This window comes from Coleofasciculus sp. G2-EDA-02 (assembly GCF_040226375.1).
In the GTDB taxonomy this organism is placed as follows: Bacteria; Cyanobacteriota; Cyanobacteriia; order Cyanobacteriales; family Coleofasciculaceae; genus Coleofasciculus.
On the sequence record NZ_JAVKEW010000082.1, the window covers coordinates 1 to 42,161 of the forward strand.

General features: G+C 44.6%; 47 protein-coding genes, 3 tRNA genes and 1 pseudogene. 35 read left to right on the plus strand and 16 right to left on the minus strand.

Translation table 11 applies throughout. The annotated features are described in order from the left end of the window. On the plus strand, positions 1 to 288 hold a 288-nt coding region (locus tag RLO19_RS08315; RefSeq protein ID WP_446355469.1), incomplete at its 5' end, for a hypothetical protein. Positions 289 to 367: 79 nt separating this feature from the next. On the opposite strand, the gene RLO19_RS08320 is transcribed toward RLO19_RS08315, so the two are convergent. Both RLO19_RS08320 and RLO19_RS08325 read right to left on the minus strand, forming a co-directional pair. Beyond that, positions 368 to 532, minus strand: a complete 165-nt coding sequence (locus RLO19_RS08320; RefSeq protein WP_446355471.1) for a hypothetical protein — start codon at positions 530 to 532, stop codon at positions 368 to 370. Between the two features lie 453 nt (positions 533 to 985). Further along, positions 986 to 1,456 (minus strand): hypothetical protein, encoded by a 471-nt coding sequence (locus RLO19_RS08325; RefSeq protein WP_446355473.1) that lies wholly within the window; start codon positions 1,454 to 1,456, stop codon positions 986 to 988. An 88-nt stretch (positions 1,457 to 1,544) separates the two neighbouring features. On the opposite strand from RLO19_RS08325, the gene petN reads away from it, so the two are divergent. From petN to RLO19_RS08345, 4 genes are all read left to right on the plus strand, one after another. Further along, positions 1,545 to 1,634 carry a cytochrome b6-f complex subunit PetN gene (gene petN / locus RLO19_RS08330; protein ID WP_446335024.1) on the plus strand — a complete coding sequence of 30 codons (90 nt, stop codon included), beginning with the start codon at positions 1,545 to 1,547 and terminating at the stop codon, positions 1,632 to 1,634. A gap of 7 nt (positions 1,635 to 1,641) precedes the next feature. Then, a complete protein-coding gene (locus RLO19_RS08335) occupies positions 1,642 to 1,776 on the plus strand; it encodes a hypothetical protein (RefSeq protein ID WP_446335025.1) in 135 nt (44 codons plus the stop codon). Between the two features lie 212 nt (positions 1,777 to 1,988). Further along, the gene (locus tag RLO19_RS08340; RefSeq protein WP_446355475.1) at positions 1,989 to 2,480 is read left to right on the plus strand and encodes a YajQ family cyclic di-GMP-binding protein; all 492 of its coding nucleotides are present in this window, start codon (positions 1,989 to 1,991) and stop codon (positions 2,478 to 2,480) included. A gap of 282 nt (positions 2,481 to 2,762) precedes the next feature. Beyond that, on the plus strand, positions 2,763 to 2,909 hold the full coding sequence (locus RLO19_RS08345) for a hypothetical protein (RefSeq protein WP_446355476.1): 147 nt from the start codon (positions 2,763 to 2,765) through the stop codon (positions 2,907 to 2,909). A gap of 21 nt (positions 2,910 to 2,930) precedes the next feature. Here RLO19_RS08345 and RLO19_RS08350 read toward each other — a convergent pair whose 3' ends face one another. Further along, the gene (locus RLO19_RS08350; RefSeq protein ID WP_446355478.1) at positions 2,931 to 4,382 is read right to left on the minus strand and encodes a glycoside hydrolase 100 family protein; all 1,452 of its coding nucleotides are present in this window, start codon (positions 4,380 to 4,382) and stop codon (positions 2,931 to 2,933) included. A 398-nt stretch (positions 4,383 to 4,780) separates the two neighbouring features. Here RLO19_RS08350 and RLO19_RS08355 point away from each other — a divergent pair, with 398 nt between their 5' ends. Next, positions 4,781 to 5,353: a PEP-CTERM sorting domain-containing protein gene (locus tag RLO19_RS08355; RefSeq protein WP_446355480.1), complete on the plus strand. Its 573-nt coding sequence runs from the start codon at positions 4,781 to 4,783 to the stop codon at positions 5,351 to 5,353. Positions 5,354 to 5,529: 176 nt separating this feature from the next. Here the strand turns inward: RLO19_RS08355 and RLO19_RS08360 are convergent, their stop codons facing one another. Together RLO19_RS08360 and hemL are read right to left on the minus strand one after the other, a co-directional pair. Then, complete coding sequence (locus RLO19_RS08360; RefSeq protein WP_446355482.1) at positions 5,530 to 6,762, minus strand: RNA-guided endonuclease InsQ/TnpB family protein; 1,233 nt, start codon at positions 6,760 to 6,762, stop codon at positions 5,530 to 5,532. A 175-nt stretch (positions 6,763 to 6,937) separates the two neighbouring features. Next, positions 6,938 to 8,176, minus strand: coding sequence for a glutamate-1-semialdehyde 2,1-aminomutase (hemL, locus tag RLO19_RS08365; protein WP_446355551.1), 1,239 nt, complete (start codon positions 8,174 to 8,176; stop codon positions 6,938 to 6,940). Positions 8,177 to 8,493: 317 nt separating this feature from the next. On the opposite strand from hemL, the gene RLO19_RS08370 reads away from it, so the two are divergent. From RLO19_RS08370 to RLO19_RS08390, 5 genes are all read left to right on the plus strand, one after another. Next, on the plus strand, positions 8,494 to 9,009 hold the full coding sequence (locus tag RLO19_RS08370) for a hypothetical protein (protein WP_446355484.1): 516 nt from the start codon (positions 8,494 to 8,496) through the stop codon (positions 9,007 to 9,009). Between the two features lie 95 nt (positions 9,010 to 9,104). Then, positions 9,105 to 9,764: a nitroreductase family protein gene (locus RLO19_RS08375; protein WP_446355486.1), complete on the plus strand. Its 660-nt coding sequence runs from the start codon at positions 9,105 to 9,107 to the stop codon at positions 9,762 to 9,764. Positions 9,765 to 9,934: 170 nt separating this feature from the next. Further along, positions 9,935 to 10,408, plus strand: a complete 474-nt coding sequence (locus tag RLO19_RS08380; RefSeq protein WP_446355487.1) for a hypothetical protein — start codon at positions 9,935 to 9,937, stop codon at positions 10,406 to 10,408. A gap of 91 nt (positions 10,409 to 10,499) precedes the next feature. Then, positions 10,500 to 11,045 carry an EF-hand domain-containing protein gene (locus RLO19_RS08385; RefSeq protein WP_446355489.1) on the plus strand — a complete coding sequence of 182 codons (546 nt, stop codon included), beginning with the start codon at positions 10,500 to 10,502 and terminating at the stop codon, positions 11,043 to 11,045. A 104-nt stretch (positions 11,046 to 11,149) separates the two neighbouring features. Continuing rightward, positions 11,150 to 12,130 (plus strand): aldo/keto reductase, encoded by a 981-nt coding sequence (locus RLO19_RS08390; protein WP_446355490.1) that lies wholly within the window; start codon positions 11,150 to 11,152, stop codon positions 12,128 to 12,130. 144 nt (positions 12,131 to 12,274) lie between these two features. Here the strand turns inward: RLO19_RS08390 and RLO19_RS08395 are convergent, their stop codons facing one another. From RLO19_RS08395 to RLO19_RS08415, 5 genes are all read right to left on the minus strand, one after another. Next, positions 12,275 to 12,619, minus strand: coding sequence for a slr1659 superfamily regulator (locus RLO19_RS08395; RefSeq protein ID WP_446355492.1), 345 nt, complete (start codon positions 12,617 to 12,619; stop codon positions 12,275 to 12,277). A 251-nt stretch (positions 12,620 to 12,870) separates the two neighbouring features. Beyond that, positions 12,871 to 13,452 (minus strand): slr1658 superfamily regulator, encoded by a 582-nt coding sequence (locus RLO19_RS08400; protein ID WP_446355494.1) that lies wholly within the window; start codon positions 13,450 to 13,452, stop codon positions 12,871 to 12,873. Positions 13,453 to 13,546: 94 nt separating this feature from the next. Next, the gene (locus tag RLO19_RS08405) at positions 13,547 to 15,412 is read right to left on the minus strand and encodes a SpoIIE family protein phosphatase (RefSeq protein WP_446355496.1); all 1,866 of its coding nucleotides are present in this window, start codon (positions 15,410 to 15,412) and stop codon (positions 13,547 to 13,549) included. Positions 15,413 to 15,608: 196 nt separating this feature from the next. Further along, the gene (gene amt / locus RLO19_RS08410; protein WP_446355498.1) at positions 15,609 to 18,116 is read right to left on the minus strand and encodes an ammonium transporter; all 2,508 of its coding nucleotides are present in this window, start codon (positions 18,114 to 18,116) and stop codon (positions 15,609 to 15,611) included. Positions 18,117 to 18,234: 118 nt separating this feature from the next. Then, the gene (locus tag RLO19_RS08415) at positions 18,235 to 20,967 is read right to left on the minus strand and encodes a tetratricopeptide repeat protein (protein WP_446355500.1); all 2,733 of its coding nucleotides are present in this window, start codon (positions 20,965 to 20,967) and stop codon (positions 18,235 to 18,237) included. Positions 20,968 to 21,133: 166 nt separating this feature from the next. Here RLO19_RS08415 and RLO19_RS08420 point away from each other — a divergent pair, with 166 nt between their 5' ends. The 7 genes from RLO19_RS08420 (at position 21,134) to RLO19_RS08450 (ending at position 25,139) form a co-directional block, all read left to right on the plus strand. Beyond that, a complete protein-coding gene (locus tag RLO19_RS08420) occupies positions 21,134 to 22,369 on the plus strand; it encodes a hypothetical protein (protein ID WP_446355502.1) in 1,236 nt (411 codons plus the stop codon). A gap of 96 nt (positions 22,370 to 22,465) precedes the next feature. Next, the gene (locus RLO19_RS08425) at positions 22,466 to 23,029 is read left to right on the plus strand and encodes a Uma2 family endonuclease (protein WP_446355504.1); all 564 of its coding nucleotides are present in this window, start codon (positions 22,466 to 22,468) and stop codon (positions 23,027 to 23,029) included. A gap of 387 nt (positions 23,030 to 23,416) precedes the next feature. Beyond that, the gene (locus RLO19_RS08430) at positions 23,417 to 23,704 is read left to right on the plus strand and encodes a toxin-antitoxin system TumE family protein (RefSeq protein WP_446355506.1); all 288 of its coding nucleotides are present in this window, start codon (positions 23,417 to 23,419) and stop codon (positions 23,702 to 23,704) included. An 81-nt stretch (positions 23,705 to 23,785) separates the two neighbouring features. Continuing rightward, the gene (locus RLO19_RS08435) at positions 23,786 to 24,184 is read left to right on the plus strand and encodes an HVO_A0114 family putative DNA-binding protein (protein ID WP_446355508.1); all 399 of its coding nucleotides are present in this window, start codon (positions 23,786 to 23,788) and stop codon (positions 24,182 to 24,184) included. Positions 24,185 to 24,341: 157 nt separating this feature from the next. Beyond that, entirely contained in the window at positions 24,342 to 24,572 is a 231-nt protein-coding gene (locus RLO19_RS08440) for a hypothetical protein (RefSeq protein ID WP_446355510.1), read from the plus strand. Between the two features lie 53 nt (positions 24,573 to 24,625). Next, a complete protein-coding gene (locus RLO19_RS08445; protein ID WP_446355512.1) occupies positions 24,626 to 24,904 on the plus strand; it encodes a BrnT family toxin in 279 nt (92 codons plus the stop codon). Next, positions 24,867 to 25,139, plus strand: a complete 273-nt coding sequence (locus RLO19_RS08450) for a BrnA antitoxin family protein (RefSeq protein WP_446355514.1) — start codon at positions 24,867 to 24,869, stop codon at positions 25,137 to 25,139. The genes RLO19_RS08445 and RLO19_RS08450 overlap by 38 nt, the downstream gene beginning before the upstream one ends. Positions 25,140 to 25,141: 2 nt before the next feature. On the opposite strand, the gene RLO19_RS08455 is transcribed toward RLO19_RS08450, so the two are convergent. After that, on the minus strand, positions 25,142 to 25,270 hold the full coding sequence (locus RLO19_RS08455; protein ID WP_446355516.1) for a hypothetical protein: 129 nt from the start codon (positions 25,268 to 25,270) through the stop codon (positions 25,142 to 25,144). An 81-nt stretch (positions 25,271 to 25,351) separates the two neighbouring features. On the opposite strand from RLO19_RS08455, the pseudogene RLO19_RS08460 reads away from it, so the two are divergent. After that, positions 25,352 to 25,540, plus strand: a pseudogene (locus RLO19_RS08460) (retroviral-like aspartic protease); the annotation flags it as partial. 37 nt (positions 25,541 to 25,577) lie between these two features. On the opposite strand, the gene hcp reads toward RLO19_RS08460, so the two are convergent. Next, a complete protein-coding gene (gene hcp / locus RLO19_RS08465) occupies positions 25,578 to 27,227 on the minus strand; it encodes a hydroxylamine reductase (RefSeq protein WP_446355518.1) in 1,650 nt (549 codons plus the stop codon). A 501-nt stretch (positions 27,228 to 27,728) separates the two neighbouring features. On the opposite strand from hcp, the gene RLO19_RS08470 reads away from it, so the two are divergent. Beyond that, positions 27,729 to 28,715, plus strand: coding sequence for a GNAT family N-acetyltransferase (locus tag RLO19_RS08470; protein ID WP_446355520.1), 987 nt, complete (start codon positions 27,729 to 27,731; stop codon positions 28,713 to 28,715). A 2-nt stretch (positions 28,716 to 28,717) separates the two neighbouring features. Further along, positions 28,718 to 29,689 (plus strand): GNAT family N-acetyltransferase, encoded by a 972-nt coding sequence (locus RLO19_RS08475; protein ID WP_446355522.1) that lies wholly within the window; start codon positions 28,718 to 28,720, stop codon positions 29,687 to 29,689. Positions 29,690 to 29,715: 26 nt separating this feature from the next. Here the strand turns inward: RLO19_RS08475 and RLO19_RS08480 are convergent, their stop codons facing one another. Beyond that, on the minus strand, positions 29,716 to 29,880 hold the full coding sequence (locus RLO19_RS08480) for a hypothetical protein (protein ID WP_446355524.1): 165 nt from the start codon (positions 29,878 to 29,880) through the stop codon (positions 29,716 to 29,718). 244 nt (positions 29,881 to 30,124) lie between these two features. On the opposite strand from RLO19_RS08480, the gene RLO19_RS08485 reads away from it, so the two are divergent. From RLO19_RS08485 to RLO19_RS08495, 3 genes are all read left to right on the plus strand, one after another. Next, positions 30,125 to 30,325, plus strand: coding sequence for a hypothetical protein (locus RLO19_RS08485; protein WP_446355526.1), 201 nt, complete (start codon positions 30,125 to 30,127; stop codon positions 30,323 to 30,325). 115 nt (positions 30,326 to 30,440) lie between these two features. Further along, on the plus strand, positions 30,441 to 30,641 hold the full coding sequence (locus RLO19_RS08490; RefSeq protein WP_446355528.1) for a hypothetical protein: 201 nt from the start codon (positions 30,441 to 30,443) through the stop codon (positions 30,639 to 30,641). Between the two features lie 57 nt (positions 30,642 to 30,698). Further along, positions 30,699 to 30,766: transfer RNA gene (locus RLO19_RS08495), tRNA-Leu, on the plus strand. On the opposite strand, the gene RLO19_RS08500 is transcribed toward RLO19_RS08495, so the two are convergent. Next, positions 30,735 to 30,863, minus strand: a complete 129-nt coding sequence (locus RLO19_RS08500) for a hypothetical protein (RefSeq protein ID WP_446355530.1) — start codon at positions 30,861 to 30,863, stop codon at positions 30,735 to 30,737. The two genes, RLO19_RS08495 and RLO19_RS08500, sit on opposite strands and share 32 nt — an antisense overlap. A 52-nt stretch (positions 30,864 to 30,915) precedes the next feature. On the opposite strand from RLO19_RS08500, the gene RLO19_RS08505 reads away from it, so the two are divergent. The 6 genes from RLO19_RS08505 (at position 30,916) to RLO19_RS08530 (ending at position 37,306) form a co-directional block, all read left to right on the plus strand. Beyond that, positions 30,916 to 30,981 (plus strand) — tRNA-Lys (locus RLO19_RS08505). Positions 30,982 to 31,339: 358 nt separating this feature from the next. Next, a complete protein-coding gene (locus tag RLO19_RS08510; RefSeq protein ID WP_446355532.1) occupies positions 31,340 to 32,821 on the plus strand; it encodes a hypothetical protein in 1,482 nt (493 codons plus the stop codon). Between the two features lie 128 nt (positions 32,822 to 32,949). After that, a complete protein-coding gene (locus RLO19_RS08515) occupies positions 32,950 to 33,603 on the plus strand; it encodes a restriction endonuclease (protein ID WP_446355534.1) in 654 nt (217 codons plus the stop codon). A gap of 5 nt (positions 33,604 to 33,608) precedes the next feature. After that, positions 33,609 to 35,225: an N-6 DNA methylase gene (locus tag RLO19_RS08520; RefSeq protein WP_446355536.1), complete on the plus strand. Its 1,617-nt coding sequence runs from the start codon at positions 33,609 to 33,611 to the stop codon at positions 35,223 to 35,225. Between the two features lie 173 nt (positions 35,226 to 35,398). After that, positions 35,399 to 36,343 (plus strand): ABC transporter ATP-binding protein, encoded by a 945-nt coding sequence (locus RLO19_RS08525; protein ID WP_446355538.1) that lies wholly within the window; start codon positions 35,399 to 35,401, stop codon positions 36,341 to 36,343. A 183-nt stretch (positions 36,344 to 36,526) separates the two neighbouring features. Next, complete coding sequence (locus RLO19_RS08530) at positions 36,527 to 37,306, plus strand: ABC transporter permease (protein ID WP_446355540.1); 780 nt, start codon at positions 36,527 to 36,529, stop codon at positions 37,304 to 37,306. Between the two features lie 115 nt (positions 37,307 to 37,421). Here the strand turns inward: RLO19_RS08530 and RLO19_RS08535 are convergent, their stop codons facing one another. Continuing rightward, positions 37,422 to 37,709, minus strand: coding sequence for a small RNA NsiR4-regulated ssr1528 family protein (locus tag RLO19_RS08535; protein WP_446355542.1), 288 nt, complete (start codon positions 37,707 to 37,709; stop codon positions 37,422 to 37,424). A gap of 67 nt (positions 37,710 to 37,776) precedes the next feature. Next, positions 37,777 to 37,848, minus strand: a tRNA-Lys gene (locus RLO19_RS08540). Positions 37,849 to 38,049: 201 nt separating this feature from the next. Between RLO19_RS08540 and RLO19_RS08545 the strand changes: the two genes are divergently transcribed. From RLO19_RS08545 to RLO19_RS08565, 5 genes are all read left to right on the plus strand, one after another. Then, complete coding sequence (locus tag RLO19_RS08545) at positions 38,050 to 38,466, plus strand: hypothetical protein (protein WP_446355544.1); 417 nt, start codon at positions 38,050 to 38,052, stop codon at positions 38,464 to 38,466. A gap of 62 nt (positions 38,467 to 38,528) precedes the next feature. Further along, positions 38,529 to 39,086 carry an RDD family protein gene (locus RLO19_RS08550; RefSeq protein WP_446355546.1) on the plus strand — a complete coding sequence of 186 codons (558 nt, stop codon included), beginning with the start codon at positions 38,529 to 38,531 and terminating at the stop codon, positions 39,084 to 39,086. Between the two features lie 54 nt (positions 39,087 to 39,140). After that, entirely contained in the window at positions 39,141 to 39,335 is a 195-nt protein-coding gene (gene rpmG / locus RLO19_RS08555) for a 50S ribosomal protein L33 (RefSeq protein ID WP_446355548.1), read from the plus strand. A gap of 63 nt (positions 39,336 to 39,398) precedes the next feature. After that, a complete protein-coding gene (rpsR, locus tag RLO19_RS08560; protein ID WP_446335065.1) occupies positions 39,399 to 39,614 on the plus strand; it encodes a 30S ribosomal protein S18 in 216 nt (71 codons plus the stop codon). A 236-nt stretch (positions 39,615 to 39,850) separates the two neighbouring features. Next, positions 39,851 to 41,866: a ribonuclease catalytic domain-containing protein gene (locus tag RLO19_RS08565; protein WP_446355550.1), complete on the plus strand. Its 2,016-nt coding sequence runs from the start codon at positions 39,851 to 39,853 to the stop codon at positions 41,864 to 41,866. The last annotated feature ends 295 nt before the right edge of the window (positions 41,867 to 42,161 follow it).

Here is a 42,161-nt window from a genome sequence, read left to right on the forward strand (position 1 = left end):
CCTCTGGAGTTATCTAAATTAGGCTCAATACTTGGTAGTTTTCTACGGGTGTTTGGTTTAAGTATTGCCGCAAGGATAGATAATTGTAAGGTGTGTCGCGGAACTAAGAATCCCCGCACTTATAGGGCGGGGAGTGTCAAAACAGTCTCAGCTTACGGGGTTAGGATGTATCCAGGATTAGAAAACTCAATTGCTGAGGCGTTGCTGAATGGACTGAATCACAGCAGCGTCTTTTTGTTTCTAATTTCACTTGAAGAGTTGTCTTTTTTGCCCAATCTGTCGGTGTGACAGTTTAACCTGTGGAACACCAGCGGCAAATAGTCTCTGGTCAGTTAACTACCATTTTATATAGATAGGATTAGAAAACTCAATTACTGCGGCGTTGCTGAATGGACTGAATCACAGCAGCGTCTTTTTTGTATAAAATACTTTTGTATAAAATACTACAGAATTCTAGCACAAAATTTGTATCTGTAGCAATCGGCAAATTGAAGGCGGCAAAAGAGCGCCCGTGATACTTGGCTATTCCCATACCCAAAAGGGTTTTTCTTTATCTAGTAAATTCCCTAACTACACTTATTTTTTCAACAAATTAAATTTTCAGGCAATGCTGCACTAGGGTAATACCGCGATCAGATTAACTCTGACAGGAGTATAAAAAAATTGAGACGGCAAAAAGACAGTGAAGCCTTTTCCGTCACAATTTGTTATAATTTTTGCCAGGACTAGAAAACTCAATTGGTAAGGCGTTGCTGAATTAACGGCTTAATTCAGTGGCGCTTTTTTTTATCTTAACTTTACCGAAGTTTTCGGGAGACTGTCTACAGAAATTGCCGGAATTTACTGAAATTTTAGGACAGATCTTACTTTTGTCAAGATTTTGAGATCAAAGCGCCTAGTCACACGAGAGAACTCGCTCCTTCTCCAAGTGGGGTTATTTTTAAGATAGTCGGCAATTGTGAAATTAAAGTGAAAACGCCGGAATTCAATCAGAACTCCCCCAGAGGCTGAAGGGTTTGAGCCAACGGCGGTGAATTGCCCAGTCGAGGGTAAAACGGGCGATCGCAAATTCGATTAGACTTTCGATGACCAAGATACCCCAAACCCAAAGGGTATCGGTAATATGTGGCTGTCCCTCTATTACCGCCAAACCCCGCACCAAGCCAAAGGCTAAAACCACTCCCGCTTTAAGTTGGGGATTTTGATCCTCCCGGATAGCATAGCGGTAGGTGACGCCAAACAAAAAGCCGGACAAAAACGCGATCGCGACTTTGATGAGTAGAGTAAAGTCAACCTGGAAATCCAGTAAGCTGAGGACAGGCGACTGGGTTGGTAGAAGCAGCAAATGCAACAGCGCGATCGCACAATAGGTTAAGCTTAGGGATAATCCCGCCAGGATAGCGGCTTTCAGGGATTCGATCCGTTCAGCGTTAGTGGGGTCAAAGGAAGAGTTCACGACTTTCTTTTCCTCAGGGTCAAAGACGGTTCAAATTGAATTATGATAAACCTTGGAGTCATTTCTTAATCATTACTCATAAAGCACGATGGATATTTTGACATTAGGCTGGGTCGCCACTCTGGTTCTGTTCACTTGGTCAATTGCAATGGTAGTCTGGGCTCGTAACGGGTTTTAGAGAGATTGTGGAAGGTTCTGTTTTTACCGTAGTATTTTTTGCGGCGGCTGGATTATTAGTCCTGGTGACTGGGGGTGTCGCTTATTTGACAGCCGCCGAATGGCGCGATCGCCGTCGCCGCGATCGGGATAGGAAACTCTAACCGAGTCAGTCAAAACAGGTTGAATACCCCTGTTTTCTCCTCTCCCGCCTGTTGCGCCGTCGGGACACGACACTGTCGTGTCCGGCTCACCCACTCCCAAGCTTTTGGCGGAAGATAGGACGATGATGAATCACATTAGATGTTGAAAGCTGCTAGGTTTAGCGGTATAAGGAAATAACTGTACCTTCTGAATGCGCTCACATCTTTAGATTATGGCTTCAACCTATTCATTTGATATTGTCAGTGATTTTGACCGACAAGAGTTGGTGAATGCCTTAGACCAAACCAATCGCGAAATTAGCAACCGTTATGACTTGAAAGACACGAAGACAACCCTTGACTTGAGTGATGAGGCAATTACCGTCAATACCGATAGCGAATTCACCCTAGATACCTTGCATAACATCCTGCTCACCAAAGCCACCAAGCGCAACCTCTCCCCGAAAATTTTTGACTACGGTAAAGTGGAATCGGCTAGTGGTAATCGAGTACGCCAAGAAATTAAACTGCAAAAAGGAATTAGCCAAGATCTTGGTAAAAAAATCGCCAAATTGATTCGGGATGAATTCAAAAAAGTACAAGCCTCGATTCAAGGCGATGTGGTTAGAGTATCGAGTAAATCTAAAGATGATTTACAACAGATTATCGAGCGATTGAAACAAGAAGATTTACCCGTGGCGCTGCAATTTACGAATTATCGATAGAATCCCCAAGCTGGCGTAAAGATGTACATCCCAACGATGTAGAGGCGGGTTTAGGAATTAAACCAGGAAACCCACCTCAAACCAAACAACGAAACCCGCCCTAATCCCAACCTAAATTTATCGATTAACCTCAAAAGGGATAACAAAACCCACCTGGATTTACAGGCGCGATCGCACCCCAAAGATGTACATCCCAACGATGTAGGGGCGGGTTTAGGGATTAAATCAGGAAACCCACCTCAAACCAAACACGAAACCCGCCCTAATCCCAACCTAAATTTATTGATTAACCTCAAAAGGGATAACAAAACCCACCTGGATTTACAGGCGCGATCGCACCCCAAAGATGTACATCCCAACGATGTAGGGGCGGGTTTAGGGATTAAATCAGGAAACCCACCTCAAACCAAACAACGAAACCCGCCCTAATCCCAACCCGACGAACCAAATCTAATCTATCATTGCGTCTGGATTATCATTAAAACTAATTAAATTCAAATGCTGCGGATTTTGAATCAAATAGTTAGCGACTAAATACCCCGCAATTGTCCAAGTTTGATAGAGCCGCGCCTCTCTACCAATGGTTTCACCCATTTCCCCATCATAATATTCGGGCCACTCATCATCAAGTAAGTATACTTCCGCCGTTTCAATAGCTTTTTCAGCTAACTCCACTCTCTGCGTTTTTATCGCCGCCGCTGTCAACGACCAAAGTAAAACGGGCCAACTTCCTCCATTATGATACGACCAGGGAATATTTTTCGGGTCGCATCCAGTCACCGTTTCCCAATCCCGACCCACAACCGCTGGATAACAGAGTTTCATTGGCATATTGCCAATCAACTTTGACCATTGTATTTCAATTAAATTCATAATACTTTGCGATTGCTCAGGAGTCGCCAAACCGGAAATAATAGCCAATAAATTACCCTGAGCAAAAAAACGAAAATCAATCCAACCGACGCCTAAATTCCCCGCTAAATATCCGCCTTTGCGGTTGAGCCAAGGTAGAACCCAATCAGGTACAGACGATTCGTAGATATTAAATTTATTTAACGCCGTTTCTCCAAACTCTTCGGTTTGGTAGCGATAGATTGCCCTCAAGCGTTTGGGGTCTAACCAATACCGCTCTCGAATATAATTGGTGAGCAACTCTAAACGGTGATCAATTTCCCGCTTTTGAATATAGCTTTCGTTTTGCAGGAGTTCATAACGCGCAGCATGTAAAGCCTGATGAAATAAAGCCTGAATTTCTAATGGATGTCCATAAACAGCCATACGACGGTCAATCATAAATGCCGCTTCGGGGACTAATAAAGTGGGAGTCATATCGAAGCGCTGGCTTAAGCAAATATCCAAAATTAACTGGATACCGCGTTGGAATTCCAGGCGATGGACAATACTTTCATCAGGTCGATTGGCTATCTGACACGCCTTTTCATAAGCCCGTAAGAGAATAATCCACCACAACCCCGAATCAACAGGCGTGACTCTACCAATTGCCCGTTGACCAAAATCTGGCTCAATGTTTTGAGTTGATGTAACTTCAAAACTAGCAGGCATCAAGCCTTCTCCCAAGCGAATCCCATCAATGAGAAGTTCTTTCCCTTGCCAGGTTTGCCTCACTTTGGCAAATAATCCTTCACCCTCTTTTGTCCCTAGTTTATCCGACTGCAAGCCTAGGGTGAATTCCAAGAAGTTGCGGACAATCTCCCGTTCCCCTTGCATGAGGAACGCCAGGCCCGATGGGAAAAAATCGCGGACAAAGCAGTGACCATAATTGAGTTGTTCTTCTTGGGGAGCAGGTTCCTTGGAGGCTACGGTGCCAACAGGCTTTTGCTGATAACTCATGATGGAGAGTTTCAGTCGTTCTTGTGCCGCTTTTACCATCTGGCGATTCATTCACCTGCTCCTATTTATGCTTCTACTTTTTTACCCAGACTCAGTTGCGCCAAAACGGGGTCTTAATCGTTATCGTTTACGGCTACTATATAGGACATTTTACTCTAGCTTTTGGCGACGTACTTTTGCAGAAAAGTACACCAATATAAATCACACTCTTGCTTGATAATTCTTGCTCCGAGAGTTTCACTCCTGCTGTTACTTAAAGCACAGAATAAAAGTGATTTAAATCACACATTAGGCAGAATCGCGATGTTTATCCTTTGAAAATGTAATACCCTATTCCGCTGAACGTGCTACAGATACGAGGTTAAAAGGTCTGCCCAAAAGTAAAGGATGTATGGCATTTTCAAAAGAAAGGGGTATGAGAACTTTTTAGCTAGCTGGAGTTGGCTTGTATGGATAGCATTTACCAAAAGATTGCCGTTGCTACTGTTTCTGCTTTGAGCCTAGTTGCCATTGAAACTAAGGCAGTAGTAGCGGCTACTGTCACCTATGATTTTACAGCAGTGATTACTCGTGATGTCACGGGGGGTTCTCTGTTGGGTCAAAAGTTTGAAGGTTTTTTCAGCTACGATGACTCGACGCTAACCGGAATAGGGCAAGAAAAGTTGGGTGGAGCTGCTGGAGACGTTAAGGGAGTCAAGGTTAGTTTGAATTTTTTAGGTGTCACCTATACAGAAGCCTTACAGAAGGGAGATTACCCAGTGGTAGATGTAAGATTCGTTGATGGTAAGGTAGACTCTTTCAAATATTTCTTCTTTGACAAGCAGGAAAACACCTGGTTTTTACTAGGTGGTAACCATAACACCAATGTTGCTCGCGGACCTGGTGTTGGTCAGGTATCCTACACGTTGCGTGAGGCGACTACACCCGTTCCTGAACCCCTAACCCTCTTAGGTTCAGTAGCAGCATTAGGATTTGGAGTATTGCTCAAGCAAGAACATTCCCGACAGGATAAAAAAAGTTAACGACTGACTTTACTTTCCAGGGGAAGCCGGAAAACTGCCAAATAGCCAAGGTAATTCTTTTTAAGTTAAGTAGAGGCAATTTATGAATTGCCCCTACAGGTACAATACCAATTCGCTAAATGTCTGCCCTATCGCTAGAACGTTGTCAACTTTCTGTTGATTCAATTATTTATAAACTACCCAGACCTGCTATCGCAGAGTTCTGGGTTTTCAGTAGCCCTGAAGTCATCAAACAAGTTAAGCTGAACGTATCTGGGAGTTCTGTTTAACTTGCACGATAACCCCGTGCCTCCAGGCTGGTTTATAGACAGCCCCACAAGTGCAATATTATTGGCTCCATTAAAGTCGGCATCCCCATGCCAACCACAATGACCACACCTGAAAGTCTTGCCACTGCGATAAGACTTTCCCTTTACAGGGTGAATGTGTAGGCAGTTGTGACACATTTGGGAGGTATAGGCAGGGGGGATTGGGGTAACTCGAATCCCAGCACCAAGAGCTTTGTACTCAATAAACATTCGCAGTTGATAAAATGCCCACGAATTTGAGCGTCGCCGCTCTGTCTTGTTTCTCGGCTGCTGGTTAGTTCTGTCCCTGATGCCTGTTAGGTCTTCTATGGCAATTGATGCACTCAATTCAACTGCCCGTTTGACCACTGACTTAGAAATATTGTGATTGAACCATTGCTGATAGCGCTTTTCCCTCCCCGACAGCCGTTTCAAGATTTCTCGACATCTACGCCGAGTCGTCCTCGTGCCTTTCGGAGCTTTCTTCTGGAGAGACGCTCTAACTCTGGAAAACTTGTCTGTGATTGCACCGATACCAGTACCGTCCCACTTCTCGCCCTCAGATGTTACCGCAATGTCGCGGCGTCCTAGGTCGATGCCCAATACTTTACTGGTATCTTTTGGGTCAGGGGCGTCATCCTTAATCTGAATATGCAGGTAGAACTGACCGTCACGGTGCTTGCACAGTTGAGCTGAGGTAGGGTTCCTTCCTTTGAGTTTTCCTCTTTGGTAGTTGCCTACCTTCAACTTAATCCGTTCTCTACCGTGAATGGTGGCAAGGCTTACCGTCGAGTCTTGTTCTCTGAACCGAAACAAGTCCTTATCACAGTCGATGCTACTTGGGACAAACCCTTTAACAGGCTTGCCTTTTTGTTTAGCCACCTTTCGGTTAGCCGCTACTCTTGCACAAGCTCGGACTGCCATGTTTGCCACCAAATTAAATTCGCTTTTGATGGTTTGATAAGTCAGAGATTGGATAGCAATTTTGTTGGTCAGCTTTGGGTCTGTGTGTGTGTTCACATAGTTGCAAGCATCCGCAAACGCCTGAAGGGTTGCCTCTAATTTGGCAACTTGTTCAGGAGAGGGTTGAAGCTTTACAACTATCGTGAGAACTTGTTTCATGACTATCATTATACCACCCACCCAGCGGGAAATAATTGGAAATACGAAAGGACATTGAGTCCTCGTATTTCCTGCTCTCCCCCTACCGCTTACCTCCACTTCGTGAAGGTTGAAGCAAGATTCCCCTCGCAATCCCGGTGGCAAACTGAAAGCGAAACAGTATCTGTCCTCATCCCTACATACTCGACATGACCTCCCGCGCGGCTGCCAACGTGCGGTCAATATCCTCATCCGTATGCGCCAAGGAGGTAAATCCTGCCTCAAACTGGGACGGTGCAAGATAAATTCCCCGTTCTAACATGCCCCGATGGAAGCGGCTGAACTTGGCTAAATCCGATTTTTTGGCATCCTCGTAGTTATGCACAGAACCCACGGTGAAGAACATGCCAAACATGGCACTAATTTGTCCACCGCAAGCAGGATGACCCGTTTCTTTGGCGATTTCTAATAACCCGTTGGACAATTTTTTGGTGATTTTGTCAAGCTGTTCGTAAGTTCCGGGCTTTTGTAGTAACTCCAGGGTTTTAATGCCAGCCGTCATCGCCAGGGGATTACCAGAAAGGGTGCCAGCTTGGTACATTGGACCTGCGGGTGCAACCATGGACATGATATCTTGACGTCCACCATAAGCACCCACGGGTAAACCCCCACCAATGACTTTACCTAATGTAGTTAAATCAGGAGTGACGCCAAATTTTTCTTGAGCGCCGCCGTAGGCAATACGGAAACCCGTCATCACTTCATCAAACACCAAAAGCGCACCGTGTTCCTGAGTGAGCAGGCGTAAGCCTTCCAGGAATCCGGCATCCGGGGGAACGAAGCCAGAGTTACCAACCACAGGTTCGAGAATGACTCCGGCAATACTATCAGGATTGGCTTCAAAGAGAGATTTGACCGATTCCAAATCGTTATAAATGGCAGTCAAGGTATTGGCTGTCGCCGATTTAGGGACACCGGGAGAATCGGGTAAGCCCAGAGTAGCAACCCCAGAACCCGCTTGCACGAGGAGCATGTCAGCGTGACCATGGTAACAGCCAGAGAATTTGATGATTTTATCTCTACCAGTAAAGGCACGCATCAGACGAATGACTGCCATACAGGCTTCTGTACCGGAATTGACAAACCGCACCATTTCGATACTGGGAACGGCTTCAATTACCATGGAAGCTAGGACGTTTTCTAGCACGGAAGGAGCACCGAAGCTTGTGCCTTTTTCCAGGGCGTCGTGCAGGGCACCAATGACCTCTGGGTGGGCATGACCGCAAATTGCAGGTCCCCAAGTGCCAACATAGTCAATGTACTGATTGCCATCGACATCCCAAATGTAGGCGCCCTTAACGCGGTCAAATACAATGGGTTGTCCGCCGACAGACTTAAATGCCCGAACGGGTGAACTAACACCCCCCGGCATCATGTTCTGGGCAGCTTGGAAAATTTCTTCTGATTTCGTGGTTTTCCAGGACGAGGTAGTAACCAAAACTGTCTCCTGTTATTCGATGCTTATCTCTATCAGGATAAAGTTTAGCGGGGATTCGGGAAATAGGGGCGGGGAAGTGGGGGAGCAATGTAGAGACGTGCCATGGCGCGTCTGCAAGAATGTAGAGACGTGCCATGGCGCGTCTGGAAGCAGGGGGAGAGCCAAAAATTCTAAATTTTCCTGACATTATCACTGTGTAATGTTAATGATAGTATTGATGTGACGTAAATTAAGTCAAAGGTTGAGGAGAAATCATGAATAAGAATAATCTGCTTCGCAATATTCTCATCGGTACGGGTGTGGCTGCGGTTGGTGGTATTGGCACGAAACTCGCGGTTGATTATTTACGCAACCGAGATCAAGAAGAAGTGGTTGATGAAAGTCAAGAAGAAGCAGAACCTACTTCGGCACAAGAGGTAGCTTATGCGACAGTCGCCACGGATTCGGTACAAAGTTTCCTTGATGCTAGCTTTGGTGATGCAGGTCGTTATACCCCCACTCGTCCACCTAAAGTTTTCGAGTATCAGGGACAACAATATATGGTGATTTGGGCTTACGATAATCAGAAAGATAAAAACCAAATGTTGGCATTTGCTTATACCGATGAAGGGAGAAAAATGATTGCTAGTGTAGGGTATACGGCAGACAATACGGATTATAATGTTAACCTGGGAAATACCCCCTTCTGTGTTGATGTAAATGGAGAACAAATTACATCAGGACAAGGTGAAACCTCTGGCGCTGGAGAGGTGGACTTTGTTTTAGCCTAAGCTGAATTGAATTAGGTTTAGCATTACCCTTTGTGGTAGGATAAGGTGGTTTAGATAGCCACCTTATTTTAATTTGTCGTTATCCGAAAAACCGAATGACCAACGATTTGCAACCCACCCTGAATGTACAAGCTGCCATTGAACAGCGTCGTGCGGCGCGTTCTTTTCGTGCAGATGCGATTCCAGAGGCTATTCTAACAGAAATCTTTCGTTTAGGCGTGCGATCGCCCTCGGGTTACAATCTGCAACCTTGGCGGTTTGTGGTGGTGCGGGAATCGGCTAATCGGGAAAAACTCAAAGCTTGCGCCTTCAATCAGCGTCAGGTGGGAGAAGCTCCCGTGGTGCTAATTTGTTGTGGCGATCGCCGCATCAACCAAAAGGAGTATATTGAGTCCGTGATTCAACTGGGACAAGCCACAGGTGCAGCCAATGACGCCTATGCTGATATGATGCGATCGGCGATTCCTCAGTTATTTGAAAATAAACCTTCGTTTGACTCCCTAGAAGCCTGGACAAATCGCCATACTATGTTAGCTGTGGCGCATTTAATGATTGTGGCAAAAAGTTTTGGCGTCGATACCTGTCCCATGGAAGGATTTGCCACCGCGCAAGTGAAGGAAGCGTTTAATATTCCGGCGGATGTGGATGTTTGCTGTTTGTTGGCGATGGGATATGCGGCTGAACCGTTTAAACAATACGGGGGACGTTTTGATATTGATCAGGTTTTTTATCAGGAAACTTTTGGCGAGTCATAAGCTAAGGAAGACAGGAGCAAGGGAGATAAAAAGATAAAGAAAATGGTGATAATCTATCCGTCTTTTCTTTCATATTTCCCAATCCCCAATTTTCTAACGAATTTATGGACTGGTAGCAAGTTGGCGGATTTCCATCACTATTTTTTTTAACAAAAAGGAGAACAACAACGATGACTCGTGTGTTTCAATTCATTTTCGGGTTAGTTTTTGCTGTATGTCTGGGAATGCATCCCGCGATCGCGGTAGAACGTCCCTTCGATTTGACGGGAACAGGCACATTAGAGGTAATGACTGATGATAACGGACAGTTGACCCATGGCGTCCTTAATGCTTCGGGTACAGCAACCCACTTAGGAAAATGGACTCAAACGGGAAAGGTGACCTTCACGCCGGATCAGAGTAACCCCGATATCATCCTAGCGAGTGGAGATACCAAGTTCATCGGAGCGAATGGTGATGAACTCCAGGCTGAAATCAAGGATAGTGAATTAGACACCACGACGGGAATCGCTACGGGGACATTTCTGTTTGTCGGTGGGACTGGACGTTTCGATCAAGCGCAAGGTAGCGCCGACTTTACGGTGACCCAGGATCTCAATTCAGGAACGTTTGACGTGGTGGCTCAAGGTCGCATCGATTATTAACGGTTCAGACTACCCATAAGTCTCTATGACGTGGGGAAATGATATTGTAGAGACATTGCCTGTAATGTCTCTACTCTCACAGGGGAAACTTATGCTGACTGAACTACAAACGCGCAAACTGACTAAATTTTTCAGTATGCACGATGCTAAATTTGATGGCGCTTTAGCTTATCAAGATTTTGAAAATATTATAAAAAAATTGGCTGCGTTAAGGCACTGGGGTTCGCGCTCTCCTAGGTATCAGCTTTTACTGAATAATTGTAATCGTAACTGGGAAGAATTGAAACGAGATGCCGATACAACCCACAACAAAAAAGTGAGCTTGGAAGAATGGTTGGTCTATTATGATATCATTTTGAGTGATGAGAAAAAATACCTGCACAATATCCATTTTTTCATGGAATTGGTTTTTGAGGTGTTTGATGGAGATGAGGATGGGAAAATGAGCCAAGCGGAGTGGGCAGGGCTTTTAAGTGTTTACAATGTGTCGCCTGTTTACGCTCCACTAGTATTTCCTAAATTAGATACCAATCAGGATGGTTTTTTAAGTAAAGAGGAAGTCTTGCAACTGATTCGTGACTTTTTCTACAGCGACAATCCGGAAGCGCTAGCTAACGAAATGTTTGGACCTTATTGATTTAGAGGTCTGAAATCCAAATGCTAGTCTAAACTCCAGTATGAATCAGTTTGGAGATAAATCGCCGACTTCGGTAAACTTTATTATATTTACTGTTAAGGACTATGCAGACTAGCCAAAAACTTTCCCTTCCCACCATGGGCTGTGGAACTTGGGCGTGGGGAAACCGACTACTCTGGGGATACGACGAAAGCATGGACGATGAGTTGCAAGCTGTTTTTAATCTGTGTGTGAGCAACGGCGTCACCTTATTTGATACCGGTGATTCTTATGGAACAGGCAGACTGAATGGACGCAGTGAGCAACTTTTGGGACGATTCTCTAGGGAGTATTCTGGTATCAACCAAGAGAATATTTGTATTGCCACCAAGCTAGCCGCCTATCCCTGGCGATTGACACGCGGCTCAATGGTATCAGCCTGTCAAGCCTCTGGGCGACGATTGGGACGAAATGTCGATTTGGCACAGATGCATTGGTCTACTGCCAATTATGCACCGTGGCAGGAAGAACGGCTTTTGGATGGTTTGGCTGATCTCTACGAAAAGGGACTGGTTAAGGGAGTTGGACTCTCTAATTATGGACCACTACGACTTAAAGAAATTTATCCCAAGTTTAAAAAGCGAGATGTTCCGATTGCTACGCTACAAGTTCAGTATTCACTTTTATCTACCTATCCCGTCACCGAATTGGGTATCAAAGATGTTTGTGATCAACTAGGAATTCAACTCATTGCCTATAGTCCTCTTGCTTTAGGACTGTTGACGGGAAAGTATTCAGAGAAAGGTTCCTTTCCTAAAGGGTTACGCCGTTTGTTATTTAAGCAGTTATTACCAGGAATCCAGCCGCTTTTGGCATGTTTACGAGAAATAGCGTCCTCCAGAGAGAAAACTATGGCGCAAGTGGCGATTAATTGGTGTATTTGTAAAGGCACAATTCCGATCCCTGGCGCTAAAACGATGAAACAGGCACAGGAGAATATTGGTGCGCTGGGATGGCAGTTGAGTTTGGGCGAGATTACTGAATTGGATCAAGTGGCGGCAAGTTTAGATAAGGCGATGGTTCAAAATATCTTTCAAACCCGATAACTTCTATTGGTGATTGGGGAAGAGGGTAAATTTTGACCGTTAGAATGCAACTGGGTATCAATTCGCGCGATCGCACCGTAGGGGCGCACCGACGATGTGCGCCCCGATTAAGGGAGGGATGTTATTTTATCATTGCCCTATACACTACTCGACTTCTAGAGTCAAACTTGGCATTAGCCGCTGTAAGTTTTTTAATGACTTACCTTGCCACGGAATATTCTGAGAGCCTTGCACTATCATTTTAATCGTCTTTTTCTGTCGAACTTTAATCGCAAATTTCGACAACATACTAATTCCCGAACTGTTGAGAAATTGCAGATCTCGTAAGTTTAGCGTCAGGATAGAGGGCTGACTCTCTATGGCTTGATCGAGTAAATCGATAATCGGCGCATATTCTTCAGAGCCACTTAGCCGCAGGGAACCTTTCCAATAAACGGTCGATTTTTCTGTATCATAAAACACACTATACGTGTCGCTTTTAACTTCCATTTTTCCCATCCTTGACAAAATTATGGCTTTCTTAAAAACTTAGCAAATCAATAAAATTAGTTATAGACTTTTCGGGAAATTAAAATTGACCTTCTGTTTGCCAATGGCTTCAAAGAAATTATCGCAGATGTTAATGGTGTGATTCAAAACAACGAACCGTCAGCTCTAAAATATAGGGCATTTTAATCTTATTCTTTAACTTTTAACTTTTTAAATCGATCTTTATTTTCTCTATTATGGACAAAGGAATACTATACCATCAATCGCACCATTGTGGTGACGGTAGTAACAGGTGGTGTCTTTGCCAGGGTTTCAAACTTCCAGCCGATGGTTGCCATGTAGTCATTGATCATGGTTAAAAATCCTAAGCGAGAAGCCGTGTTGGTTTCGTCTGCCGCATTTTGTTCTAACTGATGAATATACAACTCTTGGGGGTCTGATGTCGTCAATTGCTGGAGATACGCCTGAAAATCACCCAGGATTTGGGGAGGAACCGTATTTTTTGTTAAGAAGACTAAGCTGTTGCTATACAGGTGTAGGGCAATGCTAATGGGTTGCGGTGAGGTATCATCGTTAAACTTCATGGCGTTCTCTAACAGCTCATTGGCAATGTAACTCACGGCACTCTTAATTTCCAATTGTTGAGCTGTAACATTTGTATCCTCTTGGTTGGTCGGAAAAAATGTTACCACATAGTCAGCCATGAAATCGGCGGATAATCCATTATTCCGCCAGCGGTGCTTTAACGGAATCGAACTGGGTGAAAATTGGATAACCAGGTATTCCTCACTGGGAGGTAGCTGCTCATTGAAATCTCCAAAGATCTGAGTCATATCGCGTTTGTCGGTAGTCTGTTTGAGGAGTGCCAAAGAAAACAATAATAACTTGTCAAAGTCAGCCGTAACCTTTTTCCCAGTTCCCTATTCCCTAACTATCCTGTTTAATTGGTGCGATGCCGGAGCGATCGCGCAGTAAAGATGGTTTGGGTTTAATCACTAATAGCGTTATATCATCATAAACCTTTTGTGACCCAATATGTCGCCGCACATCCTCAATGACGGCTTGGCGAATTTCACAGGCTGACTGTCGCCAATTGTCACTGAGAATCTGACACAGGCGTTCGATCCCATATTGTACACCTTGGGGATTTTCGGCTTCGGGAATTCCATCGGTGTAGAGAACCACCACATCTGTTGGATTTAACTGGATTTCCGCATCGGCGACAAAATCGCTAATATCGGCGACTAAACCCACGGGAAAGCCTAAATCCATGGTATCAATCCGCTCAATTCTACCACCAGAACGCACGACTATCATCTCTTCATGTTGTCCACTCAAGCGCAGTTTATCTTGGTGATAGTCTAGGAGAGAGAGGGTGAGATTTTTCTCAGATTTCATTCGCTGGATGTTATGATAAATTGTCCGATTGAGGACACTTAAAAATTGCTTATAATCCGTTTTCGCTCCTTCCAACAAGGTTCTCACGGCGGTTTGTACCATAATCATTAAGACGCCACTTTCTAACCCATGTCCCGTGACATCACCAATGCCAATTGTCACATGACCATTGTTTTGTATAACATCATAATAGTCACCACCGACTTCAGTTGCGGGTTCCATAAAGCCAGCGATTTCTAATTCAGCAATCTGGTTCAGTTCCTCCTCTTTAGGTAACATCATCTGTTGCAGGCGACGTGTCACTTCAACCTCAGCACTCAACCGCAGATTTTCTGCTTTCAAGCGACTATTGAGCAGGGTAATTTCCTGATTCGCTTGAGCCAATTGAGCTGTGCGTTCTTCCACTCTAGTTTCTAATTCTTCATTCACTTTTTGGAGTTCTTTTTGACTCCGGCGCAATGCGATAGTCCCTCGTTGTACCGCTTTTTTCAGTCGCACTGGCTCACTGACTAATATGTAAACTAACACCCCAGCTAATAGTGCTGATAATCCGCCCCCTATCCACAACCATTTGGAAATGGGTGCCGTTGATGACCATCTGTTAGCGGGAATCGCCGCTAATTGCCATGATCCGTTAGGCAACGTTACCTCTAAACGGACAGGATTTTGTTGAAAAATATTCCCATCGCCGAAAAATAATTCTCCCGTTTCACCCAATCCATCTTTGCCACGAATTGCATACTGGAGTTGAGTGGACGGATTGAGTAATCCGGCTTCTTTAAATAGAGTATTTTGGTCAAAACCAATACCCACTAGACCCCAATAGCGACCACTTTGGGGTGGTTTATTTAGGGGGGTGATAAATATGGGAGTTCGACTAATAAATCCCCAATTCCCTTTGGGTTCTAACTTTAACGGACCGGCAAAAACGGTTTGTCGATTTTGAATGGCTCTGTCAATGGCTTCTCGTTCTTCAGGAATATTCATCGGGTTAAACCCAATCGCGGCTTCATTGCCTGCTAATGGATAGATATGACTGACGATGTTATCTTTATATAGGGCTAAGAATTCAATTCCCTGTTGCTCTTCGATCAGGACGCTGGAGAGACGCTCAAATTCGTTTTGGGTAATGTCCGGGTTAATCGTGGATACATAAGCGATTAGCCCCCGTGTGAGAAAAAGTCGCTGGTTTAAGGCGGCTTCTAAGCGGGCTCTAGCTGCACTCAGTTGATTGAGGACATCCGAACGTTGTTGTTCCGAAAACCGTTGGCGTTCGGCTCGTTCAAAGCTCCAAACTACGGTTAGCAGAATGACTACCGTTAATGAGGCGGCAAAATAAGGGAAAACACGATTTTTTAGGGGAGAACGGATTGCAAGCCATCGGTTATTTGTCATTGGTTAGGGAACTGCTTAACAGGGAACAGGTAATAGGCAATAAATAGGTATTAGCCTGTTAGGGGAGGCAGAGCCTCCGGAATAGCATTCCCAGGCGGAGCCTGGGAACGAGGGGACGAGGAAAACTATCTCACTCAGTCGGGGCGGGTTTAGTTTCATCTGGGTAAGGTAAGAAATGATAATAGTGAAACCCGCCCTACATGAAAAATTTTCTTTGTTTAATGACAAGTAAGGTGATATCATCGTAGAGTTGTTGTGCTTCAATGTGCTGCCGTAGGTCATCAATAACGGCTTGCCGAATTTCGACAGCAGATCGTTGCCAATTCTGACTAAGAATCTGACACAGGCGTTCAATCCCATATTGTACACCTTGGGCATTTTCTGCTTCGGGAATCCCATCGGTGTAGAAGACAACAGTATCTCCAGGATTTAACTGGACTTGAATATGTGCCACGAAATCAGCAATATCAGCATCTAAACCAATGGGAAATCCTAAATCAATGGTATCAATTCGCTCTATATGACCTCCAATCCGCACGACAATCATCTCTTCATGTTGTCCGCTCAAATTGAGGATGCCTTTTTCATAATCCACCAAAGCTAGAGTCAGGTTTTTGTCGGAGTTCATCCGCTGGATGTTTTGATAAATCGTGCGATTAAGTATATCTAAAAATTGCTTAGGGTCAGTTTGGTTACTTTCCAATAGTGTTCGGACGGCGGTTTGTACCATTAAGCTTAATACCCCGCTTTCTAAGCCATGTCCGGTTACATCACCGATACTAATTTTGACGCGATCGCGATACGGTAAGATATCGTAATAATCTCCGCCCACTTCCGCCGCCGGTTCCATAAAACCAGAAATCTCTAAGTCAGTAATTTGATTCAATTCTGCCTCTTTAGGAAGCAGCATCTGTTGCAGGCGACGGGTAATCTCAAGTTCAGCACTCAATCGCAGATTTTCTGCCTTGAGACGTTCATTAAGCGTGGTAATTTCCTGATTTGCCCGAAACAAATCGGCTTGGGCTTGTTTGCGTTCGGAGATGTCGCGAAATGTACCGGTATAAAAACAATATTGACCCGATTTCGCTTCGACAACTGTTGCTTCTAGGGGAAAGCGAGAACCATCTACCCGACACCCAATAATCTCATGTCTGCCAACTTTTAATAACCGTTCCATTCCTATATCTGTATCATCGGCTACGGGTGTTGACCAATCCAATAGCTGATGAATATCCATACTGATGAATTCGTTGATGGAATACCCAAAGATCTCTTTCGCACTCGGATTAGCGGTAACAATTTTGAGTTCAGGTTTGGTGAAGGTAATAATCGCATCCATTGCCGTTCTCACAATGGCATCAGTGCGCGTTAAAGCCTCTTCTAACGCATCCATTACCTGGTTATAGCGCTGGGCAATTTGACCGACTTGGGTAAAGGGTTCAACCGGAACTCGTAAGCTTAAATCTTGGGTCTGGGCTTGGGCTTCCATTACCTGAAACAGGTCATAAATTTCAGTTTTGGCGCGATGTTCGGACAAATTTAAACCAATCTGTTCCGCCTCAACACTCACCCGCATTGGCAAAAAACGATTAGTGATGAATAATAGGAGATAAGTTATGCTAAATGCCCAAATCCCACAAGTCACAATTCCAAGCACCTGCACACCAAGTTGAAGCACTGGATTCAAACCCGTATTCACTAATTCGGGTTGACCAAACAACGCCACCGCTAATGTTCCCCAAATCCCTCCACCCAGATGCACGGGTATAGCATCTACCGCATCATCAATCCGCCACCGTTCCAAGCAATTCGACATCCAGATAGCAATAACGCCCCCAACCGCCCCAATAATCACGGATGCGGGAGAGGTGACGACATGACAAGAGGCGGTAATCGAGACTAATCCCGCTAAGGAACCATTGATGAGGGATTCGACTTCGGGAAGTTGACACTGATACCAACTAACCATTCCGGCTGCCATCATTCCCGCAGTACCCGCTAGCACAGTATGCACGATAATGCTAGGAACTTGATCATTTAAGCTCAATGTGCTGCCCCCATTGAACCCCAACCAGCCAATCCACAATAGCATGGCACCTAAAACCGAAAGGGGTAAATTAGAACCGTGGATTTTTCGTGGGGGTAGATGAGCCGGAAATCGCCCGGTGCGTGAGCCGATAATCATCAGACTGGCAAGGGATACCCAGCCCCCCAAACTGTGAACGACTGTAGAACCGGCAAAATCGACAAAGCCTAACCCTTCTAACCAACCGACTGATTGAGCTAAATCAATCCCATTCCACGCCCAATGTCCAAACAGGGGATAAATCAGACCGGAAACCAAACCCGTTAAGATTAGGTAAGCTCTAAACTGCATCCGTTCTGCCACCGCCCCTGAGACAATGGTGGTGGCTGTGCTGCAAAACATGGCTTGGAATAAAAAGAACGCCGCCAGCCGGGGTGTGGCTTCAACGTGAACGAAGAAATGAGTTGAGCCAATCCACCCCAAAACTGAAGTGCCAAACATAAAGGCATATCCGAACGCCCAAAATAAGGCGATAGATATGCCCAAGTCAGCTAAGTTTTTGATGGCAACATTGATACTATTTTTCGAGCGAGTCAGCCCTGACTCCAGGCACATAAACCCCGGTTGCATCAGGAATACCAAGGCAGAACAGACGAGGAGCCACAGAATATCAATCACTTATATCTGCCCCTTGTTTTTGGCATATAAATATATATCATCCTTACAGATATGCCAGGTCTAATTCCAGAACCTTGAGGATAGGTACAGCTATTTTCTGGGCGCAAGGATGGTGCCCCTACCATCCCTCTTGTTGCTGGATAATCCCGGCTAGGGCTTGTTGTTTAGTCTGTTCATTCTCAATGGTAGAGGCTATCATTCTGGCTTGGGATAAGGTTTCTAGGGCTTTGGGCTGATTATCTGCGATCGCGTAGTGTTGAGCCAGTTGCCGCAGTAGGCTGGTTTTATAGGTTGCATCCGTTAATCCATTCGCCACTTGTTCGACAAAATCATACCGTTTCTGGTTTAATGCTACATCAATCGTTTCCCAAAGTTGAGTTTGCCATTGTAGAGGCTGCTCAATTTTCTTAGCCACTTCCAGCGCTGCCGTTACGGTTTTTCTGGCAGCTAAACTATCACCGACATTAGCAGACTTAAGGGCAAGTTGAATTAAAATTGTCGCTTTGGTTTCAGGATTGGTAATCCCTTGGGCAATATCTGTGGCAAAATCATAGCGCCAGGTTTCATCCTGATAAATCTGATTCAAATCATTTAAATTTGCCAGGGGTGCGGCTGTATTTACGAGTAATTCATCCCGCTGTTGCTCGTCCCGAATGGTATTCGCAACCGTCAAAGCTTGGCTGAGTTGCTCGGAGGCGATTGATAGATTACCTTGTGCCGCAGATGTTTGAGCCAAAGTTAAGAACATGCGGGTTTTATCTAGTTGATTCGGAATCTTTTCAATCATCTTGAACACCAGGTTCTGAGATTTATCCTGAACCAAGACTGTGGCTAAATTGGTCAACTGATTGGACTGTTCATACTCGGAACTCAACCCCTGAATCATCTCTAAGGTTTGACGAGTTAACGGATCAACATCTTCTCCCAGGTTTAGATAAATTCCAATTTTGGAGATCATTAATGAAATTTTTTCAGCATCGCTTTCCAATGTCCCAATGGCAGAACTTGCCCTATTTAAAAGTTCAACTCCTTTGGCTTTATTTCCCCACTGAATCAATTGATTTGCCATTTTCATTAACAGGGATAGTTTTTCATATTTCTGTTCGACTGTTTCCACTAAGGGTAAAGTTTTCTCGATGATCTCAAGTCCGGGTTGAGGATTTCCTAATTCGGCATAAGCTGTGGCAATGGCTAAGGATTCTTGGATGATGTCACGATTACTGGTTAGGCTGGGTACCTCTGCGAGTGCGATCGCGAGAATATCGGCGGCTTGCTCTGGATTCCCTAGTTCTCTATACCTTGCCGCAATCTGGCGCAAGGCTTGACTTTTTGTCCAAACGGGTATATCAAAAGCATATTGAGTTTCAAAATTTTGCACCGATTGTGTGGCTAATTCCAGAGTTTCACGGGCAGCTTGCTTTTGTTCTAAGGCGATATAATCATCGGCAATAGGGATGAGAAGACTAGCATTCGGTTCCGTCCAAAATAGACTCCGTTCTGGAACCACAGAAATCGATTCAATCGTTTTGGCAAGAGAAAGCGCTTGATTGAGGAAGGAAACCGCTTGATTTTTTTGACCCATCCTTGTCCCATGACCAGCAATCGTTTGTAACGTTTTTACCTGATCTTCCTGATTCGTTAGGGTTAGGGCAACCTCCTGAGCAAAGTCATATTGCCCAGCTTCTAGTGCTTGCTGAATAATCGAGTCAAATAGCTCAACTTTAGGATCTTTATATTCGGCGAGGGGTAATAAGATCCGATCCGGAATTGGTTTAGCATATTTAAACGCCTCCCTATATTGTCCCTGACTCAGATAAGCATTCGCCAGCAAAAACCGATTGTATGCGGTTTGGTAATCCTTTGCCCCTGTCAGATTATTCAGAATTGTATTAACTTGGTTTTGCTGTCCGGTTGCGATAAAATCTTTAAGCCAATCAAATAACAAGAATTCCTCAGTTTTTTTACTCAGTTCAAAGGCTTGGGAAACGATTGACGCCGCTTTTTTATGCTGTCCCACGGCTACCAGCGCTTGGGCTAAATTTCTTAAGGTTGTGACTTTTAGGGAGAGATTAGTAATGATTTGACCACTTTCTAAAGCAATATCATAGCGTCCGGAACGCCAAGCCGCCTCAGCTAGCGATCGCGCGATGCCATCTTGATTGTCACTATTAGGTATTCCCTGAACAAATCCTAACGCTGATTCGTATTGATGGCGCTGGACATAAGCCGCTAAAATAGCAGATTGAGCCAGGTATTGCTGATAGCTATCGGCTTCCAGAGTTTGGCTAAGAGAAATTGCCTGTGCAAATTGTCCTTGACGGGCATATCCGGTTATAATTTCTACCAATGCTCGATATTTAGCCGCATCAAGTTCTAAGTTCTGAGCATAGTCCAACGCTTGTGAGTAGTTTTGCTCATTGATATAGGCTTGAGTCAGCAACACCTCACCTTGCATCCTGACAGAATAGCCTTGATTATCCGGTAGTAGTTCATCATAGCTAATTGTTGAGAGTCGTGCGATCGCGTCTGGGTAAGCGCCAATTTTGCTATACTCGGCGATAATCTTGACTAAAAGAGGGTTGCGGATAGTTTGTTCTTCTAAAGTTTGCGCCAGTTCAAAGGCTTGTGATAAGAGTTGGGTAGCCTGAGCCGGCTGATTTACCTTAGCTGAAGCACGAGCGTTTTCAATCAACTCCCAAACCTGATCAACTTTAAGGGTTGAGTTTTGAGTGAGAGCGTAGAGGTGATTCTGGTTTATCCTCTTATCTGGCGATGGATTAGCGAAAGCCATTTCCAACGCCGTTACGCTACCCAAACAACCGACTATTATCAGCACAATCCATCGTTTCATAACCTTATAACTCCTTAACCGCAGACTGCTCCAGATATAAATTTTGTCGTTGTACTGAAGTTGACTGGGAATCCGGCAAATTTGTGTCTGGATAGGAAGGGTAGATTTTACATCCCATGTACACAGCTAACCAATCATCAAATACCGAAAATTAGGAAAAAACACTATGCTTACCCAAATACGCCGTCTGTTGAATCGGTTTTTTAGAAGATCAAGGACAATCAACGATGAACCTCTGAACAAGGTAAGTTTGATTGTCATTATTTTGATTGATATTTTTATTTTAGTCAATGTTTTTACCGGACTGAATGATATTAGCCAATGGTATATTAGCCCTTCCTCGGCTTATCCCTGTTATTCTGAGTGGAAAAATTACCAAACCCAAACAACTTCAGATAAAGATTATGAGATTATCCAGTCCTCAGTGAGAACGGCAAGAAACTATCAATCTAATTTTCAGCAAACCTATCAACAAGCAGCGGTTGGACATCTAGGCGCAGTGTCTCAAACCTGCTTAGAGTACGGCAGTTACAAAGATAAACTCAATAATCCAGAAAATCAGCAAATCATAGCGGCTATTGATCAGAAACAAGAACAAATAAGTCAGATTGAACAAACAAATCGCAGTATTCGTGAGCAATATGACTCAACTTTATTGGAAAAAATAGCAGGTCAGTCTCGTGATCAGTCCATTAATAGAGTGGGTGCAGAGCAAGCCAAACAGCAACTTGAACAAAATAACCGCAATATTGCTAGGCTTAAACAGGAAATTGCTCAGCTTAAAAATCAACTGACGGCAAAACCTGAAAGTTTAGCTTTCATTAACTTTATTAAAAATAACGGGACATTTCAATCCCTTGAAAACGCCTACCAGCGGGCATCCTTTTGGTATCCGAGCATCCAATTCAGCTTTCAAGCGCTTTTCCTGTTGCCACTAATTTTCCTTTCCTTATCAGTTTATAATTTTGCTCAACGAAAAGGATATGGACTTATTGCCCTAATTAGCTGGCATTTGTCAGTCGTCTTTTTTGTGCCACTCATCTTTAAGATATTTGAGTTTCTGCAATTTGGTGCAATCGTTCAATTTCTCGTTGATATCATTAGTAACCTTTTAGGCGGACTGGTTTTTCTGATCAGTTATGCTTATATCTTACTAATTCCTCTGATTGGGTTTGGCATTATCAAGTTTTTCCAAAAAATTGTCTTTAATCCCAAAGTACAAGCAGCTAGGCGAGTTCAAAAATCACGATGTATCCGGTGTGCTAATAAAATTCCGACCCATGATGCTTACTGTCCCCACTGTGGTTTTTATCAATACATTGAATGTCATAATTGTCACAGTATGACTTATAAGTATTTACCCTATTGTAAACAATGTGGACAGTCTCAAGATTCCAGTTAATAGTAGATTCGTCGTTACGCTGTCTTCGTCATAAGCACTCGCGATCGCGTACAATCCAGATAGACACAACTCCCTTTATTTTACCAGGAAGTCCCAATGGTACAGACTTCATCTAGATTCATCACTCTGGAAGAATTTCTGAAGCAACCAGAAACCAAACCAGCCAGTGAATATATTAATGGGCAAATCATTCAGAAGCCAATGCCACAGGGTAAGCACAGTACGATTCAAACGGAGTTTTCCACGACTGTCAATGTACTTCTTAAACCTCGACGGGTTGCACGAGCATTTTCAGAGCTACGTTGTACATTTGGTGGGCGCTCAATCATTCCCGATGTATCTGTAATTACTTGGGAGAGAATTCCCCGTGACGCGAATGGTGAAATTGCCAATACCTTTCTCATTGCTCCTGACTGGACAATTGAGATTTTATCACCTGACCAAAGTCAGACTAAAGTAACCAAAAATATATTACATTGTCTCAATCATGGAACTCAAATGGGTTGGTTAATTGACCCAGATGAGCAAACGGTATTTGTTTATCTTCCCCAACAGAAACTAGAGGTATTTGATCAACCTGATCAAAAACTTCCCGTTCCCACTTTTGCCAATGATCTAAATCTAAGTGTGGTGTCTGTATTTGGCTGGTTATCCGAGTAAGCTGTTATGCATTTAAATTGGGTATGAGTAGCGAGCAAGATGCTCAATGTAGCGAGCAAGATGCTCGCACTACGGCAAGGATTTCGCCATGAGTAACATTAAGGTTTAAATGCCGAACGGCTTAAGCATTTAGGTATCACCGAAACCCTTGATCTACCGTAGGGTGGGCATTGCCCACCAGACTCATCTGAGCGTACCATTTAAGCTAAGTTAATATACCGGACACAAGCCAGTGCGATCGCGTCTCAGATGCTGGAACTTGTCCAATCGCACTGTAGCACGAACTTGCAGCGTTTCCCCTTCAGAGAGGTTGATTGACAAAAGAGACATAATAAAGTTATGATCTGATGATAACTGTCTCTACAGAATATTAAAGACAGGTATATTTTGAGCCAAGAAGATAGGGACTACGGACTTGAAACGTTACTTGACCTAGATGGGGAAATCTTCCCCATGGAAAACGGCTATTGGACGAAATTTGAAGCTCGGAAGGTGGCTCCAAATGAGCATATCCCCCATGGCATCAAATATAGTTTGACTTTACATAACAGTAGAAATGAAAGAATTATCGGATACGATAATGCACATGGAATAAAGCGTAAAGGGAATAAATACACGGCTAATCGAACTGTCTGGGATCACAAACACAAACGAAATGTTGTAGAAGCTTATTAGTTTGAAAGTGCTGGTCAGCTCTTAGAAGATTTTTGGACTGATGTGAAGCGCATTATTATTCCAAAATAAGAGGTAATTTTCATGGAAAATAAGGTTATGAAAATAGGGATTATCTCTAGAGAATATTACATCAAAAGAACTATAGCGATTGCCAAAGGAGAATATAAGCCCCAAAAAGATGAACCGAAAGTGTGGTTTGAATCGATGAAGTCGCTAGCCCAAGTCTTGAGTAATGAAAATCAAGACTTGCTGAGAATAATCATTAACCACGAGCCACGTTCTATTTCAGAGCTTGAAGAGCTAACCCATCGGAAGAAGTCTAACCTGTCTAGAACACTAAAAACTTTAGAAAGATATGGAATAGTTGAGCTAGTGAAAGATAAAGGCAAAGTTATTCCCAAGGTTAAAGCTACAGATTTCCAAGTTGAGTTCAGCCTTGAGAATAACCTTTCTCATCTTGCTGATTCTGCAATGGTTTAGTTCGCTCATCGTTTTAGGTTAGGAAAACGACAGGAAACTTAACCTCTACTTTATCTGTAGCTCTCTTGCGATCGCGCCACAGTCGTTAGCATTTTAACCAGACGTTTACAGCGTACTGCTATGATGCTTTGTAGAGGACTATCTACAGTTAGGAAAGATGACTGAATTACTTCAGCGCGTTATTGCACAGCTTGAGAAATTGCCAGAAGAAGAGCAAGATGCGATCGCGACTCGTCTTTTAGCAGAATTAGAAGATGAACGGGCATGGAAAATTCGTTTTGAATCCACGACTAACGAGCAATGGGATAAGCTAGCCCAAATGGTTCGTCAGGAAATTGCGGCTGGCGATATCACTCCACTTGATCAGGTTTTCCCGCCTAAGACATGAAATCGAGTATAACATAGTAGTAAAATAGCTTAATTAGCACTCATTAAATTTTCATGCAGTTTGAATGGGACGAAGCCAAGAATATCGAAAACATTCGTAAACATCAAATTGACTTCGCAGACGTTCCTGCAATTTTTGAAAGTCCAATGCTGATTGAGCTAGATGACCGTTTTGATTATGGGGAGGATCGGTGGTTCGGTATCGGTTTTCTCGGTAACGGTGTAGCAGTTGTCGTTTGGACAGAACGACAGGGTGATGTAATCCGGATTATCTCAGCACGAAAGGCAAATCGATATGAGCGAAAACGATTTGAACAATACCTCACGTACTAATTGGGAAGCACTCGAATCAATGTCTGATGAAGATATTGATTATTCTGACATCCCACCGTTGACAGATGAATTCTTTGAGGGCGCGACACTGCGAATTCCAGCAGATAAAGCACGCTATCTGATTCAGATAGATCCAGATGTAATAGCTTGGTTCAAAGCCCAAGATACAGAATACAAGACACGGATTAATACTGTTCTACGTCGCTACATTGAAAGCAATGGCGACAAGCACTGAGCCTAAATGGTTGGTATACCGGACACAAGCAAGTGCGATCGCGTCTCAGATGCTGGAACTTGCCCCATCGCACCGTAGACGGTCTGCCAAGCTATTATGGTGGTGACTAGCAAGTTTTTCGTGTCACCCATGTCTATCTCTCAGCCTTTAGCTATTCCACCTGGATTCGAGCAGTTAAGCAAGGAGCAGCAAATTGATTACGTTCAGCAACTTTGGGAGCTAATAATTGCGATCTAGTTCCACTCTTGCCTCTTACTCTTACACACGGCGATGCTTCTGTAGAAGTTACAGGCTTAGTGGATACTGGTGCTAGTGTCAATGTCCTACCCTATAGTGTTGGCGTTCACCTTGGAGCAGTTTGGCAAGATCAGATGACATCTGTAACACTTGCTGGAAATTTAGGGCGTGACAAAAGCCACACCCCCTCACTTAACTAACTCAACCCAAACAAGCCGCCAAATCTTCATCCGGAGTTGTAATCGCCTTCAACTGATACTTCTCCGATAACAATTTGAAAACATTCGGAGAAATAAACGCCGGTAACGTCGGTCCCAAACGAATATCCTTAATTCCCAGATACAGCAGCGTCAACAACACAGCAACCGCTTTCTGTTCATACCAAGACAGAATCATCGACAAAGGTAATTGATTCACATCCATATCAAACGCCTTCGCTAAACCCAAGGCAATTTGAATCGCGGAATAGGCATCATTACATTGTCCCACATCCATCAACCGAGGTAGAGAACCAATTTCTCCCAACTGCTTGTCAAAGAAACGGAACTTACCACAAGCTAGAGTGAGAACGATACAATCTTCCGGTACTTTTTCCACAAATTCAGTGTAATAATTGCGCTCTGGTTTGGCGCCATCACAGCCACCAACTAAGAAGAAGTGACGAATCTTACCTTGTTTAACCCCATAAATCACTTGATCTGCAACATTTAACACCGCATTCCGGGCAAATCCTGCCATCACCTGACGCGGGGGTTGCTCTTCCACAAACCCAGGCATATCTAAGGATTTTTGAATTGCGGGGCTAAAGTCGGGGATGTTACCCTCCTCCGCCGGAATATAGTTGATGCCGGCAAACCCAACAGGACCAATGGTAAACAGTTTCTCATCATAGGTGTCATGGGGCGGCATCAAACAATTGGTAGTGACAATAATCGCCCCAGGGAACTTGGCAAACTCTTTGGTTTGATTCTGCCAAGCTGTACCATAATGCCCATACAGATGGGGATAGTTCTGTTTGAGTAAAGGATAACCGTGAGCGGGTAAAAGTTCGCCGTGGGTGTAAACAGTAATCCCTGTATCCGCCGTTTGTTTCAGGATGGCTTCCAGTTGTCTGATATCATGTCCAGACACCAGGATAGCTTTGCCTTTTCGGGGATTGAGGGGAACAGGGGTTGGCGTGGGATGTCCGTAAGTATTGGTATGTCCCGCATCCAATAATTCCATCGCCCGCAGGTTAATTTCTCCCACCTTTAAGGCTAAATTCACCCAATCATCCAAGGTTAAATCTTGATGATTCAGGGCATCTAAGGCTTCTTGAATAAAGTGATACACCTGCTCATCTTCTTGTCCCAATTCTTGAGCATGGAAAGTGTAGGAAGCAGCGCCCTTAATCCCATAGAGAACCGTGAGTTTCAGGGAGAAGATATCAACATCACGCGCCGATTCACTAATGAAGCCTAAGGCTAAATCTTGACCCTGTTCGACTAAACTCTCATTAAAGTCAGGATGATACCCAGACACTCTTGTCCATTTAACGGGTTCAGGACCAGTTTCTTTGACTTTGGCTTTTAAATTATCTCGCTTCTCGATACAGTCACGGACATACTGAGTAAAGCGTTTCCGGTCAAAATTGACATTCGTCATCGTGGCGAATAAGGATTCGCAGGTGAAGACATCCTCATCGTGAGTAGAAATGCCTAACTGACGGGCTTTAATCACGACTGGCGCAAGTCCGCGCAAGCAGTAGACTAATAAATCTTGAACGGCGTTAAGTTGGGGACTTTTACCACATGCGCCCCATTGATGACAGCCATTACCACTGGCGGTTTGTTCGCACTGTTCGCAAAACATGAGTTACTTTTTCCTATATTTCGTCTCTATGTCTCTACTCTAGGAAATTTTTGGCAGATAACGCTTTGACTTAAGTCAATTTTTGTAATCTCTGGCAGTTTGTAAAGAAGTTTTACCGTTTCATGCCAGTTTTTTGGGCGCAAGGATGGTGCCCCTACAAATACAAGGCTAATGATTCAAATCAACCTCTATCTTTAGGTAGAACTTTAAGTTGTCAACTGTTTAGCCAAGGTTTAATATCTCTCCAGCGTCTAGCTTCAATGAGCCCAATTGCGTTACCATAAGAGGTTTAATCCCAAGGATTTTACAGTCACACAGAACATCACTATTGTACATCCTCAAGATTTAATCAATCCTTAACGTACAAGTTGATTAGTAGCCAATTTATTGGGGGACAGAAACCCCCTTCAAATTGGGCGATAAGTTCACCCGATTGGGTGAATCGACAGGATGAAGTGCTATTTCTGCTCCAAGTTGTAGTATACATGTAGTAAATTACTTATGGAGTTGCACAAATTGCAGCAACTCACTCATCTGCTTAATTTTATGACAACTCTAACCATGCGCCCTTATGGGGGTAAAACAGACTTAGACGCGATCGCACCCTTCCTGAGAACCTGTGAAGCGGTTGATTTGCCTAACGAGTACCCCTCAGTATCTGATATATTAATGCAATTTGATGCACCCTCAGTGGATCAGCAACGGGATATTCGCTTGTGGGAAGATGCAGAGGGTCAATTAATTGCATTGGCGGGATTAATGATCCCTGCTGTAGGGGAAACGGTTGATGGTTTTCTCTGGTTTCGTGTTCATCCCACAGAACAGCTTGATTCTCTCTACAGTGACATTATCGCTTGGGCAGAAGCACGAATGCAGGAAGTGCGTCAAGAACGTTGTCTGGCGGTCAAACTACTGGCTGGTGCTGGCGCGGAACAAGCCGAACGCATTACTTTCCTGGAACGCTGTGGTTTCCGGATTGAGCGCTACTTTCTCACTATGGTGCGTTCACTGTCTGAACCGATACCAGAACCCCAGTTACCCGATGGTTTTACCTTGCGCCCGATTCAAGGTGAACCGGATGCTCAAGCTTGGGTGGAACTATGTAACGATACGTTTATCGATCACTGGAATTATCACCCAGACACCATTGAAGCCTTTAAACACAAGCTGAAGCATCCAGACTTTCGACCAGACTTATCTGTAGTTGCGATCGCGCCTGATGGTACTTGGGCGGCGTTTTGCGACTGTTACATCCCCAAACAAGGGAATCAGGGCTGGATTAATCTGCTGGGTACTCGGCGCGGTTACCGCAAGCAGGGTTTAGCACGCAGCATGTTACAAGCTGTGATGCAGCAATTAAAGGTAGAAGGTGTGGAAACCGCGATGCTGTATGTCGATGCAGAAAACCCTTCCGGGGCGAGGCGGTTATACGAGTCTGTGGGTTTCCAAACAACACACAGTCAAATCGCTTATGTTAAGGATGTTTAACGATGAGTATTATTACCAGGCGTCCCTACCGTGGGGAAGCCGACTTAGACGCGATCGCGAATTTGATCAATACCTGTGAAACCCTTGATCAGCTTGAAGAAGGTACATCTGTCACGGAACTCCAGCAATCCTTTGATGACCCCTCTATCGATAAACAACGGGATCTCTTTCTTTGGCAAGATGCCGATGATCAGCTTATCGGCTTTAGTCGGCTGTGGATTGTTCCTATTGATACAGTGATTGATGGATTTCTAGGGTTTCGGGTTCATCCGACAGCACGAAGCGGTGATTTAGATGAACAGATTATCGCCTGGGCTGAGGAACGCTTGCGCCAGGTGAGTCGAGAACGAGGTTTACCTGTAAAAGTGCGCTGTGGTTCTCGCGCCGATAAAACGGACCGGATTGCCATTTTAGAACGTTGTGGTTTCAAGCGCGATCGCTATTTCTTTACCATGGTGCGAAGTCTCCAGGAACCCATCCCAGAACCCCGATTTCCAGAAGGTTTCACCCTGGGTTACAGCAAAGGAGAACAGGATGCTCAGGCGTATGTAGAACTGTACAACCAGACGTTTATCGATCACTGGAATCATCACGATGTAACCGTTGAGCGAATATTACATGAATTGCAATACCCATACTACAAACCGGAATTCGATTTGATTGCGGTTGCTCCAGATGGGACGTATGCGGCGTTCTGCTACTGTCGTATTAATCCGGAAGAAAATCAACGCAACAGACGCAGTGAAGGTGAGATTGCGGTTCTGGGGACAAGGCGAGGCTTTCGTCAGCAAGGGTTAGGAAGAGCCATGTTATTGGCTGGGATGCAACAACTCCAGGCGGCTGGTATGGAGACAGCCAAACTGGGCGTTGATGCGAAAAACTTGTCGGGGGCGCTGCGGCTTTATGAATCCGTTGGCTTTAGTACCGTAAAGACTCATATTGGCTTGGTGAAAGAGTTGTCAGCAGTCGGCTGACAGTTAACGGTGAGGCTCGTCATTCGTCATTTGTTGATTGGGGAAAACTCTTCTGTTCGCTTCGCTAGTCGTTGTGTAGGGGCGGGTTTTACTCTTATCGTTTCTAGCTTTACCCAAATGTGACTAAACCCGCCCCTACTAATGTGTTCCAGACGTTCCACCGCCCGACTAATGTGTTCCAGACGTTCCACGCCTTACGTCTGGAACAGGCTTCCCCACCCCCCTGCATCTTTACCCCAGGAACTCCCCGAAAAAAAAATTTTGTCCAGTCTATTGACAAGTCTGTAGCATTTATGTAGTATAAATATATGACAGAGAGATGAGAGGCAAAACTCTCTACCTCAAAAGCCCAGTCTGAACCTTGAAAATTGAATAAAACGTCGGAAATCTTCACGAACGTCAATCAGGATGTTTTGAAATCAAAATCGGTTCATTATGTTACTCCTGTATACCCCGCTGGTTCGTCAGGTTCTCACTCCTTTAGAGTGGGATACTAAACCAAATCAGCGTAATTTAGACCCATCTATGACGGAAAAAGAGCGTTTAGCTTCCAATTATATCAGTCAATATCAAATGACTGATAAAATCCGTCACAGCCAAACGGTCTATTCTTTAGAGCGGCGTTTCTTAATCTAAAAAATATCAGTGTTGTGAATCAAAATCAATGCTGGTAGTTTGATGAAAATGAATGCCTTTGCTCCTGAGATAGATTGATAAACACCAATCGAATCAAGTTTTAGGAGGTGCCAGCATGGTTCACATTCGCTTTGAAGGTCGTTCCTATGATATTCCAGAAAATCAGCTTGGTGTCGAAGTTGAGATGAAGGATAATTCTGTCAAGGAACGCATTGCTCAGTATTTTGATGTCGGACGCGATCGCTTAACTGCTTATGTTGTCGATCGGCGTCCCAGCGGCGACCTAATTATCCGTCCAGAAGCCGTTTACGGTTAAAGTATTTGCATCAGAACAATACATAGCGAGATTTACGGGTGCGATCGCGCCCCAACTGGAGAAGCCTACAAACTGGTAACGTCTGACTTAACCTCAGATAGTAGGTTCAATTCCTGCCCTCTCCGCCTCTTGGAGAGGTGTAAAAAAAGCTTCTTTGACTTGCGCGATCGCACCCATCCACTCAGATTTTGGATGATTACAGATAACGGTAAGTTTACCCATTCCCTTCAATCCAAAATCTAAAATTCAGCATCCAATATCCCGCGCCCTCACTTGTGAAGCTTACATACTGTTCCGCCTTTTAAGCGGGAGGTTGTGGGTTCAAATCCCACCAGATCCACTTTTTTGGGGTCTGTAGCTCAAGGGTAGAGCGCCAAGTAATATGGCTTTATTAACTTGCGCGGGATATCTCTTATCAATGGATAATTAATAATTGATAAACAGGGCTCTTTTACAAAAGTTACCAGTTTTGAAGAGCATGTTATCTGTAAAACCCGCCCCTACAGACCATCGGGTCGCCCTTTACTCAATCCCATCTTTACAAAAATAAATGGCAGTTGTCGCCGCGCCCTAACCGGGAAAGCTTACATCCTTACCCTGTCACGGTAAACCTAACAGCTTTCTGAACTTGTGCGGCACTATTTTTTAGTCAAAACGTGCGACATTTGCCTCCATTCTTTTCATTAAAGGAGGTTGTCATGAATACCGCAGAACGCGACTTGCGTTTGGAAATGCTCAACAGTCTGTTAACTACACCTCACCGAGAGTTAAATAAGGTTGCAGACTTGCACAAAATGATGGTAGAACTTGACCCAATTTTCTACGGACACATCGGTGTATGGTATCAAAATGAAGGGGATGTTCGTGATCACAAAGAAGTATTTGTGGGGAATCTGTTGACCAGTCAGTTAACAGAACACCGAGAAGCCGGATTCATGTTGCTGCAAACTTTTCCACCTTACCAAGTGGCGCGAATTGTGGACTTCATGAAACAGCACCAGCAAAAGGTTCCCCGTTCAGCTCGAACAGCAGTACGGCGTTATTTGCAAAAGCGGGAAAAACAGCCCCAATTCTTTGATCGGGCTGCATTGCGGGGACGCAAGTCAATGAAGCACCTCTACGCCAGCTTGCACATTAAGCCCAATGAGCGTGCTAATGCCATCCTGTTTAAGGATGCGCCTCCTGAGGATAGCCTTGCTTTTGCGCTGAAGCAGTTGGCAAAAGCAGCGACTCCTACTGAACAAGCACGGCAAATTGTGGCACATAATATTCCCTATACGATTGCCATTGGTGCAGTCAAGCAAATCACGCCCACTGTATTAGTCGCCCTGATTAATTCCATGACACCCCAAGAGGTGATTAATAACCTCAAGTCTCTCAAAGCGCGGGGAGCCATGGAGCACCCCCAGGTGAAGGCGTTGATTGATGAAAAGCTGATTGCGGCTCAATCCGATAGCCGCGTATCCGCCCTCAAGGGACGAGTTGCAGCCGAGGCGGCTGGGTTAGATCTCGCCACTACCGCTCAGTTAGAGCGCGTCATGGATGAGCAGGTGAAAAAGCGCGGCAAAATCGCCAAACCGACGGCGCTGTTGGTGGATAAGTCTGGCTCCATGCATCAAGCCTTGGAGGTGGGTAAGCACCTGGCTGCTTTGATTTCGGGCATTACGGAAGCGGAGTTGTTTGTCTATGCCTTTGACACAATGCCCTACCCGGTTAAGGCAAGCCTGAGTCGAGATACCCGATTGGGCGATATCTTGGCGAATAATCTGCCGCAGGAGCATCTCTACAGCCACTGGGAGCGTGCATTTCAGCACATCCAGGCGGGGGGTGGTACTAGCATCGGCTGTAGCGTCGAGGCGATGCGTCGGCGTAAGCAGTTGGTGGAGCAGTTTATCTTGGTAACTGATCAAGGGGAAAACACCGCGCCCTATTTTGGTAACGCTTTTGATGCCTATTGTCAGGAGTTGAATGTGCTGCCAAATGTGATCATCGTCAAGGTAGGGAGTTCCTATGACTGGATTGAACAAAAGTTGCGGGAACGGCAAGTGCAAGTAGATACGTTTACCTTTGCGGGTGACTACTACTCACTGCCAAACCTGATTCCGCTTTTGTCTCGCCCTTCCCGGTTGGAGTTGTTGATGGAAATTCTGGAGACTCCGTTGCCTGTAAGAGAGGATTAATAGTAGGGTGGGCATTGCCCACCTTAATAGCATGGCACAGCTAACATGGTGGAATAGATTTTACGATTAGATCGGGCGCACGTTAGTACGCCTTTACAAGGAATCATGCATCAAATGGGAAAGGAGTTGTGAAGCCAGAATTAACAATAGACATCCTTCTAGATGAAGCAGCAAAATTATCGGAGATTGAAAGTATCTACGATGAACCCTCGCTGTATGGCGTTACAGACGGAAAAGCTGTTGGCACTTACCTTGAACACAAATTTATGGCATATTTAAGCCACACCTACAGCTATGAATTAGGGAGTTCAGCTTTTGGTATCGACTTTCCCGGATTACAGGTGGATATGAAAGTAACGAGTATCCGCCAACCTCAGTCATCCTGCCCATTTAAATCTGCCCGCCAGAAGATTTTTGGTCTCGGATATAGCTTGTTGATATTTGTCTATGAAAAATCCGATAATAGCCAGAGCCGTACAGCTAGGCTAACTATGCAACATACTATTTTTGTTGAGAAAAATCGCACAGCGGATTACCAAATGACGCGGGGAATTCTTGACATTCTCAAGAATGATGGCAATACGGATGACTTAATTGCTTTCATGCAAGACAGAAATCTACCTGTTGATGATATTGAAGCTTTAAACATTGCGGAGGATATTTTGAGTAATCCACCCGTTCAGGGTTATCTCACTATATCCAATGCTTTACAGTGGAGGCTTCAATACAGCCGCGTTATTCAACAAGCTGGAGATGTTGCAGGAATTTCCCGCGTGCGGTAATCGGTATGGTAACAAGAAAAACGAAATACAAGTTAGAATTTGGCGATTTTCAGACTCCAGATGACCTGGCTTACCAAATCGTCCAAACATTGAAAAATCTTAATATAAATCCCCAATCCGTCATTGAACCAACTTGTGGTCAAGGCGCATTTTTATTGGCAGCGGCTGCTTGGTTTCCTGGAAGTCCTCAGTTTATCGGTGTTGATATTAACAGATTGCACTTGGATATCCTGCAAAAAAAAATTATTACCCAAGCTATTACATATCCCATTAAAACAATTTGCGCCAGTTTTTTTGAAATCGATTGGTCAAAACTCTTAGCTGATTTACCGGAACCCATTTTAGTTCTGGGCAATCCCCCTTGGGTAACGAGTGCAGCCTTGGGTAAACAACAAGGTGCAAATCTGCCTGTGAAGTCAAATTTCCAAAAACGAAAAGGGTTAGATGCTCTCACAGGTAAAAGTAACTTTGATATTTCAGAGTGGATGCTGATTCAGCATCTTGAATGGTTGAAAAGACGCACTGGCATCATTGCCATGTTATGTAAAACCGCTGTAGCTCGAAAAGTCCTAGTTTATGCCTGGAAACACGACCTTCCTATTCAAGAAGCCCGACTTTATCAGATTGATAGTTCAAAATATTTTAATGCCGCAGTAGATGCTTGCTTATTTGTACTGAAAATTGGAGACATAATACCATCCGAAAAAGTGCAGATCAGGTTTGTCGGTAATTCTCACCCTAACGATGGCGTTGGGTTGAGGAACGAAACCCAACCTACAAACTTGACATACTCCCCATCAAAAACCTGCCACTGTTTTGAACATTTGTGCGACCAAAAGCCGAGCAACACAATTGGTTACTATGATGACAGGGTTATTGCTGACATGGAAAATTACAAGCAGTTGCAGCATTTATCCGGTATCGATAAAAACTATATCTGGCGCTCTGGTCTTAAGCATGACTGTGCTAAAATTATGGAATTAGTGAAAAATGGTCAGGGATATCAAAATGGATATGGTGTAACTGTTTCGTTGGAAGATACTTATCTTTATCCTCTTCTCAAAAGCTCCGATATCGCCAACGATCATGTATTAGATTGTCGTAAATATCTGCTCGTAACCCAGCGCTATATCGGTGAAGAGACAAGCTATATTCAGAACAATGCGCCAAAAACATGGAACTACTTACAAAATAATGCTGAGGCATTGTTTAACCGCAAGAGTTCAGTTTATAAAAAACGTCTACCGTTTTCGATTTTTGGGGTAGGATCTTATACTTTCTCTCCGTGGAAAATAGCTATATCTGGTTTTTACAAAAAACTCAATTTTAAATTAGTTAGACCTATTGGTGGTAAGCCAGTTGTCTTTGATGATACCGTTTACTTTTTGCCCTGTTGGTTTGAGCAAGAAGCACAGTTTATTACTGAACTCCTTAACTCAAATTTCGCCACTCTGTTTCTTGAGTCCATGATTTTCTGGAGCGACAAGCGACCGATCACGATTGATGTACTCAAACGTCTTAATATTCAGGCGCTTGCTCGTGAGCTGAATCGAGAGGATGAGTATATTTTCTATGTTAAACAAAGAATGAATGAAGGTGGTAACGGATTAGATAATGGATGACAAATGACAAATAACCTGATTGGGTGAGGTGAAGTTTTCACCGCCTGTGATAGCTTGACTTAAGTGTGTATTACAGTATAATACAATATCTGAAACTTACCCTAGGGCTTTTCAAGGTGACTCTATTCTCTTGACAATAAAGCAAACAATCGGCGGTGTAATCATCATTACCTATGACTCTGACAACAGCTCAACCTCAAACCCGGTCCGTGGTACTCACAGCTTATGAGTTGTGGAAATCTTACGGTTCAAACCATGTTGTTCAAGGTGTTAATTTTACCATAAATTCGGGAGAAATTTTGGGTCTGCTTGGTCCCAATGGTGCAGGGAAAACCACGACAGTAGGAATGCTCTATGGTTCAGTAATTCCCAGTCGGGGTTTTGTGCAACTCGGACAGTATCAAATCCAATCTCAAGGACGTTTGGCGCGTTCCTCGATGGGAATTGTTACTCAAGAAGATAATCTTGACCCCGATTTTAGTGTCTTCGATAACTTGATTTTCTTTGCCCATCACTACCGAATTGTCGGCAAAGCGGCTCGGAAACGGGCAGGGGAGTTACTAGCACAAGTGGGGTTGCAAGATTATGCTAAACATCGGGTTGATGAACTCTCTGGCGGTATGAAGCGGCGTCTGGTGTTAGCACGGGCGTTGATTAATCAGCCACAAGTGGTGTTTCTGGATGAACCGACAACGGGGCTTGACCCCCATGCGCGGCAAGATTTTTGGAAGTTAGTCAGTCAGCTTAAGCAAAAGGGCTGTGGGGTGCTATTGACAACCCACTATATGGATGAAGCGCAACGATTGTGCGATCGCCTTATTTTACTCCAACAGGGTAAAATGATTGACCAAGGCACTCCTGAAGAACTGATTGAGCGTACTGTTGGCACAGAGGTTGTAGAAATTGAGGGCATTTCAGCAGAAATTCTCCAACAACTCGCCCATCAGTATCAAACGTGGTATCGCTCTTTTGGCAATGGTTACCTGATTGGCTTACCAGCAGACAATCCCCACCCTCTTTGGGAATGTCTGGATGCTACCAATCCTTTTAGCTTAACCCGTCGCCATACCAATTTAGACGATGTATTTTTGCACCTGACAGGTACATCACTTGAATAATTTGTCATTTGTCATTTGTCAAAGAATTCTCCCATTTAGTCTGGGCGGGTTTATTAGCATCTGGGTGGCAACAAAGGATTGGACTCAAACCCGCCCCTACAGTCATTTGTTAGCTAAGAGAGCTGCCACAAAGGATTCATTCAAGATTCATTCAAAACAAAATCTTTGAAATCGCAAATAAAAATGAAAGGCATTTCTGTTACTCCTTGGGGAGTTTACTCAGTCTGGCATCGTCATGCTAGGGTTTATCAGAAAACTTGGCTAGTAAATAGCTTACCTCCGCTTTCTGAACCGATCATTTATCTCGTCGCTTTTGGCTATGGGCTTAGTCCCTTAGTCGGCGATGTCACCTACAACGGTGAAACGGTTTCCTACTTAAAGTTTATTGCCCCTGGTATGATTGCCATCGGTGTGCTATTCCAATCCTTTTTTGAGGGCGCTTTTGGCAGTTTTATTCGCCTGAAATTCCAAAAAACCTGGCAAGCTCTACTCACAGCGCCGTTGAGCTTCACAGAAGTGTTTTTGGGGGACTGGCTATGGGCAACCACCAAAGGCATCATCGCGGGTAGCTTGACGGGATTAGTTGCGGTGGTGTGGGGACTCTACTCAGGCTGGCATTTACTGATATCATTACCCCTGATTATTTTGGGCAGTATGCTATTTGGCGTTATGGGACTGTTCACGGCGGGAACCATGCGAACAATTGACCAAATTAACGTGCCACTTTTCTTATTCATCGTCCCTATGTTTACCTTCTGTGGGACTTACTTTCCGCGTGAAACGTTACCGCCTATACTGGGAAATATTGCCAATCTATTGCCCCTTGCGGCTCTGGTTGACCTATTGCGCTGGCCCCTAGGCTTATCCAATTTCTGGTTTGTGAAGTTAATCGGGCTACTCTTAGGAATGGGTCTTTTTGCTGGGTTGGCTTGGCGAAAGATTTATCCCCAGTTGTTTCGTTGATTCAATCTGTATCTGTTCTAATGGGAAGCACTCTTTAAAATATAGTCCGCCTGTGCGGACTATATTTGTGTGATTCCGCGATTAAAATCGCCAAAGTCCAAAAGGTGGTTATTTGCTATTTTCCCGCGTAATAAAAAGCAATTTCTTTCTCTTTAAGGGGGGCAAAGTCAGCATCGATAAGCATTTGATTGAGTTCGTCTTGGGAAATATGTTTTGCTCCAATCCGGACAATCCGCGATCGCATCGTGTTTGATACCCCGCTACGCTGTCGGTTGGCTTCGAGTGCCATCACTTGGTTGTAGAGTTCCAGTTTAGCGGTGGGAATGGGACTTCCGTCCAAGTCCACTCCCTTCGCGATCGCGTGATCAACCGCATCTGCACCTAAGTTGGTTTCTGGGGACATGTTTAGAGCATTCTAAGTGTTGTATTGAGGTATATTATCAAAAGCCAGCCCTATTTGAGTCGGGGAATGGGCGACCAGGGATTCGAACCCTGAACCACCGGATTAAGAGTCCGCTGCTCTACCGTTGAGCTAGTCGCCCTTCGTTCGCTTTAGATTACTATAGCAAAATTTCAACTTAGTAGAGCTTGTCTATGGATCTTCTCGTGACATCATCCCACAGCCAATCAAAGATTATGCTGTGGGACTTATAGCTCCCCAAACCCCTCACCCGTTAAGATCACATCTGATCCTTTAAACTCGATTCCCGGCTGTCTTGGTTTGAATCTAGAGAGGTTATTGTATGCAACTAGGTCCTGGTTTTTGGGCAACGTTCTATTATTACTTCACAGGCATGACCCTAATTGTTGCTCTTTTAGCCTCCCAAGTTCTGGGGCTAAGTTTAACCCAACCCCTTCCTTATCGTTATGGTATTACTCTTGGTCTAGTCGCCGGATTACTGGGTGCTTACTTTAATCGCAGCGTGACTCTCTCTCTAGAATTCAAGAATAAAAAAGTATTTACTCAAACTCTCAATAATACCCTAGCTGAGATGGGTTTTGAACCTCAAGCAGAAATCAATAATTTTGTAGTTTACCAACGTCCGGCTTTGCGTAACGTTTTTTCGGGTAAAGTCTTTGTGCAAATTGAGAAGGGTATGGCTACAATCGTTAGCCGCGCCAGTACAATTAAAAGATTGCGTCAAAAAATTGAATCTTAGCCGAAATTATAGCCGGCTACATCTGGAACTTCATTTCCAGTTACCATAGAATGATATAGAGATTGCATAGCCCTACCCTAACCATGTATGAACTCGAACCCATTCACAAGCGCTTTCCTCAAGTGCCAATAGAGCGGCGGGTGTGTGCCTTCCTCATCGATTTTGTCGCGATTTGGCTGGTTAGTTCGATGGCGGGTGGAAATGCTTTTTTGCAAATGCTAGTATTTATGGCGCTTTGGTTAGGGCTGCGGGTGGTATTGGTATCGAGCAATCAGGGTCAGAGTTTGGGGCGCTGGGCATTGGATATGAAAGTGCTCGATGCTAAATACGGTAAACTTCCAGGGCTATTGACGCTAAGCAAACGAGAAGGCATTCTGGGCTTTTGTGCACTCTTAGCCATGATTGGCTTAAATATCGGTTTGGCGAATGGTATCTCCTTGCTGCTGTTAATTGCGCCCTTAGGAGTCGATTGTGGCATAGCTTTATCGGAACCGGAAACTCAGCAAGCCTTTCATGATCGTATCGCCAAAACCATCGTGATTCAAACCCGTCGCGGGTTTTCCCTCGATCTGCGTCTGAAGCGATGGGTTGCCCAAATTCGGCGTCGTATGCAAAAATAAGAGATTGTGTTTAAATTCACTCACACCCTGATTTAATTTCTTAGAAGTAAGACTATGGCAAGTAAGAAAGGAGTCCGACTCGTTATAACCTTAGAATGCACCGAGTGTCGCACTAACCCAGACAAGCGATCAAACGGTGTCTCTCGCTATACGACAATGAAAAACCGTCGCAATACCACAGGGCGTCTAGAACTGAAAAAGTTCTGCACTCACTGCAATAAGCATACGGTGCATAAAGAAATAAAATAGCCATGAACGATGGCTATGCACTCTAAACTAAACTTGATGACCACAAATCCCTAAGAACTGCCCATGACCTACTTTCGCAAACGTCTTTCTCCGATCAAGCCTGGAGATCCGATTGACTACAAGGATGTGGAATTACTCCGCAAATTCATTACCGAACGGGGTAAAATTCTGCCTCGTCGGATTACAGGTCTTACGTCTCAACAGCAACGAGCTTTGACGCGCTCCATTAAACGCGCTCGCATCTTAGCATTATTACCTTTCGTCAATAAAGAGGGATGATGCGGCTCAACAGAGCTGAGGGTGAGGTGCGGTGAGACAACCGATATCTGATTAGACGGTGGTGTCAAATGATTGAATCCTTTGATGCCCCGTCTAACCCTTTTGGGATTACCCATCACCCGTTAGACTAGGTATAGAGTCTGATAACTCCACACACTGACTCTGAGGAGTACAGTGGGGGCTTCTAGAGGAGCCTTTCTAAACATAAAGATAAACGACCGGGATTAGCGAAGCTGGTGGAAAAAGGAACACTTATAGAATTTCGTGTGCAAGGAGATCGTCATCTAGCGATCGTAGACCGTCCAGATGGCAAAACGCGCTGGACGGTTATTGACGAACGTGGTCAATCTCACACGCTTCATCCCCGGCAATTTACCTACGAAGTCCAGGGTGGTAAATTTGACGTATCAGAAATTTCTGACTTTCTCACTCAAGTCGAACCTTATCTCGATCCATCCAGCCTAGAAGTGGCTTGGGAGTTGCTGGTGGAAGAGGGAGAAGCCGTAACCTGTGCACAAATGGCACAGCTTTTGTTTTCTGACCAAAGCCCACCCCTGTGTTATGCCGCTCATTGCTTGCTATCGGAAGACAAACTATACTTTAAACAAAAAGCCGATAGCTACGAACCCCGTCCAGCAGCTAAGGTGGCTGAAATTAAACATCAGCAATTAGCCACAGAATCGAAGCAGCGAGAGCAAGAGGAATTTTTAAAGCGCACTCAGCAGAAACTCAACGGCGAAGCGGTAGACTGGCAAGAGAGCGATCGCACTCGCTTTGATCTGCTCGAACGGTTTGTCCTGTATCCAGAAAATGCATCTCGTGCAGCCCAAGATCTATTAGCTACCCTAGATCGCCCGCAAACTCCCCAAGCGGCGTTCGATCTGTTGGTAGACTTAGGGATTTGGACTCCTCACGAGAATCTGTTTTTGCGGCGCTCATCTTACCCTGTTCACTTTCGTCGTGAGGTGCTTGACTTGGTGCAACAATACTTGGATTCTCCGCCTCCCGACCCTGATCAAGACCGTTTAGACTTAACTTATTTGAAGGTATACACCGTTGATGACGAGAGTACCTCAGAAATCGATGATGGGTTGAGTTTAGAACAACTCGAACAGGGTAGAGAGCGTCTGTGGATTCATATTGCTGATCCAACCCGCTTGGTTAGACCCGAAGACGAACTGGATAAAGAAGCCCGACGGCGCAGTACCACTCTCTATTTACCGACGGGCATGATTTCCATGTTTCCGGCGGAACTGGCAACCGGTCCAATGAGTTTAGTGGAGGGTCAAGTCTGTCCATCCCTGAGTTTTGGCGTAATCCTGGATGAAGATGGCAGCATTCAAGACTACCAAATTCACCCCAGCCTGATTAAACCCACCTATCGCCTCACCTACGAAGATGTGGATGAAATGCTGGAACTGGGGGTGAAGGCAGAACCGGAAATCGCCGCGATCGCGAAATGGGCAAAGCGTCGCCAAGAATGGCGATCGAGTCAGGGTGCGATTAGTATCCACATGCCAGAGGCGGTGATTAAAGTCCGGAATCAAGATGAGATCATCATTCAAGTTTTAGAGGATTCCCCGGCGCGGCTAATGGTCGCAGAAATGATGATTCTAGCCGGGGAAGTCGCTGGGCGCTATGGTCAAAGTCATCAAATTCCCCTCCCCTTTCGCGGACAACCCCAGCCGGAACTTCCCTCTGATGAAGAATTGCTGGTATTGCCCCCAGGTCCTGTGCGCTTCTGTGCCATGCGCCGCTGTATGCCTCGCAGTGAAATGAGTATTACTCCCCTGCGTCATGCAGGTTTGGGTTTGGAAACTTATACCCAAGTTACCTCTCCTATCCGCCGTTATACCGATTTGCTGAGTCATTTTCAGCTAAAAGCCCACCTGCGCGGTGATCCCTTACCCTTTTCTGCCCAATACCTGCAAGAAACCATGCAGGGCGTGACTAGTGCAGCATCAGAAGCGGCGATTGTGGAACGCCAAACCAATCGTTATTGGGGATTGGAATATTTACGGCGTCACCCGGATCAAGTGTGGCAAGCGTTAATGCTGCGTTGGTTACGCGAACACGACAACTTGGGCTTGATTCTGTTGGAAGATTTAGGGTTAGAGTTAGTCATGCGGTTTAAGCGGTCAGTTAGACTGGGCGATCGCTTGGATGTTCAGGTGACTCATGCTGATCCACGTCAAGATGTGATTCAGTTTCGAGAACTGATGGATCAAGCAGTTGAACCTGCGGCTACCTAGATTGTCAGTTGGTTTGACACTCTCCCGGTTAAAACGCGGGAGATTCTTGGGCTAATCATCGCCCTTTCGAGTCACCTCTAATTAGGTCTTACACAATTATGTCCTACCCGAAGTCAACTAGAATATCACTTAATATCTAGAACCCCTTTTTTTGGGTAGCTCTCCAAGCTTTTACCTAAATTAATTAGGAAGTTTCCGTATGCCCTACGGTACTTATCAAGTATTTAGTTTTTTAAGTTTTTTACAAAAGTGCTATTCCGACTGAGAAATCGGCATTGTACGAATTTTGGCTCGT

Bases quoted from the DNA above. Each gene is read 5' to 3' on its own strand.
- RLO19_RS08360 (WP_446355482.1), bottom strand. From the start codon at position 6,762: ATGAAACAAGTTCTCACGATAGTTGTAAAGCTTCAACCCTCTCCTGAA.
- RLO19_RS08380 (WP_446355487.1), top strand. From the start codon at position 9,935: ATGACTCGTGTGTTTCAATTCATTTTCGGGTTAGTTTTTGCTGTATGT.
- RLO19_RS08370 (WP_446355484.1), top strand. From the start codon at position 8,494: ATGAATAAGAATAATCTGCTTCGCAATATTCTCATCGGTACGGGTGTG.
- RLO19_RS08445 (WP_446355512.1), top strand. From the start codon at position 24,626: ATGCAGTTTGAATGGGACGAAGCCAAGAATATCGAAAACATTCGTAAA.
- RLO19_RS08510 (WP_446355532.1), top strand. From the start codon at position 31,340: ATGAATACCGCAGAACGCGACTTGCGTTTGGAAATGCTCAACAGTCTG.
- RLO19_RS08320 (WP_446355471.1), bottom strand. From the start codon at position 532: ATGGGAATAGCCAAGTATCACGGGCGCTCTTTTGCCGCCTTCAATTTG.
- RLO19_RS08475 (WP_446355522.1), top strand. From the start codon at position 28,718: ATGAGTATTATTACCAGGCGTCCCTACCGTGGGGAAGCCGACTTAGAC.
- rpsR (WP_446335065.1), top strand. From the start codon at position 39,399: ATGACCTACTTTCGCAAACGTCTTTCTCCGATCAAGCCTGGAGATCCG.
- RLO19_RS08440 (WP_446355510.1), top strand. From the start codon at position 24,342: ATGACTGAATTACTTCAGCGCGTTATTGCACAGCTTGAGAAATTGCCA.
- RLO19_RS08355 (WP_446355480.1), top strand. From the start codon at position 4,781: ATGGATAGCATTTACCAAAAGATTGCCGTTGCTACTGTTTCTGCTTTG.
- RLO19_RS08530 (WP_446355540.1), top strand. From the start codon at position 36,527: ATGAAAGGCATTTCTGTTACTCCTTGGGGAGTTTACTCAGTCTGGCAT.
- RLO19_RS08340 (WP_446355475.1), top strand. From the start codon at position 1,989: ATGGCTTCAACCTATTCATTTGATATTGTCAGTGATTTTGACCGACAA.
- RLO19_RS08400 (WP_446355494.1), bottom strand. From the start codon at position 13,452: ATGACTCAGATCTTTGGAGATTTCAATGAGCAGCTACCTCCCAGTGAG.
- RLO19_RS08350 (WP_446355478.1), bottom strand. From the start codon at position 4,382: ATGAATCGCCAGATGGTAAAAGCGGCACAAGAACGACTGAAACTCTCC.
- petN (WP_446335024.1), top strand. From the start codon at position 1,545: ATGGATATTTTGACATTAGGCTGGGTCGCCACTCTGGTTCTGTTCACT.
- RLO19_RS08485 (WP_446355526.1), top strand. From the start codon at position 30,125: ATGTTACTCCTGTATACCCCGCTGGTTCGTCAGGTTCTCACTCCTTTA.
- RLO19_RS08490 (WP_446355528.1), top strand. From the start codon at position 30,441: ATGGTTCACATTCGCTTTGAAGGTCGTTCCTATGATATTCCAGAAAAT.
- RLO19_RS08415 (WP_446355500.1), bottom strand. From the start codon at position 20,967: ATGAAACGATGGATTGTGCTGATAATAGTCGGTTGTTTGGGTAGCGTA.
- RLO19_RS08450 (WP_446355514.1), top strand. From the start codon at position 24,867: ATGAGCGAAAACGATTTGAACAATACCTCACGTACTAATTGGGAAGCA.
- RLO19_RS08525 (WP_446355538.1), top strand. From the start codon at position 35,399: ATGACTCTGACAACAGCTCAACCTCAAACCCGGTCCGTGGTACTCACA.
- rpmG (WP_446355548.1), top strand. From the start codon at position 39,141: ATGGCAAGTAAGAAAGGAGTCCGACTCGTTATAACCTTAGAATGCACC.
- RLO19_RS08405 (WP_446355496.1), bottom strand. From the start codon at position 15,412: ATGACAAATAACCGATGGCTTGCAATCCGTTCTCCCCTAAAAAATCGT.
- RLO19_RS08420 (WP_446355502.1), top strand. From the start codon at position 21,134: ATGCTTACCCAAATACGCCGTCTGTTGAATCGGTTTTTTAGAAGATCA.
- RLO19_RS08535 (WP_446355542.1), bottom strand. From the start codon at position 37,709: ATGTCCCCAGAAACCAACTTAGGTGCAGATGCGGTTGATCACGCGATC.
- RLO19_RS08455 (WP_446355516.1), bottom strand. From the start codon at position 25,270: ATGGGTGACACGAAAAACTTGCTAGTCACCACCATAATAGCTTGGCAG.
- RLO19_RS08520 (WP_446355536.1), top strand. From the start codon at position 33,609: ATGGTAACAAGAAAAACGAAATACAAGTTAGAATTTGGCGATTTTCAG.
- hcp (WP_446355518.1), bottom strand. From the start codon at position 27,227: ATGTTTTGCGAACAGTGCGAACAAACCGCCAGTGGTAATGGCTGTCAT.
- RLO19_RS08375 (WP_446355486.1), top strand. From the start codon at position 9,105: ATGACCAACGATTTGCAACCCACCCTGAATGTACAAGCTGCCATTGAA.
- RLO19_RS08435 (WP_446355508.1), top strand. From the start codon at position 23,786: ATGGAAAATAAGGTTATGAAAATAGGGATTATCTCTAGAGAATATTAC.
- RLO19_RS08470 (WP_446355520.1), top strand. From the start codon at position 27,729: ATGGAGTTGCACAAATTGCAGCAACTCACTCATCTGCTTAATTTTATG.
- hemL (WP_446355551.1), bottom strand. From the start codon at position 8,176: ATGATGCCGGGGGGTGTTAGTTCACCCGTTCGGGCATTTAAGTCTGTC.
- RLO19_RS08385 (WP_446355489.1), top strand. From the start codon at position 10,500: ATGCTGACTGAACTACAAACGCGCAAACTGACTAAATTTTTCAGTATG.
- RLO19_RS08500 (WP_446355530.1), bottom strand. From the start codon at position 30,863: ATGGGTAAACTTACCGTTATCTGTAATCATCCAAAATCTGAGTGGATG.
- RLO19_RS08545 (WP_446355544.1), top strand. From the start codon at position 38,050: ATGCAACTAGGTCCTGGTTTTTGGGCAACGTTCTATTATTACTTCACA.
- RLO19_RS08425 (WP_446355504.1), top strand. From the start codon at position 22,466: ATGGTACAGACTTCATCTAGATTCATCACTCTGGAAGAATTTCTGAAG.
- RLO19_RS08395 (WP_446355492.1), bottom strand. From the start codon at position 12,619: ATGGAAGTTAAAAGCGACACGTATAGTGTGTTTTATGATACAGAAAAA.
- RLO19_RS08390 (WP_446355490.1), top strand. From the start codon at position 11,150: ATGCAGACTAGCCAAAAACTTTCCCTTCCCACCATGGGCTGTGGAACT.